Source organism: Paenibacillus sp. (genome assembly GCF_035645235.1).
Classification (GTDB): domain Bacteria; phylum Bacillota; class Bacilli; order Paenibacillales; family YIM-B00363; genus Paenibacillus_AE.
Genome location: NZ_DASQMZ010000128.1, coordinates 1 through 54,873, shown reverse-complemented (window position 1 = coordinate 54,873; position 54,873 = coordinate 1). Strand labels below are relative to the sequence as shown.

Sequence of the window (54,873 nt, the reverse complement as noted above, 5' to 3'; positions counted from 1 at the left end):
CCTCGAGCCGTGCTTTTGCCTCCAGCTTCCTTCAGATTCCGCCTCGCGACGGACACCCTTGCTCTTGGCTAATGGTAGGCGCTTGCCAGCCCCCATTCCGGACTTTCACCGTAGAGATGACGCCCATGCTGGGCGTACATAATAAAGGGCCGCACCATCGGCGGGCGACCCTTTTTCCAACGTTATTCTTGTTCGATTTCCGTATAAATTTGGAACGTCACGCCGAACTTGTCCGTTACATCGCCGAATCCGGGACTGAAGGACTCTTCTTTAAACGGCATGTTCACTTGTCCGTCTTGCTTCAATGCTTCAAAAATTCGCTTGGATTGCTCTACCGCATTCGATGTGATACAGATGGTAACCCGTTTGCCGTCCCCCATCGGGGAGCCTGCCGGCGTATCCGAAAGCATGAGCTCCGAGTCGCCGACTTTTAACCTGGCATGAGCCACAAAACCCTTGAGTTCCTCAGTGAACGTGTCGGGCATCCCCGGCATTTCCCCGTATGTAACCATGGAGAGCACTTCTGCACCGATCGCTTGTTCGTAGAATCTAATAGCTTCCTTCGCCCGTCCCTCTAAAGTGATATACGGGGTAAGCTTCCTCGTCATGTTACGCGCCTTATTGATTTAGCAATTTATCTGGGTTGTACCGCGCTCCGAACTTGTTCGCGATGTAAATTTCGTAGATCTCCCGCTCCACGGGGTCCTCCACGGTACATACCTCTATTTTCGCGACTTCATCCCTATGATTTCGGACGGGCGAGACGGTATCTTCGAAATGCTTCTTAATTCGCTGTCGCAGCTTCCGAGCCTTCCCGACGAAAAGCAGTTCGTCCTTATCGTTGTAGAACATGAAGATGCCGCCCTTTTCCCTGGTAATCAGGTGAAAATCCGTAAAGCCGTAAATGTGGCTCATCTCAGGAGCTTTTTGTTTGAAAATGGTTACATCCGGATCCGGAATCGTTATGGTTATCATATGTCAACACTCCCTTTTTCGAATCGTCCGAGCCACGCCAATGCCTCCTCATGGCCAGGCTCGACCTGCAACAATTTCCTTGCGTATCTTAAGGCTTCTTCCTCGAACGCTAGCTCGAAACAACAAATGGCAAGACAATAATAGACGTTGGATAAGACGTCGTCAGGGTGTTTCCCTGACGACATTTCCAAGAACGGTAGTGCTTGTTCGTACCTCCCCATCTCGAACAGGAGCAATCCGGCCGTAAGCTCCAGGTCGTCGCGCTGCTCCATCGCGAAGTACGACGACCACATCAGCTGTATGCCCCTCGATACGTCCTCCTTTTCTTCGTCGTTGGCCTCCGGCAGCAGGCTGATGATCCGCTGCGCGTGCTGGATGAGAAATTCCGCATCGTACCCGCCCAATCGCCAAAAGCTTAATAATTGCTGCAGTCCCATGCTTTCTTGATTGCGGTCTACCCACTCTTTCAAGCTGAAAAATTCGTCCGGACCGAAGCGCTCGATCCGCCGCCGATAAGCTAGCCTCGTATTCGAATAATTCATGGGTTGCTCCACATGGAAAATGCAGCCGACATTAATGTTCTTATAATGCTGCGGCGGAAATAACGCTTCGGCCCCTTTCTGTTCGAAGACATGCCGAATCGCATGGTAGTTGGCCGTTAAGGAAAAACTTCCGTGCAGCACCAGCTCCGGCGGTTCCGCGAACTTCCAGCTGTCCAGCAAGTGGTCTCCTTTGTCCGCAGTGATCAGAAGAAATCCCGCACGGGACAGCCGGTTCAATCGCTCCAAACAAGCGAGCCCTGCGCGGGGAAATAAAATATGCGAGTCTTCAAGCTGCTCTTGATACACGGCTATGACGTCGCGGTATGGGTAGGTTTCCTGTTCGTACGCAGGCGCCCGCCGATACGCATAGCGTAAAGCGACCTGCTGTAACCATTCCGAGCGGGCAAGGGATTCCCGAGGTTCGGGAAATTCCATTTCAACGTCAACCTCATAAATATGCCCTTCGCTCACATAAATCAATTCTTGCGGAATACTGTCGAAAAAGTAATTGGCCACAAGGACGACCGGTTGCGTCAGCTCCCCCTCGCGGATGGTTATGCCCGAACCTTCGAGGTGCAATTCGGTATCCTGCTCCGCATCGAACCGCCCAAAGTCCAGCACCCCTTCCGCAACAAAAGATTGCAGCGCGGGATGCTCCTTCCACGCTTCGACATTGCTCATCGCCAAATCCGTCATAATATAACGAAACGGCGGCAGCGGGATCCTCGCATAGTCCCTCAACTGGCGCAGCTCATGCAGCACATGGCAAGCAAGCCGTCCCGCTCCGGCGCCAAGCTCCACAATATAAACAGGCTCCGTGCGATATTCCTGATTGGCCCGATCTTGCAAAAACGCGAAGATTATCTCCGCATACGCGGCGGCGATCATCGGATTGCTCGTGATATATTGAGGAACTTGGCCGTTGCTCCACGCCGCCGAACCTTCCTCTTCGTAATATTTCCGCTGAATGTCCCAAATCGGCGCTTCGCTGAAGCGGTAACGATCTTTCTTACTCCCTGTCATATCACGATCCCGCTCTCTTCAGGCTATACATCATGCTCAGCGTATCATCTTGGAACGCTAAATACAAAATCATAAATTAAATAACACTTTGTATTATTTAATATTCAAATGAGTTATTTAATTTGCTATAATTGGTTTTGAAGATACCATTTTATAAAGTTTGGATGCTGCATCATGAACACAAAAAAACGAAAATACAACTCGAGCAGAAGAGCCCGCGCGAAAGAGGAAACGGTAACGACCATATTGGAATCGGCGGTAAAATTGCATTCGCAAGGGATCACTTCGATCGAAATGTTGGCGAATGACGCAGGGGTATCCGTGGCAAGCGTTAGAAAGCATTTTCCTACGCGGGAGGCGTTATTTCGGGGCTGTACCGATCATTTCTCTCGAAGACATATTCCGCCTTCGCCGGAGCTTTGGGCAGGCAAAGCCGACCGGAGCGAACGGATTCAAGCTTGCGTTAATTATTTATTTCCTTACTTGGAGGTCTCCATGGGCGTCGTTTGGTTAGCGTACCGCCTCGAGGACGAAATTCAGGTTATGAAGGAAAATGTGTCGAACATCGAACAGTATCTGGACGCAGCCGTGAATGCCGTGCTAACCGAAGCGAATCAAGAGCCGGAAACAAAGAAAGCCGTTCGATTCATCCTGCACCCGTTAACGTATCGGAACATGCGGGTACAAGGGGGATTTCAGCCTGATGAGTGCGTCAGGTTTTCATCCAATATGTTAGCTAGATATATAAAATAAAAGCGGAAAGGAAGGATGTGTGTGGCGGCGCGAATCGACGAGATTGCCCCGGACGTCTACCGGATTTCTTTGTTCAGCGCGGAAGCCGGTATGCAGTTCAACCATTTCTTAATTCTCGATGAGGAACCGTTGCTTTACCATGCCGGATATAAAGCAGCGTTTCCGGTTGTAATGGAGGCTGTCGGCAAACTTATAAACCCTTCTTCATTGAGATGGGTCGGATTCAGTCATTTCGAATCCGATGAGTGCGGCGCCTTGAATGAATGGCTCGCCGTCGCCCCGCAGGCGAAAGCCGTAACCGGAATCGTTGGAGCAATGGTGAACGTGAACGACTTTGCCCTTCGCCCCGCCCATATTCTTCAAGACAAAGAAATTCTCGACATCGGGAAGAAGAAGCTGCGGTATTTGAGAACGCCGCATGTGCCGCACGGTTGGGATGCCGGGTTGTTTTTCGAGGAGACGGATAAAACTTTATTTACGTCCGATTTATTTCATCAAAACGGCGATGTAGAGGCCCTGACTTCGTCCAGCCTGTCGGACCGGTGCAGCGAGTTGTTGCAGGAGATGCAGCAAAGCCCGTTTTCCGATTATATTCCCTACAGTCCGCATGTAGATAAAATTCTGCGGGAATTGGCGGATTACGCCCCTTCGGTATTGGCGGTGATGCACGGGTCATCTTATTCGGGCGACGGGAGGAATGCCATTCACGAACTCGCCGGCGTCTGGAAAGAAGTGCTCGGGTAAGAGAAAAGTCTCACCCCATGAATACCCGTGGGGTGAGTTTCGGTGACTTGCTCATTGGGAATATCCATTTGTGTCCGCTTCCCCTATCGGCAAAATCACCTCAACCGTAGTTCCTTCGTTCACTCTACTCGAGATGTTTAACGTTCCGTGATGATCTTCAACGATTTTTCGACAGACCATAAACCCTAATCCGGTTCCCTTTTCCTTCGTAGTATAAAAGGGTTCCCCGATTCTCGTTAATTTGTCTTCGGGAATGCCTACGCCCTGATCGATAATGCGTAAGCGAATGCAATCTTCATCGTTATTGTCTACTAGTATTGTCACTTGCCCGCCATTCGGCATCGCTTCGATCGCGTTCTTAAGGAAATTGATAAAAATTTGCTTCATTTGGTTTTCATCGCACCGAATGAGATTCGGCACATGTCGCTCATACTTAATTTCCACTTGAATATTATGCAAATGCAACTGCGAATCCATAAGCGTGCAAACCTGCTCGAGCAAGGCTCTTACATCCGCTTGCTTTACTTGCGTTGTTTGCGGTTTCGCAAGAAGCAATAGCTCGTTTAAGATGAGTTCGATTCGGTTCATTTCATCTGTCAAAATTTTAAAATAATAAGACTTACCGTTCCCCTCTAATTGCATCAACTGATGAAATCCCTTGATCGCCGTTAAAGGGTTGCGAATTTCATGGGCGATGCCCGCGGCCAGCTGACCCGCTATGCTCAGCTTTTCCGAATTCAACAGCAGCTCCTGGGTCCTTTTTCTCTCTGTCGTATCGCGTATGATGGCGCTCCAGTAATATTGGCCATCGGTTTGCCAACAGTTCAGAGAAATCTCCGCAGGAAACTCCGTCCCGTCTTTTCGAAGTCCGTTCAATTCGACCATTCGTCCGATCGCCATGGTCTGTCCTGTAGCTCGCAGACGTTCCACAGCTTGACGGTGCGTCTCTTTGAGCCGCTCGGGAACAAGAATCTCCATATCTTGTCCGACGGCTTCCTGTTCGGTATAGCCAAAGAGCGCTTCCGCCCCTTTGTTCCACGCTACGATTTTCGTGTTTTGATTTGCCAAAATCATGGCGTCGCTAGCCGATTCGAAGATCGATTGATTGATCTGCTGCGCCGCTTTCTTAGCATGTAAGTACTCGTGTTCGAGTCTGTGTCGGTTCACGATTCTGACGAGGATCCAATCGTTCACCATGACTCCTTCCCGTACGCAGCAATTCCCGTTTAAAAGGACAGGCACTTCCGTCCCGTCGCCGGCTTTCAAGGTAAGGTAAATCTCCTCGACCTTGCCCTGCATCTTCATCATAGGGAATATGTATACTTGGTGGAAAAGCTTGCTTGACTCCGTCAGAATTGCATTCACGTGACGACCCTCAGTATCGTTGCGCTCTGCAATGATCCATTCTAGCAGCTTATCATTGACGGACTGAATGACTCCGTCTTGAGACAGCGATAAAAATCCGCATGGCAACCGATTTGCGTCTATAATCATACGGCTACTCGTACGGCTTTGAGAGATAGTCTTTAATCAGCGCAAGCGTTTCTTCCGGATGACTTAGATGAGGACAGTGCCCCGTCGCTTTCATAAATCGGATTTCGCTGCCAGGCATGCACCGATGGAGATACTCGCCCACTTGCGTTGGAGCGATCGCATCCTCGGCGCATTGCAAAATAAGCGACGGAACCGGCGCCTTCGAAAGCTCTTTACGGTTATCGGAGAAGAAGGTCGCCCTTGCAAAGTTGCCGGCAATGATCGGATCGGTCGAACAGAAGCTTTCTTCCAATTCCCCGGAAAGTTCCGGGCGATCCGCGTTTTTCATGACGAGAGAGGCGAATTGGCTGGCCCACTGGATATAATTTTTCTCCATCAATTCAATGAGACCTTCAAGATCGCTCCTCTCGTAACCGCCGGCGTATTCCGGAGGATCGTTGAGATAACACGGGGAAGGTCCCACCATTATTAGACTTTCAAAGCGCTCGGGATCCTGTATAGAAGCAAGAAGTCCGATCATGCCGCTGACGGAGTGTCCTACGAAAATCGCTTTTTGCAATTCGAGAGCGGCAAGAACTTCTAATACGTCCTGGGCATAACCGGAGAGGTGACGGTATCTTGTATGGTCGTAGAATCGAAGGTCGGTCTTTCCTGCGCCTACGTAATCGAAGGTAATAATGCGATAATCCTTTTCAAGAGACGGTGTGACATACCTCCACATCCTCTGGTCACAACCGAAGCCTGGAGCGAAGACGATGGTCTTTTCGCCGGTTCCTGTGATCTGCACGTCATTTCGCTTTATCATATCGATGTTGTGACCCACACAGAGCGACTCCTTTAATATACATTGAAATCGAAGTAGTAATTCCTATCGATTCAGTAAGTTTTTTCTACCATCTTTCCAATTAAAAGTATCTCCTGTTGAACCTATTGTCAACATACGATATGGAAGAGGAAAGATTATCAAACATAATTATTGTTTAAAATATTGAGATCTGATATAAATCGGAGTCGTTCCCATGGCGATCGTGTTACGCATCCTTCTGAAAATCGGCGTGCGCCTAATAATCGGGAGGATCGTTCGCCGTAACGCGACAAGCAGCGGATTTTTGATTGTGATCATCTTCGCTTGCATGCGCTGGATCCGCTTGATCTTTTCAACCGGCCTCCGTCGCAATTGCTCTAAGGGCTTAAGCGTTTCTTGCGAAAGAACCTCGGTCCCGGCTCGTTCGAGGGCCTGCATAATGACCCCGTGCGCCACCACGGCATCCTGTATAGCCAAGCTGTTCCCTTGACCAGAGAAGGGGGAAGCGATATGGGCGGCGTCGCCGATCAGCATAAGCCCGTCTTGAACCCATTCTGCGGCCATCGCGACTTGGATATCTAGGACAGAAATTTGCTTGAAATCCACAAGGTGATGCAGCAAAGGAGCAATATGAGGGTCAACCGCCATGAGTTGCCGTTTCAAGGAATCGAGCCCTCTCGCTCGAACTTCGGTATACGTACCTTTCGGAATCACCCATCCGATTTGGGTAAGATCGGAGCCTTTGGGAGTATAGATCAACATCCCGTCCCGCTCAATTTGAATTTGCAAATGACCCGCATGCCCTTCCGGTTGTCCCGGCAAATCAAACCAGATGAAATCCAAGTCATGAGTCTCCTGCTCCATTTCGATCCCAGCCAACTTGCGAATGGTCGAGAACCTTCCGTCTGCACCTACAACGAGCTGGCTTCGAATGATCAGTTCTTCTTGTCCCTGCAGCGCTTTGATACCGGCCGTTCTTCCATTTTCCTTATATAATTCGGTCACTCGCGTTCCACTTAAATAGGTAAAGGTTTTAAACCGGGAAGCCTGCTCGATTAGGTACGCAAGAAACAAAGGCTGATGCATTAGCAATCCATAGTTGTAAGGCGGCGACAGCTCAAAAAAGTTCACGGAAAACAATTCCTTTTTACGATCAATGAAGTGAAAGGAGTCCGTCTTGTGGTGATCCCGCTTTAACAGACCGGTCAGCAGCCCCATCTCATCCAGCAGCTTTAGGACAAGCGGTTGAAAAAAATACCCCCGAAACTCCCGATCCAGCTTCGTGTGACGTTCCACCAACACCACATCTACACCGCTGCGCGCCAACAAATAAGCCATGACGACTCCACCCGGTCCGGCACCAACGACGACGACCTGCTTCTTCATTTTCCATGCTTGAACTTGCGTACTCATTTCTAAGACCCTCCATTTCTATTTATTTATTAAGCACTCACTAAGTAAAACGGGTAAAAAAAGACTACTTGAGTATCTGCACAAATTGACGGCTCGTAACCTGAAGATAGCGATCCCGATCTTGCATATCTCTCTGGGAGCGATAAATAATCAAATAGTATTGAACCACGCTGAATTGAAGGTTTCGGACCGCAAGATGAAGGTCCTCCGGTTTTTGATTGACGTACCGGGCGAGAATGCCGGCGAGCGGCCGAGCCCCTTGGTTCACGATCATGCTCAACCGACTCAGTATTTCCGCGTTGCGCTGTGCTTCGCCGAATATCAATACAATCAAATCGTTGTTCTCTTCCAATATTTGAAATAAAGAACGTACATACTGGCCTACAGTGTCCTCGATCCCCATATCGGGCCGCAGTTCCGCAATCATCCGTTGAATCTGGTGGACTAGTGTATGCTTCTCCAATATCGCCCATAGGAGGTCCTCTTTGGATTTGAAGTAATGGTAAATCAGCCCGTCCGTTACCCTTGCTTCCTTGGCGATATCTTTTGTCGTGCTCGCTGTATAGCCTTTACTAGAAAAAACCTTGAGCGCGGAATCGATTAATCGGCTTTTGGTCTCTTCAGCTTGCTGCTGACGATTCGTCCGGTGGTTGTTCAATGTTTTACTTCCTTTTAATTAGTTAAGTGCTTACTTAGTGTTATATAAGGTTTGGGATTTACTGTCAAGCAGTTTTTCACTCACTCTCTTATCAAACTATTCCTTAGAAGGTCAGCTTGCTGATTCTGGGTCCAAAAAAATTAATTCAAGCTCATAGTAACTTGTAACCACCCAGTGGATTCCTGCATAGGCTATTATAAAATTTATGTTTAAGGGGTGTTTGGCCCACGGCCAAGAGGCTTCGTTAACGACAGGAAAAAAAGGAGGGCAAGCCCTACAAGGTGGTCGTGATCGCTTGCGCCAACACGTTTATCCCATCCTAAGTAAAGACTCGCCCTCCCAAGCCTAAAACATATCCACTTGACAAGCACCGAAGGACAACCCGTCGATCTTACTAGGACCCATGATCGCTACCTGGCCTTCTTCATTTACTAAATATATACCTCTCCTCTATATGAATAATAGGGGATAACGTTTAGCTTTGTTCCCTACTTAGAATTGCCAATTTATTGAGCTTCCTCTTCCTCTTCTTCTTCCGCTTCGGCTGGAGCGAAGGAAATTCCATCGATCTTGTGGCAATCTAGAACCACAACTTGGCCGTCCGCAACGAAGTAACCGAGATCGTTATCAAGGTTAGAGAATTGGGTAACCTGGACCGGTTGTCCGTTCAAGTAAATCGTCCCAACGGGGTAGTTCGGAGGCAACTTCTCCAGCATTTTGCACAAACGATTTTTCTCGACATAGTTTCCAGTCATAGCAAACACTCCCTTAATTTTTTTAAAGTAATGCTCTTAGAACACCCGAACGACTGACGCCTTCCCAAGACACGACGATCAACGGTAGAGTTTTTTTCTTTACAGCCTCCTTCCAACTGAAAACTAGTCTCTTGTACTCATAGTGAGGACAAGGAATGAAATAAAATTCCCCCCTACAACAAAGTGTTGGTTTGCACCAACCTCCTGATCTAGGAGATTACTTTATTGTATGGAGGGACATCGTCTTTGTTATAAGGAAAAAGCGTATTTATACAAAGTTGGTTCTTTGTACCAATTACCTTTCATTGTTAAATCCTAACTTTCAGGGGTTCTTAAAGCAATCCCATCAATGTCCGTACATGAAAGGGAAGAAATCTGGTTGCGATCAGATGTGAACTTCACCTCTCCCGATGCTTCATCTATACTGATCAATTCGTTAACTTGGATGACCGTTCCCTTCGTGTACATTGCGGTTAATTGATAACGAGGGGGCAGGTTAATAAGAAGGTGACAAAAGGGTTTACCTACATTCGAGTCGTTTAAGGAAGGCTCTTCACTGGGTTCGCTTGGATCGACGTTGGAGTAAACCTGTATTGGAGGTCGATTTTCCTCCACTGGTGTAGGGTAATACTCCATCTGTCCCGGGGAGTTACGATATATTGGTGATGATTTTTGGCGTTTAAATCTTTTGCGTGATCCAACTAGCCTTTTTTCGACTCCTTTCTTGTCTTTTCTCCTTTTCCTTCCGCCCTCCTTTACAGCCTCACAGTTACAATGGTGATGCTGTTTAAAGCAAATCACCTTGATTTTTTTCGTATTAATCCACAGATTCGGTATACGTATACGACTGGTACAAATTGATAATCTAAGGCATCCAAGCCTTCTTTTTCCCAAATCCTCACCTCCCTGGACTCCCTAATATGATATGTACCCTGGATTAAAAAAGGGGGCCCATTTTTTTCGATCAAGGGTAACGTGGACATCGTCATGTAGATTGGTCCGACTACGCGTTATCAGCAACCGACTTTGCGTAATGAATTGTGAAATGTACTTAAAACCATGTAGCACCGCCCTTTACCTTACCACTATTTGTAATTCGGTTCACCGCGCTGTCCGTAACGGTAAGTTTTTTTATAGCCGTTTTATGCTTTGAGATGGATGAGGTGAAAGGTTATCATGAAGTATCCGCTTAGCCAATCTACATCCATAAACATCAGAAGGAAGTGAGGAAATGATCCAAATTACGATTGAACTGGTACGCCGATTAATCGATAGCCAATTCCCCAAGTGGAGGAATCTAGATATAAAACCCGTAGATAAAAGCGGCCATGATAACCGCACCTATCGGCTAGGCAACGAGATGACCGTTCGTCTACCGAGTCATGAAAGGTACGCCTCGGCTATTGAGAAAGAGTTGACGTGGCTGCCTATATTCCGGCCTCTTCTTTCCTTGCCTATTCCGATTCCCATTGCGAAAGGGGAGCCCGCAGACGATTATCCTCTTCCCTGGTCCATTAACCGTTGGATTGACGGCGACACCGTCACACATGACAACATACTCGATCTTAACGAATTTGCCGAAGACCTCGCGAGATTTTTGAAAGAATTAGAGGCGATCGACGCAAGCCGCGGAATACCTGCAGGAGTCCAGAACTTTCATCGAGGGGGAAACCTTTCGGTTTACGATAATGAAACAAGGTCAATCATCGAAACTCTTTCCGGCCCATATGACCAAAAGTTACTCACGGAAATATGGGACCTTTCCCTTGCAACTAGATACCAAGCCGCGCCGCTATGGCTGCATGGCGACGTTGCGGTGGGCAATTTGCTCGTGAAGAATGGCCGGCTGTGCGGCGTCATTGACTTCGGAACTATGGGCGTGGGCGATCCTTCGAGTGATCTTGTTATGGCCTGGAATTTTTTTGACGACTCCAGCCGCGAAAAATTTCTGAATTCCATGAATTTTGATGAGGATACCGTCCATCGCGCACGCGGCTGGGCCCTGTGGAAAGCACTCATCACCTACGCTTGGAATGAGAAGGGCTCGGAGGCTTCGAACTGGGGAAAGTATGTAATGGATACCATCATCCAAGATTACAAACGTTTATAAGGGAAGGATCTCCCGACGCCCCAGCCGGACTCATTCGCTTCCAGCAAGGGCAAGCTTCCGCCTTAGACTCCCTTGCTCCATAACCTTTCGGCTATTTGTGATACGGTTCCCCCCGCATAATCTTGAATGCTCGATATACCTGCTCGACAACAATGAGCCGAATCAGTTGGTGCGGATACGTAATCCGGCCGAACGACAGCTTCGTATCGGCGCGGCGGAGGACGTCCGGGGAGAGGCCGTTGCTGCCGCCGATGACGAAGGCGACATGGCTCTTGCCGTACGTGCCGAGGTCGGCGAGGTGCGCGGACAGCTGCTCGGAAGTCCACATCTGACCGTCGATCGCCATCGCGACGACATGCGCGTCGGGCCGAAGCTTTGCAAGGATCCGCTCGCCTTCCTTCGCCTTCACGCGCTCCTCGTCGGCGGCGCTCATCGACTCGGGTGCCTGCTCGTCCGGCACTTCGACGATGTCCAGCTTCGCGTACGGCGCGAGCCGCTTGGCGTATTCCGCAATGCCCTGTACAAGATATTTCTCCTTCAGCTTGCCGACGGCGACGATTTGAATATGCATCCGCGAACCCTCCATCGTAAATTGAAAATGAGCGACAAAGCAAGCAGCCCGCGGCAGGCGCGTCCGAAGACGGCCCCGCGGGCTGATTTGTTTCTGCGACGACTACACGACAAGAAAACGCGGCGCTCGAGCGCACTCGTCGCATGTCGCAGGCGGCGTCCAAGCGGGAAACGCCGTCGTCCGCAGGTCGACGACGTCCGGCGCGTCCTCGTATTCGTCGACGAATCGATCCAAGGCCAGCTCTAGATGCTCTTCGCAAACTACATACATCCGTTATACCCAATCCCCTTCGTCGTTCCTCACGGCTCCGGCGTCTCGCCGAGCTTTGCCGTAACCGTGTCCTTGTTGCCTTCGCGGTAATAGTCTACCCGTATCGGGTCACCGATTTTCTTATGTTCATACAAGTATTTCCGAAGCTCCAGCGTGCTCGCGATCGGTCGCCCGTCGAGCGCCACGATGACGTCGTTCGTGCGAAGCCCCGCTTCCGACGCCGGACCGTACGCCTCCAGCACGATAATGCCTTCCTCCACGCCCTCGGGCAGCTCCACGACGTCTTCCTCCTCGTCGTCTACCCGGTATTGCGCCAGATCGACCGTTGCGACGCCGAGATACGGGCGGCGCACCTTGCCGTGCGTCTCCAGCTCGGCGATGATCGGCGCGGCCAGATTGCTCGGAATCGCGAAGCCGAGCCCTTCTACGCCGGGCTGCGCCACCTTCATCGAATTGATGCCGATGACCTTGCCCTCCTGATTGACGAGCGCGCCGCCGCTGTTGCCGTGATTGATCGCCGCGTCGGTCTGCAGCAGCTCCATCTCCCAGTCCACCGTGCCGTCCATCGCGAGCGAGATCGGGATGACGCGATGCAGCGACGAAATAATGCCGAGCGTGAACGTCGGCGAATACCCGAGCCCGAACGGGTGGCCGATGGCGATCGCCGCCTCGCCTTCCCGCAGCGCGTCGGAATTGCCGAATTCCGCGACGCCCGCGACGTCCTTCGCATCCACCGTCAGCACGGCGAGATCCGTCAGCGCGTCCGAACCGACCAGCTCGGCCTCAAGCCGCTTCCCGTCCGACAGCACAACCTCGAGCGAGGACGCCGCGTCGATGACGTGGTGATTCGTCACGATCCAGGCGACGCCGCCTTCTTTTCGGTAGACGATGCCGGAGCCGATGCCCGTCTCCTGCTCCGTCTCCGGTCCGTCCTCCTCGAAGACGAACGCTTGCGAGCTAATGACGCTGACGACCGCCGGCTTCATGCGCTGCACGATGTCCACTACGCTGACCGGTTGGACGCCGATATCGGCCGCCGGCGTTCCGCTCGCGACATCGTCGCTGCGTACCGCCTCCGCAGGCGCATCGCCGCCGCGAGACAGCGCGGCCGTCAACAACACGATCGCCAGGAACGCCGCAGCGCCGCCGCCGACCGCCCAGGGGCTCCGGAGCGCGGGCCAACGCCGCCGCAGCGGCCACCGTTCGCTGTCGTCGCCCTGCGCGCGCAGTCGTCTTCTTTCCCATGGGGACACCTTCGGCGAATAAAAATCATCATCGAACAAGCTCAAAGCTGCGCCCTCCCCTCGACCGACCCGCAACGCATTCCCTTGGATTTCCTTCTTACATCATACCCAAAAATCGTGCCGTTCACAAAAATAAGAGGAATGTTTTCCCGTCTGTTTACCTACAATAGTAACAATCTAGCATCTACCGGATGAAAGACTATCAAACCGGAGACAAAAAAGGAGAATCAGCCATGAAACCGACCCGCACCGCCGCATGGGACCACGTACAGACGATGGCGCAGCTCGCCGATCTGAAGGAAGCGAACTACCGCAACACGCTGGCGTTGAGCGCGATGATCGAGCTTTTGGTGGAAAAGGGGATTCTCGCGCCGGACGAGTTCCACCGCAAAGCCGCGGCGCTCGAACGAGAGGACGCGATCGCGGCGAACGCCGCCGAGAGCTTGTAGCAGCCGTTACGGCTTTCCTACGTCGTCCCACGCCGTAGAGCGATCGTAATACGTATCCATGAGACGCACCGGCCGCTCCTCCGTAGAGACGCCGGACTCACACAATATACTATTCACGGTAAGCTTGGCTAAATCCAACTGGTTGTGATCCCGGCTCAGATGCGCAAGGTACACCCGCTTCGTCCGCTCCGAGACGAGCTCGCACAGCGCCTCGCCGGCCGCGTCGTTGGACAAGTGGCCGACGTCGCTCAGGATGCGCCGTTTTACGTTCCACGGGTAGCGGCCGATGCGCAGCATCTCCACGTCGTGATTCGACTCGAGCACGAGCACGTCCGCGTCCCGGACCTTCTCCTTCACGACGGGGCTCATGTAGCCGATATCGGTCGCGATGCTCAGCTTCACGCCGCCGACCTCGAAGTTATACGCCACCGGCTCGGCCGCGTCATGCGAGATCGGGAACGACTCGACGGACAACTCGCCGAACGACAGCACCTCGCCCGTCTTGAAGGCGACGCGTTGATCGTCGGCCAAATCGCCGACCGAGCGGTCGAGCTCGTTCCACGTGTTCATGTTGGCGTAGACCGGCAGTTTATACTTGCGCGCCATCGCGCCGAGCCCCTTCACGTGGTCGGAGTGCTCGTGCGTCACCAGGATGCACCGCAGCCCCTCCGGCGCGACGCCTCGCTCCAGCAGCAGCTGTTCGATGCGCTTGGCGCTCAGCCCCGCGTCGAGCAGCACCCTACATTCGCCGTGCTCGATCAGGGTAGCGTTGCCCGTCGACCCGCTCGATAATATCGTAAATCGGATGCTCATAAATTTCGGTTTCCCCTGTTCCTTGCCGCGAACGCGAACGTTCCCCGGCTTCTTTACGGATTCGACGACGCCGGGTTGCCCTGCGCCGTCGGCGACGGCCCTTCGACCGCCCCGTTGATCGCGTGCACGTAGTACGTCTCCCGCGTACTCAGCACGATGCGCCAATACGGCGCTAATACTTGCGTCTCCGATTCGAAGATCGGGCCGTGATAGCCGAGGCGCACATCGACGATGACCGCCCCGAGCGGCAAGTAATTTTCCGCCAAACTCCCCAGCACCACATAGGCCGATAACACCTCTTGCCCTTGCGGGAGCTCCGCCGTGAGCGGCGTCTCCCGCTCGGCATAGCTGTACCGGTACCGATCGATCGTATCGCCTCCGCCGTACAGCTCGAGCCGCATCTCGAACATCGGCAGACCGTCGTGCAGCTGATTCATCACGTACGCCATATCGCCATCCCGAGCGGCGTACGGGTCTGGCTCGTACGCCTCGATCGTCGGCACGTCCTCGGCGAGCGACTCCTTCACGAGCGAGAGGTCGTCGAGGCGGGCGCGCGCGAACGGCGTCCGCAACGGCGCCGGTACGTCCGGACCTTCAGCGGAGCTGAGGCTGACCGTAATTTCGCTCAGCACCGGCGTGCCTTCCGGCACGGCGGCCTCGAGGCGAATGTCCTTCAGCGCCAGCAGCCGGTTCATCTCCTCGCGGCGGGCCGCATTTTCGGCGAAGGTCGTTAAATTCAATTCATCCATCCAAAGCTGGTACCCCAACAAGATGTTCAAGAACAGGAACGCCCAAATTAAAACCGTCTTCGCACGGCTCCAGTCCATTAGTACGCCCCCCCTCCGGGCAGCGCCCGCACCGTGCCGTCGGTCATCGTCATCGCCCAGACCGGCTCGAGCACGACGTCGTCCTCCGACAAATTCGCCCGGTACGCCGGGTAGACCGACTCGACGAGGCCCTTCTCCTCGAAGGCGTTCCAAAGCGCCAGCAACCGCTCCCCGCCGGGCAGCTCCATGGGCGTTCGCTCCGCGCTGCCGGTTTCCAGCTGTACCGTCGAGCGCTCGTAGCCCGTCACGACCCGGTTGCGCAGCGTCAGCTGAATCGGGCCGAACGGCGTCCCGTCGCGCGTTCCGACGATCGGATAAGCGCCCGGGTACGTCCCGACATAGTGACGGAACTGCACCCGCCGTTCCTGCCCGTTCGGGTCCTGATTCACGCTCTCCAGTAAGTAATCGCCGTTCCAGCCGCCGTGCCGGTTTACGAATTGCACGGCCGCGAGCGCCGATTCGAGCGGCGTCTGTTCGCCCTCCGCCGGCGCGGCCGGGTCGGTATAGCTCAGCCAGCGCTGATCGTACGACAGCTGCAGTCCCCTCTTGCCGTCGGTATAAATTTCCGACCCGTTGCGTTCGGTCAAATTCCGCGTGCTGAACGGATCGGGGAACAGGCTGCGCTGCAGCTGATCGGCGGTAAAGCGTCGGTACGGCACCCGGTATTGCACCATCGGCAGCGGCTGCGTCGGCAAATAATGGCCGCCGGGCAGCGGGGCGTACCGCGTGCGGGCTTCGCCGAACCCGACGAACCGCTCCACGTCCTTCACCGTCAGATCGGCCCGCGTCGCCTCGTACACCGCGCCGCTGCGGCTGCCGACGAAAAACACCCGCACGTCCTCCCGCTCCGGCTGCGTGTAAATGTGGATCCGATCGATCGGCTCTGCCTCGTTCAGACCGTCGCCCTTCAAATTCATCCGCTGGCGCAGCACCGCCATCGACACTTCCTCGGCGAAGCGCACCTCGATCCCTTGCGCCTCCTCGGCGCCCGCCGCGCCCGCTTCGCCGATGCCTGCGGCGTCGCGCAAGCCGTCGAAGGTACGCTGCTCGACGACCTCGAGGATCATATTATAGAAAATCATCTTCGGGTACAGCACCGTATGCTCGCCGTTGCCGAAATGCAGGACGATGTCCTTCGGAAAGACGAGCGCCGACAGCTCCGCCTGCGTTCCCTCCAGCCGCGACTCCACGTAATCGTCAGACGGCAGAATCGCGTCGAAGTTCGGCGCGCTGTACGCGAGCAGGTAGCTCTGCGCCAAGCTCGCCGCCACGAGGACGGCGAGGAGCAGCGACTTGAAGCTCTCCATCATCGTACCTCACGCTCCTCTGCGGCGGCCGGCAGCGTAAACACGACCGTCGTGCCTTGCCCCGTGTCCGATTCGATCCGGATCGTGCCGCCGTGCATCTTCACGATTTCGAGCGCGATGCTCAGGCCCAGACCCGTCCCCCCCATATTTCGGGAACGCGCCTTGTCCACGCGATAAAACCGCTCGAAAATCCGATTCAAATCTTTCTTCGGAATGCCCATCCCCTCGTCGCGGACGGTCACCTCGACCCAGCCGGCGCCGGCCGGACTCGCCTCGCCGGCCGTTCGGCGCGCCGACAGCGTAATGCGGCCGCCGTCCGGGCTGTATTTGATCGCGTTGGAAACAAGGTTGTCCAGCACCTGATCGACCGCGTCCCGGTCGACGAGCGCCGAGGGCACCCCCGGCTCGATCGCAATGGCCAAATCCATGCCGCGCTGATGCGCCTGGAACGTAAACCGATCGGCGACCTCCTCGAGCAGCGCCAGCATTTCGACCCGCTCGAGCGTAAGCGCGGTCTGGCGCGAATCGAAGCGCGACAGATGCAGCAGGTCGTTCACGAGGCGGATCATGCGTTCCGTCTCGTTGCGCGTCACGCCGACGAACCGCGACGCGAGCGCCGGGTCTTCGAGCGCGCCTTCGTCGAGCGCCTCGAGATAGCTCTTGATCGTCGTCAGCGGCGTTCGAAGCTCGTGCGATACGTTCGCGACGAATTCCTTGCGCGACGCGTCGAGCTTCTCTTGCTCGGTGACGTCATGCAGCAGCACGACGGTGCCGGTCACGCCGCGCTCGCGGCGGTGGATCGGCGAGAACGTCGCGCGCGCGACGAGCGCCTCGCCGCCGCCCGACGGCCGCAGCTTCACGCTGAGCGAGCCGCCTTCGGTCCAGACGGCATCGTCTAGCGCATCCCGCCGCAGGCCGAGCAGCTCCGCGACGTCGCGCCCGACCGCCGATTCGTCTTCCGCAAGCCCCAGCATCGCGCTCGCCCGGCGATTCATGACGGTCGTGCGGCCATGCTCGTCCGTCGCGATGACGCCGTCGCTCATATTCGAAAGAATCGAGGCCAGCTTCTCCTTCTCCTCTTCGATCGAGGACAACGCGTCCTTCAGCCGGTACGTCATATCGTTGAAGGCGTTCCCGAGCTGCCCGATCTCGTCGTTCGCGAGCACGTTCACGCGCTGATTCAAGTTGCCGACGGCCATCGCGGCCGCTTTGCGCGTAATTTCCTTGATCGGCGCCGTAATCATGTTGGCGAGAATAATGCCGAGCACCGCCGTCAGCCCGAGCGCGATGACCGTTCCGGTGAACAAGAACTGCTTGATCCGGTTCATCGTATCGAACAGGCCCTCCATCGAGGCGACGACGTACACCGCTCCAATGATTTTGCCGTCGCTCTGGACCGGCATCGCGACCGCGCGCTTGCGCTTGCCGTCGACGTCGATCATCGTGCGCTCGTTGCTCCGGATGCCCTGCAGCGCCCGACTGACCTCCGTCTGCGTATTCTTCTGCCCGACGATGCCTTCCTGCAGCTGCCCCGACGCGCTGACGACGATGCCGTTCGCGTCGATGATTTGTATCTCGGTATCGTTCGTCGCGAACAGGTTTCGAATAAAGACGGTTAAATCCTCGTACGTCTTCTGCTCCTCGCCGGACGTGCCGGAGAGATTCGCGTCGAGATAATCCTTCACGTAGTCGGCGAGCAGGTACGCTTCGTTGTCAACGTTTTCGTTAAAATTGCCGTAAAAAGAATCCTCCAGCGTACGGATAAAGTAGACGCCGATAAGCTGCATCGCGATCAGAATAAGCAGCACATAGATAATAATGATCCGCAGCTGAATCGTCTGCAGCGAACGGATGCCGATCAGCTTCATTGCGCGGGGAAGCCCCCCATTTTCGGATTGCGCATCAAGTAACCGAGCCCCCGGCGCGTCAAGATGTACTCCGGCTTGCTCGGGTCGTCCTCGATTTTCTCCCGCAGCCGCCTCACGGTCACGTCGACCGTCCGCACGTCGCCGAAATACTCGAAGCCCCATACCGCCTGCAACAGATGCTCTCGCGTCATCACTTTGCCGTTGTTCCTCGCCAAGTAATGAATCAGCTCGAACTCGCGGTGCGTCAGATCGATCGGCGCTCCGTCTTTATATAACACATACATATCGCTGTCGATCGCCAGGTTGAAAATTTTCAGCACGTTGCCGCCCGCGGCGCCATCGTCCGCTTCCGCCGCCGCCGCCCCGCCGGTCCACTTCGCCTGCCGCCGCAAATGCGCCTTCACGCGCGCCAGCAGCTCGCGGTTCGAAAACGGCTTCGTCACGTAATCGTCCGCCCCGAGCTCCAGCCCGAGCACCTTGTCCAGTTCCGTATCCTTCGCGGTCAGCATAATGATCGGTGTCGTCGACTTCGCGCGCACCTCGCGGCACACGTCCATCCCGTCCTTCACCGGCAGCATCAAATCGAGCAGAATGAGATCCGGATCGGCCGCGAACGCGAGCTCCACCGCCTCCTGACCGTCGAACGCGCAGATGACCTCGTAGCCTTCTTTCTCGAGGTTGAACTTCAAAATATCCGCAATCGGTTTCTCATCGTCTACGACTAAGATTTTCCCTTGCATGGACGGGGTCACCACCTTCTCATTATCTTACCATACGTATGAAAAAGAGGCATCCGACAAAGGTTTCCCTTCGTCATCAGCCCCCTAAATGAGTCCGTTTATTTGCTCAAGTAACTTCTCGGGTTTTTCTCGACGCCGTTCACGATGATTTCGAAATGAAGATGAACGCCCGTCGACCGTCCCGTGCTGCCCATAACGCCGATCTTGTCGCCTTTCTCCACGATGTCGCCCTTCTTCACGCTGATCTTGCTCAGATGGGCGTACAGCGTCTCGTAGCCGTTCTTATGATCGATGATAACGACATTGCCGTAATCGCTTTTCCAGCCGGCGAACGTTACCTTGCCGGTATCCGACGCCATGATCGTCTTGTTCTTCGACGTAATGTCGATGCCCTTGTGCTGGCGTCCCCAACGTTTCCCGTAGTTGCTCGACACGTTCGCCGATGCGACAGGCCAAACGAACTTGCCGGTACCCTCGCCGAGCACGACCTTCGTGCCGCGCTTCACGACGGCCGGAATCGGTTCCTCTACGATCACCTCGTCGGTGACTTTCTCGTCCATCAGAAGACCGTTCACCTTCGTCAGCACGTAGGTAATTTCCTTGACGCCCTTCCGGCCTTCGCGGATCGTCTTCGATTGCCCCTTGCGCATCGAAGCGTCTTCCTCGTAGATCGTCTCGTACTGTACGGCGATCGTCTCGGTGACTCGCTCTACGGACTCGATCGTGACGGCCGGCTGCAGCATCGTCAGGTCGAGCACGTCGCCCGGGCGGATCAGATCTCTTTCGACCAAGTCTTTATTGTCCTGGTTCTTCGAGTAGATCAGCTCGATCGGCACGCCTAGCTTCTGCGCGATGCCTCCCGGCGTATCGCCTTCTTGCACGATGTATTGCGTCGGCTTCGTATCGCCCTGAATGAGCATATCGAGAACTTCCTGCTCATCCATGACGTCGTTCGGCTGAATTTCCCGCTTCAGCAGCTCGACCGGCTCGACGATGCGCGTCGACAGCAGCTCCGGCGTCCCTTCCGCGATGACGTCGTCGTCTCGGGACGAGACGGGCTCGGCCGATAACACCGTCAAGCCGTCGGGCGCCTCGACGGAGGAGAACGTCTCCTTGACCCGTTCCAAGATACGATTCGCCGTCGCTTCGTCCTTGACGACCGCAACCGCCTTGCCGTTCACGACCACTTCGACGCCTACGGCCTTCGCTTCGATCGCGGCTTTCAGCGCCTCCGCCGTCTCCGGATCCTCCGCTTCGCCCTTAAACACCGTCTCCTTCTCGAGGCGGACGCCGTCGGCGTCGACCTCCCAGGACACTTCGGGGTGAAGCCGCTGCATCTCCTCGAGCTCCTCGACGATCGCCCACTTCACGACGTCCGGCGAGCTGACCTCGCCGATCCTCGTATCGTCGACGTACACTTCATACACGTCTTGCATGTTTGCACTTACATACGCGTTGCCCGCGTAGGCCAAGCTTACTACGAAAACTGCCGCTCCAACCGTTCCCGCTACATGGATTTTATATGTATAAAGCCATTGCTTCGTATCGCGATATCCGTCTTTCGTCCGCCACTTCAGCTTCGTGTATAGGCCTTTAGACTTGAAGTTCAGCAGCGCGTCCTTCAGCTTCTCCGAAGCCCGTTCGAACGGAAGTCTTCCTCTGAACTGGGTCATGCTCGCCTCCTTCACGCTCGTCAGTAACCAAGCTGTTTTCATAAAATTTCAAGAAAACGATGAAAAGCCATGAAAACGGTCAAAAACTGCGCTTTCCTTTACTTTACCATAGCAAATTCCGGTGAGGCAACTTTTTTCGCTTATTCTCGCGGTTTTGCAACGATTTTGCGAACAAAACGTGAAAACGGCGCCCCCCGTACGGGGAGCGCCGTCCATGGCTGCTCGGATTATTTTTGTAAAATATTGATTAACTTTTCGAATTCTTCTTCGCTCAAATATTGTTGCAAGATCGCCGAAGCTTGCTCGAGCTCCTCCGCATGTAACCCGTCCTCGAGCAGCGCCGAAATTTCCTGCACCTCTTCCGGCGGCAATTTCGTTACGAGCATCGCGAAGATTTCCATGCGATCCGCGTCCGAGATGCTGTCCTTCTTTGCGTTCAGCTCCTCCATCGAGAAGTACAGCTCTTCCTCCGACTGGGTCGCTTGTCCCATGACCGGCAGCGCATTGCTCGGCACCGGATATTCGTCCTCCGGCGCGGGCGTGTCCGCTGGCGTCGACGACGTTCCGGCCCCCGTTTCCGACTCCGCCCCCGTCTCACCGGAAGCCTCTGCCGCCGCCTCCGCTTGCGCCGAGCGCGCATTCGGCCGATCGCCGCCCGCGAAGGAGGAGAGCACATCCTCGAAGCGAACGGACGTTGCCGCATCCGCCGCGCCGTACGCGCTAAGCAGCTGTTGAAGGTAGGCGTTCACGACGGCCCACGTCGTCGCGAGGGATACCCCGGTCACGATCGCCGCCGCGAGAATCGTCTTCGTCAGCCAAAACACTATTTTCATCAACGCGTATTCCTCCGTCCGTAGAAAGCTCCCTAACAGTATGCACGATGGGGGAAGTTTCTAAAACAGAACGCGCCCCCGGATCTGCGTATCGATTCGGGGGCGCTCGGAATTATGCGTATACGGGCCGGACCAGGTGCGTCTGCTCGCGATTGCGGCCGACGGAGAAGATCGAAATCGGAATGCCGGTCAGCTGCGAGACGCGTTCGACGTAATGGCGCGCGTTCGTCGGCAGCTCGTCGAGCGAGCGGACGCCGGAGACGTCCTCCGACCAACCCGGCAGCTCCTCATAGACGGCTTCGCATTCGGCGAGCATCTGCAGGTTCGACGGGTAATAGTCGATTAATTCGCCTTTGTGCTTGTAAGCCGTGCAAATTTTAACCGTCTCGAGTCCGGTCAGCACGTCGATGGAGTTCAGCGACAAGCCTGTAATGCCGCTCACCCGGCGCGCATGGCGCACGACGACGCTGTCGAACCATCCGACGCGGCGCGGGCGGCCCGTGACCGTGCCGTATTCATGGCCGGTTTCGCGAATCATGGCGCCGATGTCGTCGTGCAGCTCCGTCGGGAACGGGCCGTCGCCGACTCGCGTCGTATATGCCTTCGCCACGCCGATGATTTGGTGAATCTTCGTCGGGCCGACGCCCGAGCCGATGCATACCCCGCCGGCGGACGGATTCGACGACGTGACGAACGGATACGTGCCGTGATCGATGTCGAGCATGACGCCTTGCGCGCCTTCGAACAAGACGCGGCGGCCCGCGTCGATCGCGTCGTTCAGCACGATCGACGTGTCCGTCACGTACGGGCGCAGCTGATCGGCATACGACAAGTACTCGCGCAAGATCGGCTCCACCTCGAGCCCTTGGGCGCCGTACACCTGCTCGATCAAGCGGTTCTTATCTTCCATGATGCGGCGCAGCTTGCGCTCGAACTCCTCGGCGTACATCAAATCCGTAATCCGAATGCCGCTGCGCGCCGCTTTATCCATATACGCCGGGCCGATGCCCTTGCGCGTCGTTCCGATCTTGTCGGCGCCCTTGCGCTCCTCCTCGAGGCCGTCCAGGAGCAGATGGTACGGCATGATCAAGTGCGCGCGGTCGCTGATCTTCAGGTTTTTCGTCGAGAAGCCGTTGTCGTGAATGTACTGAATTTCCTCAAGCAGCGCCTTCGGGTTGAGCACCATCCCGTTGCCGATGACGCAAAGCTTCTCGTGATAGAAAATCCCCGACGGAATCATGGTCAGCTTATATTTATGGTTTTTGATCATGATCGTATGGCCCGCGTTGTTGCCGCCTTGATAACGGGCTACGACCTCTGCGGTTTCCGCAAGATAATCGGTAATTTTTCCTTTGCCCTCGTCTCCCCATTGCGTGCCTACCACAACGACCGTCGACATGAGCGTTCCCCCTCTTGGGTCCAATTTCAAAAGCATTCTTAGTGTAACAATCCGGCGGAACCGAAGTCAATGAAAAATCCGAACGTTTTCGAAGCGCGCTTCGAAAATATTCGGATCGATCTCGATGGAACCTACCATTAGATTGCCGCGGGGAGGGCATCGCTATGCGATTTGTCCAGCGACACGAATTTATTGAAGTTTTTCAAGAAGACGAGCTCGACGGTGCCGACCGGCCCGTTCCGCTGCTTCGCGATGATGATTTCGATAATATTTTTCTTTTCCGATTCCTTGTCGTAATAATCGTCGCGGTACAAGAACGCGACGATGTCGGCGTCCTGCTCGATCGAGCCCGATTCCCGAAGGTCGGACATCATCGGCCGCTTGTCCTGACGCTGCTCGACGCCCCGGCTCAGCTGCGAGAGGGCGATGACCGGCACTTCGAGCTCCCGCGCGATCTGCTTGAGCGTCCGGGAAATTTCGGATACTTCCTGCTGGCGGTTCTCTCCGGCCTTGCCGCGGCCCGCGATCAGCTGCAAGTAGTCGATCAGGATCATGCCGAGGCCCTTCTCTTTCTTCAGGCGCCGGCACTTGGCCCGGATGTCGGCGACCGTGATCGCCGGCGTATCGTCGATGTAGATTTCCGCCTCGGACAACGTTCCGATCGCCATCGTCAGCTTCTCCCAATCGTCGCCCTCGAGCGTACCGGTCCGGATGCGGCCGGCGTCGACGTTCGCCTCCGCGCATATAATCCGCTGCACGAGCTGCGCGGCCGACATCTCGAGCGAGAATATCGCTACCGTCTCCTTCGCGCGAACGGCGACGTTCTGCGCGACGTTCAGGGCGAAAGCGGTCTTTCCCACGGACGGACGGGCGGCCACGATGATAAGATCGCTGCGCTGGAAGCCGGACGTCATCTTATCGAGGTCGGGAAAGCCCGAAGGAATGCCGGTCGTCGTGCCGCGCTGATTGTACAGCGACTCGACGCGCTCGAATACTTCCATCAGCACTTCCTTGATCGAAATAAAGCCGGTGCTCGACTTGCGGTTCGCAATTTCTAGAATGCGCATCTCCGCTTCGCTGAGCAGCGCCCCCACGTCGTCGGCGCCCGCGTACCCGTTCGTGGCGATTTCCGTCGCGGTACGAATCAATCTTCGCAGCATGGACTTCTCTTCTACGATCTTGGCGTAATACGTGACGTTCGCGGCCGTCGGGACGGAGCTGGCCAGCTCCGTTAAGTATTGAATGCCGCCGATTTCGCCGAGTTGCTGCTTCGCTTGAAGCCGAGTCGTCAACGTAATGAGATCGATCGGCTCGTTGTCGCCGTTGAGCTCCACCATCGCTTCGAAGATGTATTGATGCGCCTGCCGATAAAAATCCTCCGCCTTCAGCGTCTCCATCACCGTAATGATCGCGACGCTGTCGAGCAGCACGGCGCCCAACACCGCCTGCTCCGCTTCTACGTTTTGCGGAGGGATGCGATCGAACACCGGCCGCTCCCCGAAGCCGCCCCCGTTCCCGTTTCCGTACCCGTTCCCGTTCATCGGCGTTTAACTTCCTTCCTTGACTTGCACCTTTAACGTCGCGGTAACCTCCGGATGCAGCTTCACCGGCACCTGCGTTACGCCGAGCGTCCGAATCGGCTCGTCCATGACGATTTTCCGCTTGTCCAGTTTTACGTTCATCTTCTCGAGCGCTTCGGCGACTTGCTTGTTCGTAATGGACCCGAACAGACGCCCGCCTTCTCCTGCCTTCGACGTCAGCACGACCGTCATCTCTTCCAGCTTCTTGCCGAGCTGCTGCGCGTCGATCTTTTCTTGCTCCTTACGGCGAAGTTCCGCTTGCTTTTGGTTTTCGAGCGTCTTCACATTGCCTTCCGACGCAGGCTTCGCCAGTCCGCGCGGAATCAGAAAGTTCGAGGCGTAACCCTCGGATACCTCCTTGATTTCGCCCTTCTTCCCTTGCGACTTCACATCCTGCAAGAAGATTACCTTCATTCCAAGAGCCCCTCCTTGTCTTCGTAGCTATTCAGTAATGCGAGCAATCTCGCTTCCGCTTCTTGAATCGTGCCTTCCAGCTGCGTCGCCGCGTTCGTCAGGTGGCCGCCGCCTCCCAGCTTCTCCATAACGAGCTGCACGTTCACTTGCCCCATGCTGCGGGCGCTGATGCCGATCAGACCGTCCGGCCGCTCGCAGACGACGAACGATGCCACGATGCCCTGCATGTTCAGCAGCGTATCGGCGACCTGCGCGATCAGCAGCTGCGGATAGCGCTGTCCCGGCTGCGTGACCGCGACGGCGAAATGCTTATGCACGATGCGCGCGTGCCGGATAATATCCGCCTTCATGAGGTAGCCGGGCAGATCGTCCTTCAACAGCCGCTGGATTAACGCGGCGTCCGCGCCGTTGCGCCTCAAGTACGAAGCCGCCTCGAACGTCCGGGAGCCGGTGCGCACCGAGAAGCTCTTCGTATCCGTCACGATACCCGCCAGCATCGCGGTCGCCTCCAGCACGCCCAACGCCAGCCCTTCGTGCACATATTGCAGCAGCTCCGTCACCAGCTCGCACGTCGACGACGCGTACGGCTCCATGTAGACGAGCGTCGCTTCGCTGATGAATTCCTCCCCGCGCCGATGGTGATCGACCACGACGAGCCGTTTCGTCAGCCCGAGCAGCTTCGGCTCGGCCACGAGCGACGCTTTATGCGTATCGACGACGACCGCGAGCGTCTTCGACGTGATGAGATGCGACGCGTCCTCCGGCGTGACGAATTTCGACGTCAGCTCCTCGTCCTCGTAGATCATCTCCATCAACCGGTGAATCGACGGATTGACGCCTTCCAGCACGATATAGGCCGGCTTGCCGAACGCATCGGCCGCCTTCAGCATGCCGATCGCCGCGCCCAGCGCATCCATGTCCGGAATTTTATGCCCCATCACGACGACCTTGTCGCTTTCCTTGATCAAATCGCGCAGCGCGTGCGAGATGACGCGGGCCCGAACGCGGGTGCGCTTCTCCACCGCGTTCGACTTGCCTCCGTAGAAGCTGACCCGGTCGCCTACCTTCACGGCCACTTGATCGCCCCCTCGGCCGAGGGCGATATCGAGGCTCGTCTGCGCGAGCTGCCCGAGGTCCACCAGCGCCGCAGCGCCGCCGGCCACCCCGATGCTGATCGTCATCGGCAGCTTCAGATGCGCCGTAGCGTCCTTCACCTCGTCCAGCACGTCGAAGCGGCTTTGCTCCAGGCTGGCAAGCTCCTTCTGGCTAAGCAGCAGGAAGAATCGGTCCGAGGCCGTCCGCCGCATATAGAGACGGTTGCGAACGGCCCACTCGTTCAACACCGTCGTTACCGTCGCCAGCGTCAAACTTCTGGATTGGTCGTCCATGCCCTGCGTCGCTTCGTCTACGTTATCCAGGACGAGGAGCCCGAACGCGATCCGTTCTTCCTCGTACTTCTTCAAGAGGTTCGCGTAAACCGTAATATCGGTAAAGTAAATCAAACGCTCTTCCGGACGAATCCGCGCTTGGAACGTTCGCTTGCTGAAGGACAACTCGATCGTCGCTTCTTTGTCCTTCGCGGACTTCAGCGCCGGCCAGAGCGCATGCACCGACTCGCCCACGATCGACTCCCGTTCCATCGCCTTCGCGATATATCCGTTATGCCACTCCACTTGCCGGTCTTCTCCGTACAGGACGATGCCGATCGGCATTTCGCTGATGACGTCGCTCGACGCCTTCTTGACGCGATGCGAGATCGTCGAGATGTACGCGTTCATCTCTTCGCGCGTACGGCGTTCCGCGGCGACGGCGAACGCCGCGCCGGCCGCGCTGACGATCAACGCGAGCGTGCCGGCGATCCACGAGAAGCCGAAGAGCGCAAGCGACAGCGCGAGCGTCAACGCCAGCGGCACCGTCGTGTGCGGACTCGCCCAACGGGTGTGCAGCCACTTCGGCATGAACCCCGTCCTCCTCCCCGTACGTTAGGATTTGCGACGGAACCGATCCCGGATCGGAAACGCCGTGTCGAAGACGCCGAGCAAACTGAACGGCATCGTCAATGGATTCAAGAGCACGACGGCAATCAATCCGACCCACGGAATCCATTTCTTTCGCTTCTCGTGTCCGAGGAAAAACAGGAACGACAGCCCCTGAACGACGAACGCGAACATAAAGAGCGGCACGAGGTTGACGACGACCGTCGACAGGAACGATTCCCGGTCGACGGGCACGAACAGCTCCGCGAACAAGGCGATCAAATAGTACCACACGAAAGATCGCGGCAACCGCCAGTCCCGCACGGGCGGAAGCGATGGAATCGAAAGTCCCTTCGTCCGATTGGCGATGCGTCGCGATACGGTGTGCGTAATCGCCGTGAGCAGCGTGGACGACGCGATGAGGATGAGCGGAATCAACATAACGTATAGATCAATAAACCCTTGCATCGTCTCTTCCGTGATCATCTCCCGCGCGGAATCGACCATGAACCGGTCGACCGTCTCGCGCGTGCTCGCCGCGATTTCCGACGTTAAGTTGAAGCCCAGCATCGTAGCCACGAGAATAAGGATCAGGTACATCGCCAAATACCCGACGACGCCTGCCGTGATGGCTGCCCGGGCGGTCTTTCTTCTTCGGTACGCTTCGCCGAGCACGATGCCCGGCACGAGCGTCATGAGCGCCATCGCCAGGAAGAGGAACGCCATCGCGCCGTATATCGCCGCGCCGACGATCATCGTCCCCGCCGCGATGCCCGCAAACCATCTTCGATCCGTCTTCACGTAAAGAAGAACGGCCGGAACGGACGCGAACCAGAGCGTGAGGAAGACGAAGCCCGTGCCGAGCGACAGCTGGACCAGGAGCAGCGCCGCGCCCCAAATCAACGCTTGCTTCCCGTATGAGATTTTTTCAGACTCGGACAACAAGGTCACCTACCATCCAGATGTCGTTCCAAGGAAGACAAGTCGCCGTACCATTCTTCCAGCTGGTGATTGTCTCGCTTATGCGTCTTCAGCTTCTCCAGGACCGTCTCGTCAAGCTCCCTATAGCCGACGCCCATGCGCCGCGCCAATAAATAAGAAGAGACGATCAAGCTCGCGAGCCCGTCGACGATCTTCGCTTGGCGCCCTTCCCACAAGCCGCGAAACAGCTGCGCCATCTCTTCCAGCATCTCGGTTTTCAACCATTCGATGATTTTCGCCTTGCGGGCGACGTCCATCTCTTTGCCGTTCGTCATGCTCCTGCTCCTTACGACCGGCCCAACCTGCGGCCGCTTATGAATGACATTATACCACAAATCGTCGCGCGATAAGTTCGATTCGCGACCGTTTCCCGAGACGAACAGGAAAAAGGCCGTCCCCAGTCGCATCGACTGCCGGAACGGCCCGTTCGCTTGTTGCTTATTCCGTCGTGTAAGGGATCAGCGCCATCTGGCGCGAACGCTTGATCGCAACGGTCAGTGCGCGCTGGTATTTCGCGGAAGTACCGGTTACGCGCCGCGGCAAAATTTTGCCGCGCTCGCTGATGAACTTCTTCAGCAAGTCGACGTCTTTATAGTCGATGTGCTTGATCTTGTTCACCGTGAAGAAGCATACCTTCCGGCGCTTGCCGCCGCGCTTGCCGCGGCCGCCGAATTTGCGCTCGCCGCGCTCCGGGCGGTCGCCGCGTTCCGGACGCTCTTGTTGCTCTGCCATGGTTCATAACTCCTTTCTTTCGGAAAATGATATGGTTCGATCGGTTGCACTCCGTCGTTAGAACGGCAAATCGTCGTCCGAGATGTCGACCGGCTTGCCGTCGTCGATGAACGGGTCGAAATTGCCGCCACCGCCGCCGCGTTGTCCGCCGCCTCCGCCGGATCGACCGCCTCCGCCTTGGAAGCCGCCGCCACCGCCGCCGCCTTGATAGCCGCCTCCGCCGCCCCCGCCTTGCGGTCCGCCCTCTTCGCCATCGCGATTCGGACGCTCCAGGAATCGGACGTTATCCGCAACGACTTCCGTAACGTAGACGCGCTTGCCTTCGTTATTTTCGTAGTTGCGCACCTGCATCCGCCCTTCGACGGCTGCCAGCCGGCCCTTGCGCAAATAGTTCGCGCACGTCTCCGCAAGCTGCCGCCAGACGACGACCGGAATGAAGTCCGCTTCCCGTTCGCCGCCCTGGCTGGAAAACGGCCGGTCGACGGCCAGCGTGAACTGAGCGACGGCGACGCCCGCAGGCGTATACCGCAGCTCCGGATCCTTCGTCAAACGGCCGATCAATATGACGCGGTTCAGCAAAGCAATCCCTCCTGCAACGGGTGATTACGCCTATAAGGCGCTTTACGCTACGTCTTGTACGATCATGAAGCGGACGATTTCGTCGGTAATCCGCAGCACGCGATCCAGTTCCTTGACGGTTTCGGGCGTGGCGTTGAAGTTCACCAACACGTAGATTCCGTCGCGGTTCTTGTTGATCTCGTACGCAAGACGGCGCTTGCCCATTACGTTGGTCTTCGTAACTTCTCCGCCGTTATTGATAATGCCCTGGAATTTCTCCACGATCGCCTGAACGGCCGGCTCCTCCAAGTCGGAGCGGACAATATACATAATTTCGTACTTGCGCATTCGATTTTCACCTCCTTGTGGTCTATGGCCCCGTTCGAGACGGAGCAAGGAGCGAGAGCTATGAACTCACACTAAACTCTAATATACCAAAATAGAATGACCGGGGCAAGCGCACATTCCCGCGCAGCAATGCCACATACCGGAAAACATGAATCATGCGCGGCTGGATACCCTAAAGACGGGGGTGATGAGCGATGGCGCAAGCGACAAGATTTCATGCCGGCGACCATGCGCCGAACAACGGCGTATACGTGGAAACGGGAAAGAACGACCACCATATGGGCATTCAAAATCCGAAGCGAATCGAGCTGAAGAAAGGCGACAAGCTGCCGGAAACGTCGAACGACGACCGCGTGTGGGTGCTCGAAAGCAAGCATCATACCGTCCATTAATGAAAAAGAAGCACGGTCCGGCGATCCGGTCCGTGCTTCTTTCTTCATAAGGCCAATTCGTTCGCTTTTTAAAATCCGGAGCAAACGTGAGCGAGCCACCCGGCCAACGCGCCAAGCGCGTAAAAAAACGATTCCCACCAGGGCCCCCACTTCGCAGCCGGCACCGAGTCCGCCCGTTCCATGCTCGACTCCTCCCGACGTCGGCGGTTTCGCCGTTGCTACCACATCGTATTCGCGTCTGCCGGGAGAAGTGAATGATTACCGGTCCTTGATCGCCAGCTCTTGCTGGACGCCATAGGAGTTGTGCGCTTCGCTGTGCTTCAGAACCTCTTTCGCGAAGTCCGGATTGTGCGCATACTTATTGCCTTTATTCTCTTTGAACTTCTTCTTCGGCATGTCGCTCACCTCCCTATGCTATAGGGTGCGTACGCGTACATGCCCCTATACAACCCTTAACTTGGGGAAGCCGGGGTTCGCGTGAACAACAAAAAAGCCGGTGCAGCTGCACCGGCCGATTCGTTATGTATGGCGGAGAGAGTGGGATTCGAACCCACGCACGCCTCGCGACGCCTAGTTGATTTCGAGTCAACCCCCTTGGGCCTCTTGGGTATCTCTCCGTTTCGCGACGACAAGCATTATCATACCACAGCCTGGCCGCTTGCGCAACACCCTTCCAACAACTTACTCCTCCGCCGTCTTCCCCTCGCTTTTCGGCGCCGCGATCAACACTTTCTTGAATCGCTTTTCGAACTTCGCGCGCGGCACCAATACGCTGTGCTGGCAGCCTCTGCATTTAATGCGGATGTCCATCCCCATCCGGATGATTTCCATTTCGTTCGTTCCGCACGGATGCGGCTTCTTCATCATCACGACGTCGCCAAGGTCGAACGTCTTCGCTTCCGCCATTCCCGTCTCCCCCGTCTACTCCGATCTCGTGAACGTAACGAGCCGCGGATACGGAATTTCGATTCCCTCCGCGTCCAACGCTTTCTTGATCGCCGCGTTCAATTGCCTTCCCGCGCCGAAATGCGTCATCGGCTTGCACTCGAACGTAACCCGAATCACGACCTCGGACGCGCCGAGCGTCTGCACGCCGAGCACATCCGGCTCTTTCGTCATGTTCTCGTTGGCTTCGTACACCTCAAGCGCCGTCCGCTTGATGACCTCCGTCGCCTTCTCGATATCCGATTCGTACGCGATGGAAACATCGACGACCCCGACCGAGATGTTCGTCGAGAAGTTCGTCACTTGCGTAATCGCGCCGTTCGGAATGATGTGCACCTCGCCCGTCCAGCTCTTAATGCGCGTCACGCGAAGTCCGATCTCTTCGACCGTGCCTTGGAAATTCCCCGTCTTGATGACGTCCCCCACGGCGAACTGATCCTCGAAAATGATAAAGAACCCGGTAATAACGTCCTTCACGAGACTTTGCGCCCCGAAGCCGATCGCAAGGCCCATGACGCCCGCGCCCGCGAGCAGCGGCGCCAGATCGACGCCGACTTCCGACAAAATGAGCATAATGACGATAAAATTGACCGTATAAGAGACGACGTTGTTCACAAGCCGCCCGATCGTCTGAGCTCGCCTCGGATCGAATTTTACCGGCCCGCGCTGCTCGGCCTTCTGCTCGATCACCATATGCGTAATCGCCCGTCCCGCGACGCCTACGACGATACGTCCGACGATAAAGTAAATCAATATTTTCGTTAGCACCCAAACGATCGTAAGCCAAACCGCGGGATCCATCAGGAATCCGTATACGCTCTGCACCCAAACGTCAGGCTGAAAGTCGCCCATTTGCGCCCCCCTTTCTAGAACTCAATCGTATCATACCCTTCGCCGCTTTTTAAGTACACGCCGCGAATCTCGACGCGTTCCTCGCGCAGGATGTCGACGACTCGAGGCAAATCTTCGCCCCCGAAGCCGATCGATAACGCGCAGCCTGCGGTAATTTCCTTCGGCGTCGGCATCGTATCGATATCGATCCCCGCATACTCCAGCAGCATCTCCGTCCGAATCGCCTGCTGCGTCGAATCGAAAGCGATCACGTACTGCGTTTGCATCGCTCCGCCCCCTCATGGACAACGAATCTATCGAAAAATCTATGAGCCCGTCCCTTCCGGCGTATAAAAAGGCTCCTCCATCCGTATACTGTTACTACTACAAACATGTCATGCGATAGGCGGGAATGCTATGAACTTCTCTATCGGTTCCTTTTCGTTTCTCAAGAAGACGCCGCCCCCCGCGGCCCCTCTGAAACTGCCTTACACCGACCCGGACGCCGTAGGGCAGCTGTGCGACCGATTGCGTCATACGTTCGCCGCCGTGCCGGCTTACCGCCCGATCGTCGTCGTCTGCGTCGGCACCGATCGTTCGACGGGAGATGCGTTAGGGCCGCTTGTCGGCAGTTCCTTACATAAGCATTCCGATCTGCCGGTTTACGGCACTTTGGACGAGCCGGTACACGCCGTCAATCTCGTCGAAAGACTGGAACAAATCCACGACGCTCACCGCAATCCGTACATCGTGGCGATCGACGCCTGCCTGGGGCAGCTGTCCAGCGTCGGCTGCATCCAAGCCGGCGACGGCCCCGTCAAGCCGGGCGCCGGCGTCAACAAGGAGCTCCCCCCGGTCGGCGACTACCACGTCACGGGCATCGTGAACGTCGGCGGATTTATGGAATATTTCGTATTGCAAAATACTCGATTGTCGCTCGTCGTCAATATGGCCGACGTCATTGCAGAGTCGATCCGGCTTGCCGCGGAAGAACGTTATTCCGCGATTAAGCCTTCGGCTTTGCTTGAATGATCGCTTCCTTCTCCTCGGGCGTCAGCGGGTAGCCTGACGTCCCTGCTTCCAGCGGCTTTGCATAGACGCGGCTTTCGTCGCGGCTGTGCAAAGCGCTGATGACGACGCCGTCCTTCCGCTCGTCGACGAACGCGACCGAGAAGCTCAAGTCGCTGCCGCGCTCGCCGAACGGGTTGTACCGAACGACGCCGACGTTCGTCTTCCAACGCTCCGCGCGCGCCTCGACGACGCCGATGCGTTGCGCGTTGCTTTCGGTTTGCGCCGTCAGCCCCTCTACACGCTCATGCAGCTTCTTCATGACCGACTCCAAATCCGGGACGCCGGTATCCTTCACGAAAGCGTTCAGGCGCTTCCGCAATTTGCCGATCCGCAGCAATGCCGCGATCCAAAGCACGAATAATAGCGCGATCAATACGACGCCGCCGGACAGCCAAGCTTCCAGCGGCACTTCAAACACGACGATGTCCCCCATGACGAACCCCTTTGCTTCTTACTCTTTCCGGTACGATCGAACCACCTGCTGCATCGACTCCAAGAAATAATCGACCTGCTCGTCGGTCGTGAACGCGCCGACGCTCGCGCGCACCGCCCCGGATTGTTCCGTCCCGGCCGTGCGATGCGCGAGCGGCGTGCAATGAAAGCCCGCGCGCACGGCGATTCGGAAATGTTGATCGAGCACGAAGGCCAATTCGGCGCTGTCGATACCTTTCGCCGTGAACGACACGATGCCCGTTCTCGCTCGCCCCGGCGCGGGACCGAGTATGCGTACGCCGTCCAGTTGAAGCAGCCCCTCCATCATCCGTTGGGTAAGCGCCCATTCCTTAGTATGGATGTTTGCGGGCGTCTCATGCAGGACGAAGTCGAGCCCCGCCCCGAGCCCGGCGATTCCCGGCGCGTTTTGGGTCCCCGATTCGTAACGGTCCGGCCGCACCGTCGGCTGGAGCACCGCCTCCGACTGACTCCCCGTTCCCCCGAATACGATCGGCTCGACCTCCACATGCGGCGATATATAAAGCCCGCCGGTACCTTGCGGCCCATACAGCGCTTTATGCCCGGGGAACGCCAGCATATCGATGCCCATCGCCGATACGTCGATCGGCAGGACCCCCGCCGACTGCGCCGCATCGACGAGCAGCGCCGCCCCCCGCGTCTTCGCGATCTCGCCGATCTCTTGCAAGGGAACGATGCTGCCCAGCAAATTCGAGCTGTGATTGACGACAATCAACCGCGTGCCCGCTTCGACGCTCTCTTTCACTCGCATCGGATCGAGCGTGCCGTCTTCGTCGGTTTCCACGTAAGTGACGCGAACCGACTTCGTCGCCTTCAACCACTCCAGCGGCCGACGCACGGAGTTGTGCTCCACTGCCGTACATACGACGTGATCTCCCTCTCTTACGTAACCGAGAATCGCCGTGTTCAAGGCCGCCGTCGTATTCAACGCGAAAGCGATATCGTTAGGATTCCGAACGCCGAACAGCTTCGCCAGCTTCGCCCGCGTACGGAACATCGACCTGCCGGCGTCGACCGCCATCCGGTGCCCGCCCCGCCCCGGATTCGCCCCGTTGTCCGCCACGGCCCTTCCGACCGCTTCCGCCACGTCCGGCGGCTTCGGCCAAGAGGAAGCCGCGTTATCGAAATAATATACATCCATCGACTGCCGCCTCCAAACAAGAAATCAGCACGCCTTCGAATCGATGTTTCGACCCGAAAGCATGCTGTGCGTTTTCATAGCGTTATCCCGTAAATTTCCCCTGCATGATGTCAAGCAATCGTTGCAGATCGTCTTGCGAATAGTACAGGATTTCGATCTTTCCTTTATCTTTTCCGGATTTGATTTTCACCGTCGTCTTTAAGTGTTCCCTCAAATCCTCTTCCAACGCATGAATATAAGGATCGCGCTTTACCTTTTTCGGCTTCGGCTGTTTCTTTTGTTGATCCTCCAGCTTCCGAATCGCCTCTTCCAGCTCGCGTACGCTCCATTGCTCGGCGATCGTGCGCTCCGTCAATTCGACGATCGCCTTCTCGTCCTTCATCCCTGCGATCGCTCGCGCATGTCCCATCGATAATGTTCCACGTGAAACATATTCCTTCACCTTCGCGGGCAGCTGCAGCAATCGAAGGAAATTGGCGATATGGGACCTGGACTTTCCGACCTTCGCGGACAGTTCTTCCTGCGTTAAGGAGAAGGTATCGATTAAATTTTGATAAGCGATCGCGACCTCCATGGCGTTGAGGTCCTCCCGCTGTAAATTCTCGATTAACGCGATCTCCATTACTTGCCGGTCGGTGAACGTGCGAACGACCGCCGGAATCGTCGCCAAACCTGCCTTCTGAGACGCTCTCCAGCGGCGTTCCCCGGCAATAATTTCGTATCCCTTCAACACCGCGCGAACGATGATCGGCTGGATCACGCCGTGCTCTTTAATCGATGCGGCCAAATCATCGATGCCTGCTTCGTCGAAATGCTTTCGCGGCTGATAAGGGTTCGCCCTCAATTGAGAGAGCGTGATCTCCATTATTTTGTCGTCGTCCTTGATATGCAAAGCGGGGATTAACGCATCCAGCCCTCGACCCAGTCGTTTATTCAATCGAGACCACTTCCTTTGCAAGCTCCATGTATACTTCCGCGCCCTTCGAGCGCGGGTCGTACGTAATGATCGATTGCCCGTGGCTGGGAGCTTCGCTTAGACGAACGTTGCGCGGGATGATCGTCTGATACACTTTGTGTTGGAAATATTTCTTCACTTCTTCGATGACCTGAATCCCGAGGTTCGTGCGCGCATCGAACATCGTGAGCAGTACGCCTTCAATTTGAAGCGAGGTGTTGAGATGCTTCTGGACGAGACGAATCGTATTTAAGAGCTGGCTTAATCCTTCCAGCGCATAGTATTCGCATTGAATCGGAATAATGACCGAATCCGAAGCCGTTAACGAGTTGACGGTCAAAATGCCGAGCGACGGCGGACAATCGATAAGAATATAATCGAACATATGCCGTACGAGCTGCAGCGACTTCTTCAATCTTACCTCTCTCGAAATCGTAGGCACCAGTTCGATTTCGGCGCCCGCCAATTGAATCGTCGCCGGGATCATTTTCAAATTCGGAATGTTCGTGTCGACGATCGCATCCTTCGGATGGATATCGTTAATAATGACGTCATAGATACAATACGTCACGTCCGCTTTATTGATGCCGATGCCGCTCGTTGAATTTCCCTGGGGGTCGATATCGACAAGCAAGACGCGTTTCCCCAAGGAAGCCAAGGAAGCGCCTAAATTCACCGACGTCGTCGTTTTTCCTACGCCGCCCTTTTGGTTCGTAATTGCTATTATTTTGGACAACCGTGTTCACCTCAAACAAAATTCGACATATATAAGGCCACTTCTAAGACAACTTCGGTATGAAAACGAAAGAAAAAGCGGCTTGCGCCGCTGTCGACCGTTGTGTTCGTTATCGGGTAGGCTTACCGCTTTGGAATTCGAATAATGATTTCGTAACGATCCTCGTAGTCCTGCTCGTCCTTCACGATATTCATCCCCGTCCCCATGACCATATCGACGGATTGACGAATCGTATTCACGGCCAGCCGCACGTCTTTCGAGAACGAGATGCGTTTCGGCTTCTTTTCCACGCTTTCGCGAATCGATTCGAGAATGAATTGTATTCTCGTCTCGGTTTGCTTCACGTTCAATTCTTTGGAGATAATGTCCTCCAGTATTTTGATTTGCAGCTCGTCCGTCGGCAGCGCCAGCATCGCCCGCGCATGCCGTTCCGTTATTTTCCGTTCCAAAAGCGCTTGCTTCACCGGCTCGCAAAGCTGGAGCAGCCGGATCTTATTCGCGATCGTGGATTGGCTCTTCCCTAAACGTTGCGCCAAGCTTTCCTGCGTCAGGTGGTGCAGCTCGATCAGCTTCTGATACGCAGTCGCTTCTTCGATCGAGGTCAAGCCTTCGCGCTGCAGGTTTTCGATCAACGAGATGGAAGCGGCTTGTGAATCGTTGAATTCCCGAACAATCGCAGGAATCGTATCCCATCCAAGCTTCGTTACGGCTCTCCATCGACGTTCCCCGGCAATGAGCTCGTGCCTTCCTTCGCGGACGCGCACGACGACCGGCTGAATGACGCCATGGGTACGGATCGTCTGGCACAGCTCTTCGATGCGTTCATCGTCGAATACCGATCTGGGCTGGTACGGGCTTGGCACGATCGAATCGACGGGGATGAGTTTTACTTCCTCGTTCGTCGACGACTTCTCCGAGCCCAATCCGAAAAACCGATTCAATTGTTCCTTCATATTCGTTGCACCATACTTTCAATAATGATCGTAAACCCGGCGGAAGAACGATTCAGCGATCACGGTACGAAATGCGGCATATAGGCAAAACAAGCCTCCGCCGGAATGGACGGAGACAAGTCTGCGATCGAGTTGCCGTATTTATCTTTATTCGATGCGCGCATCGAATTTCCTTCCGACGACGACGAAGAAAATGGATTTGTTCCTTCCAATGTTCCACGTGAAACAATTATTTCGTCGACATGCTGCCGGTTAGCGGCAATTTTAACGGAACGCCAGCTTTCCTCGGATATTTCCCCGGCGTCGGCTTCGTCTTACGAACGATCACGATATGCCTTCCGGAACCGTCGTGCGGCAGCTCGAAGGCGTGATCCGATACGAATTCGCCGCCTAACGCTTTTAAGGCGAATCCCGCCTCCCGCAGCTCCTCGGCCGGATCGGAGCCTTTCATCGCGACGAACGCTCCCCCGGTCCGGGCGAACGGAAGACAAAATTCGGCCAATACGTTCATCCGGGCCACCGCTCTGGCGGTAACGAGATCGTACCGATCCCGATGCGCCGGAAGGCGAGCCGCATCCTCCGCGCGGGCGTGAACGCATTCGACGTCCTGCAAGCCCAACGTTTCCGCCAGCGATTGCAAGAAACCGATTCGTTTCTGCAGCGAGTCGACGATCGTCACCCGAAGATGCGGGAACATAATTTTCAACGGGATGCTCGGAAACCCGGCGCCGGAGCCGATATCGGCCAGCATGTTTACCTTGTCCAACGGGTAATAGAACGATAACGTCAACGAATCGTAGAAGTGTTTTAAAAAAACTTGTTCCTTCTCGGTAATCGCCGTCAAGTTCATTCGTTCGTTCCAGTCGACCAGCTCGCGGTAATACAGCTCGAATTGCTCCAGCTGCCTGTCCGTCACCGTGACCGACCGCTCGGCGAGCAGACGGCGAAACGAATCGCTAGGCTCAGACATCGGATCCCTCTTCCCCACGCGCGGTTAATCCCGCGCTGCGGTTACTTTATTGTATTGCTCGAGGTAAACGAGGAGGATCGATAAGTCCGCCGGCGTCACGCCGGCGATGCGCGAAGCTTGGCCGATCGAAATCGGACGAATCGAAGCGAGCTTCTGCTTCGCCTCCGTCGCAAGACCGTGGACCGCGGCGTAATCGATATCCTCGGGAATTTTCTTCTTCTCCATCTTCTTTAACCGTTCGACCTGCGCCAGCTGCTTTTCGATATAACCGACATATTTCAACTGAATCTCGACCTGTTCCTTCATGTCGGCGTCCAGCTCGAACGGAGACGGGGTCATGCGCTCGATATGCCCGTAAGAAATCTCGGGCCGCCTTAGCACGGAGGCCGCGTCCACCGAATTGTTCAGCAGCACCGAGCCCGCGCTCGCCAATATTTCCTGGATGTGCGGTTCCGGACGAAGCTTCGTCTTATGCAGCCGCTCGATCTCCTGCTCGACGAGCGCCTTCTTCGCCAGATAACGGTCGTACCGTTCTTGCGGAATCAGGCCGATCTCGTAGCCGATGTCGGTCAGGCGCAGGTCGGCGTTATCGTGGCGAAGCAGCAACCGATACTCCGCACGCGAAGTGAGCAGCCGATACGGCTCGCTCGTCCCCTTCGTAACCAAGTCGTCGATTAATACGCCGATATACGCTTGGGAACGATCCAGCACGACGGGCTCCTTGCCGAGCACCTTGCGGGCGGCGTTAATGCCGGCCATAATTCCTTGGCCCGCCGCTTCCTCGTATCCCGACGTGCCGTTGATTTGACCCGCCGTAAATAAGCCCGGCACGCGCTTCGTCTCGAGCGTCGGCCAGAGCTGCGTCGGCACCATAGCGTCATATTCGATCGCGTAGCCCGTTCGCATCATCTCGACCCGCTCGAGGCCTGGGATCGATCGAAGGATGCGAAGCTGGACGTCCTCCGGCATACTTGTGGAGAGGCCCTGGACGTAATATTCGGACGTATTCCGACCCTCGGGCTCGAGGAACAGCTGATGTTTCGGTTTATCCGCGAAGCGAACGATTTTGTCCTCGATCGACGGACAGTACCGCGGTCCCGTTCCTTCGATCGCTCCCGAAAACATCGGCGCGCGATGCAGGTTCGAATTGATAATTTCGTGCGTCTCCCCGGACGTGTATGTCAACCAGCACGGCAGCTGCGGATCGGTCGGTTGCTTCACATCGTCGTAAGAGAACGTCTTCGGCGATTCGTCCCCCGGTTGGATTTCCATCTTCCCGAAATCGATCGAATCCTTGTGTACGCGAGGCGGGGTACCGGTTTTGAATCGAACGAGGTCGAAGCCGAGCTCCTTCAGATGCTTCGAAAGCTCGACGGACGGCTGCTGATTGTTCGGTCCGCTCTCGTACATCAGTTCGCCGATAATCACTTTGCCGCGCAAATACGTGCCCGTCGTTAAGACGACCGCCTTCGCCCGATATTCCGCCCCCGTCTTCGTCACGCAGCCGCGGCATACGCCGTCCTCAACGATCAGCCGCTCCGCCATGCCTTGGCGCAGCGTCAGCTTAGGCGTCTTCTCGATCGTCTCTTTCATCGTGTGCTGATACAAAAACTTGTCCGCCTGCGCGCGCAGCGCATGCACCGCGGGACCTTTGCCCGTATTCAGCATTCTCATTTGAATGTACGTCTTATCGATGTTGCGGCCCATCTCTCCGCCGAGCGCATCAATCTCTCGAACGACGTGTCCCTTCGCCGGACCGCCGATCGACGGATTGCAAGGCATGAACGCGACCATATCGAGATTAATCGTAAGCAGCAGCGTCTCGCACCCCATGCGCGCGGCGGCGAGCGCCGCCTCGCAGCCCGCATGGCCCGCGCCGATCACGATCACGTCGAACTCTCCCGCCGCATAACCGGTTGTCATCTTCGTAAACCCTCCTTCGTATCGATTCCGTTTTATTTCCCCAAACAAAATTGCGAGAAAATTTGATCGATCAGCGAATCGCTGACCGCGTCCCCGATCATTTCCCCGAGATGCTCCCAGGCGTTGCGCACGTCGATTTGCACCATGTCGATCGGCATCTGCGCGGCGACGCCGTCGATCGCTTCCAGCAACGATCCTTTCGCCTTCTTTAACAAGTGAATATGGCGTACGTTGCTAACGTATGTCAGGTCGCTCGATTCGACCGCGCCGCTGAAAAACAGCGCGCCGATCGCCTTTTCCAACCGTTCCAGCCCTTCGCCTTCCCGCGCCGACAGCCGCACGATCCGCTCCGCCGGCAGTCGTTCGTACAAAGCTTCCATCTCGATCTTCGTCGCCAAATCCGATTTATTTACGATGACGATCGTTTGCCGATCGGCCAATTCGTCCAGAAGCGAAATCTCTTCGCCCGACAACGGCTCGTTCCCGTTCACGACGAACAAGATCAAATCCGCCGAGGCGATCGCGCCCTTCGAGCGTTCCACGCCGATACGCTCTACCACGTCCGACGTCTCGCGGATGCCGGCCGTATCGAGCAGCTTCAGCGGGATGCCGCCCACCGTTACGTATTCCTCGATGACGTCGCGCGTCGTGCCGGGGATATCTGTGACGATCGCCCGATCGTCCTGCGCCAGCGAATTCAACAGCGAAGATTTGCCGACGTTCGGCTTGCCGACGATCGCCGTCTCGATCCCCTCCCGCAGCAGCTTTCCTTGCTCCGCCGTCCGCAGCAGCTCTTCGATTTCGGCTAATACCCCTGCACACTTGTCGCGGATGAACGCGTTCGTCAGCTCCTCGACGTCGTGCTCCGGATAATCGATATTCACCTCGATATGCGCCATCGTCTCGACGAGCGTATGCCGAAGCGTCTTCACCTTGCGGGACAATACGCCGTCGGCCTGCTTCAACGCGATCGAAAACGCCCGATCCGACTTCGAGCGGATGAGGTCGATCACCGCCTCCGCCTGCGTCAAGTCGATGCGCCCGTTCAGGAACGCCCGCTTCGTAAACTCGCCGGGCTCCGCAAGGCGCGCGCCGGCGTCGAGCAGCACGTCCAGCACCTTCTTCACGGACACGATACCGCCATGGCAGCTTATTTCGACGACGTCTTCCGCCGTGTACGAACGCGGAGCGCGCATCACGGTGGCCAGCGCCTCTTCGATCTTCTCCCCGTTCGCCGGATCGATTACATGCCCGTATTGTACGGTATGCGTTCCCGCATCCGTCAGCTTCGTCTTCGAACGGAACGCCGACGCCGCGACGCGGATCGCCTCCGGACCGCTGACGCGAATCACCGCGATGCCCCCTTCGCCGAGCGGCGTCGCGATGGCCGCGATCGTATCTTCGATCATGAGTTACCACCTGCCTTAAACAAAAGGCAATGACTTAGAATCCAAGTCATTGCCGGAATAATGGCCTTCGCTATGATTTCAACGTAATGACGATTCTTCGGTTCGGCTCTTCGCCTTTGCTGAACGTCTTTACTTTCGGATGATTTTGGAGCTGGAAGTGGATGATGCGCCGCTCGAGCGAGGACATCGGCTCCAGCACAACGTCCTTCTTCGTCCGCACCACCTGGTTCGCTAACCGAAGCGACAAATCCTCGAGCGTCTTCTTCCGCCGTTCGCGGAACCGTTCCGCGTCGAGCACGATGCGGACATGCTCGCCGGACGACCGATTCGCGAATACGTTGATTAGCGTCTGCAACGCGTCGAGCGTCTGTCCCCGCCGGCCGATTAATACGCCTAGGTCTTTGCCTCTCATCTGGAACAAGACGTTCCCGTCGTCGTCGGCAACGCGTTCGATCGTCGCCTGTACGCCCATCCGCGCAACGATCTCCGACAAATACGCGCGCGCGTCCTCGACGATGTCGCCCGACATCGCCGCCGCCGATTGCGAGGCGGGTTCCGCTTCGGCCGGCGCCGAAGCGGATGGCTGCGGGGAGGGCTCGTGCCATTCGAGCTCCACCTTCGCTTCCTTCCCGCCGAACAACCCGAGCAGTGCCTTCGTAGGTTGCTCCAAAACCGTAATCTTTACATCCTTTTCCGAGACGCCCAGCTCGGCCAATCCTTTATTTACGGCGTCGCTTACCGTTTTTCCGTTGAACACCCGTCTTTTCGACAACATTCGCAACCGCCTCGCCTCTTAGGGAAGGTTTATAAATGAAGTACGACTGTACGATGGTGAACAAGTTGCTGTATACCCAATACAGAACCAACGCCGAGGGAAAGTTCAACGACATAACCAAAATCAGAATCGGGAAAATGATCAGCAGCATCTGCATGTTTTGCGGCATCTGCGCCTGCATCATCTTCTGCTGTAGATACGTCGTGATCGCGGCAAGGATCGCAAGAATATAATAGGGATCCGGGTCGCCCAACTGCATCCATAAGAAGGTGTGATCCCGAATATGCGGATTGCCTAGAATCGATTGATACAGCGCGATCAAGACCGGCATCTGAATCAACAACGGGAAGCAACCGCTCAGCGGGTTGACGCCGTGCTGCTGAAACAGCTTCATCGTCTCTTCCTGCTGCTTCTTCGGATCCGTCGCGTATTTCTCGCGAAGCTCCTTCAGCTGCGGTTGAATCGCTTGCATTTGCTTCGACGACTTGTACTGCTTTAACGTAAGCGGCAGGATAATCAAGCGCACGATGATCGTAATGACGAGAATCGCGAGCCCGTATTCGTTGAACATCGCGGCGGCCAGCCAATCCAGCGCATCGGATAACGGTCCGACGAACGTTCCGCCCCAGAAACCTTCCCGATTGATGTTTAACTCGGTCGACGTGCTGCAACCGGCAAGCAGTAAGAGCGGCGCCAATAAGGCCCATTTCCAATGACGTTGTAATGACAACGAAAACCCTCCCAAGCTCATATCAACCTAAACTATATCACACAAACCATTCCAAAGAAAATCATGGTTGTTTGCGGGACGCCGCGCGAAGCAGCTCGGCCCGCTTAAACACATGATGAATGCTTTTCTTCAACGCCGCATGATCCAGCTCCAGAGCGGGCTTGCGCACGATGCAGACGATATCGACGCGGGGCTTCACCAGCGGCTCCATGCGCCGGACGATTTCCTTCACCCGGCGGCGCATCCGGTTCCGCACGACGGCGTTGCCCACCTTCTTGCTGACGGATACCCCGAAGCGGAACGCTTCCGCCGCTTGCGAATGGCGCACGTACACGACGAACTGGTGGTTCGCCGCGGCCTTCCCGTGCTTGAACACCTTCGCGAAATCTTCCTTCTTTCGAAGTCTCAGCCTCTTTTGCACGATCGACCCTGCTCCTGACTCTTCATTACTACCAAGCGTTGACCGTTTCGGGCCGGTATAAACAAAAAGGACCACTATCGAAGTGGTCCGTTCCCGGCGAATCTTATGCGCTGATGACTTTGCGGCCCTTCAGACGGCGGGCTGCAAGCACTTTACGTCCGTTCTTCGTCGCCATCCGCTTCCGGAAACCGTGTACTTTCTTCCGCTTGCTAACGTTCGGCTTAAATGTCGGTCCCATCGGTGAACACCTCCTTGATCCTTTCCTTCCAAAAACAAAGCGCTTTTTCTATTTAACCACCCCGGCCGCCCAAAGTCAAGAACGAACCGCGAAGCGCCGTTTCGACCCCATTCGCCGAAAAATGCGGCTGTGAATAACCGAAACCGACGAACGTCCGATTTTGTCGAAATGTGAACAACATACGCACAATAAGCAGGATTGTAAACAAATCTTGAATGAAAATAGTGAAAATGTGGATAACAACCCGAAACGCATTGAAACGGGGGCTCGTTTTTGCTATATTGATATTGTTTTCGTTGTGAATAATTCGATTTATCCTCTTACTTATCAACAAGTTGTGGATAACATTGTGAACATTTTTCCGGAACGTTAACAACCCTAAACTTATTTTTTGAGAACATGTTGAAAACCATCGACATCTTTACGATGCTTTCTACATAATTCGACGGCCCGCCGTCGATTTTTTCGTCATCATGCGTCGCTTTAAGGAGTGAATCGATTGTGGACAACCATCCCGCCCAGATCTGGCAGAACGTGCTTCAATTGTTACAATCGAGAGTGAGCCGTCCCAGCTTCGACACTTGGTTGAAATCGACGAAAGCCTCGTCGATCACGGATTCCGTATTAACGATCTGCGCGCCGAACAATTTCGCCCGCGAATGGCTGGAAGGCCGCTATTTGAAATTAATCGCGACAGCGTTCCTCGAATGCACCGGACGAGAAATCGAGGTTCGCATCGTGACGGAGGAAGAGCAGGACGCCGCGAGCGCTCCGCCGCCGCCGCCGCCGAAGCGGCCCCCGGCGCCGGCCGAACCGGTGTCCGTCGGCGGCTCGATGCTGAACGCGAAATATACGTTCGAGACGTTCGTCATCGGCGCGAACAACCGATTCGCGCACGCCGCGTCGCTCGCCGTCGCCGAAGCGCCGGCGAAAGCTTATAACCCGTTGTTTCTATATGGAGGCGTCGGGTTGGGGAAAACCCACCTGATGCACGCCATCGGGCATTACATCGCGGAGCATAACCCAAGCGCAAGAGTGCTTTACATCTCGTCCGAGAAATTTACGAACGAGTTCATCAACGCCATCCGCGACAACCGCGGCGAGAGCTTTCGGAACAAATACCGAAATATCGACATTCTTCTCATAGACGATATTCAGTTTTTGGCCGGGAAAGAACAGACGCAGGAAGAATTTTTTCATACGTTCAATGCCTTGCATGAGGAACGAAAGCAAATCGTGATTTCGAGCGACCGGCCGCCCAAGGAAATCCCGACGCTCGAGGAGCGGCTTCGTTCCCGATTCGAATGGGGACTCATTACCGACATCCAGCCGCCGGATCTGGAGACGCGCATCGCGATCCTTCGGAAGAAGGCGAAGGCGGAAAACCTCGACATTCCGAACGAAGCGATGATGTACATCGCCAATCAGATCGATACGAATATTCGAGAGCTCGAAGGCGCGCTCATTCGCGTCGTCGCGTACTCTTCCCTTATTAATCAGGACATAAGCGTTCATCTGGCGGCGGAAGCGCTGAAGGACATTATTCCCAATTCGCGCAACCGCGTCGTGACGATTCAAGATATCCAGCAGCGCGTCGGCGAATATTACGGCATGAAGCAGGAGGATTTCAAAGCGAGGAAACGGACGAAGAACGTCGCTTTCCCGAGGCAGATCGCGATGTATTTATCGCGCGAGCTGACCGATCATTCGCTGCCGAAGATCGGCGAAGCGTTCGGCGGCCGGGACCATACGACGGTCATTCACGCGCACGAGAAAATATCCGGCATGCTGCAGCAGGACCAGGAATTATTTAAAATTCTACAGTCGATTCGGGAGAAAATTAAAAACCCGTCTTAACGTTCTGAATAACTCGTCGATATGATTGAAGCCTATACACACTTTATGCACAAGTGGATAGGCTTCAATTTCCGTTTTTCAACGCTTATCCACATATTCTTGGCCCCTACTACTATGACTACGATTTAAAAAAAGATATGATAACTACTATGGAACTTTTTTTTGGAGAGTGAAGCCCGTGAAATTCACGATACAGAAGTCTCAATTGAACGAATCCATTCAACACGTCAGCAAGGCGATCTCAAGCCGCACGACGATACCGATTCTTACCGGCATCAAGCTTGAAGCGAACGCGGCCGGCCTGACGCTGACGGCGAGCGATACCGATATTTCGATCCAGGCGTTCGTCCCTTCGGAACTCGACGGACAGACGATTATTTCCGTCGAACGGACGGGCAGCGTCGTCGTGCCCGCGAAATTTTTCGTCGACATCGTGCGCAAGCTTCCCTCGAACGAGGTCCATATGGAGGTCGTCGATAATTTTAAGATCGGCATTCAATCCGGATCGACGGAAATTCAGCTAGCGGGACTCGATCCGGAGGAATATCCGCTCCTCCCGAGGCTTGCGGAGAACCAAACGCTGTCGATGCCGAGCGAAGTGCTTCGTTCGATGATCCGGCAAGTGTCCTTCGCCGTCTCGGCCAACGAAGCGACGCCGGTATTGACGGGCGTGCTCTGGTCGCTCGAGCGCGGCACGCTCAAGTTCGTCGCGACGGATCGTCACCGTCTCGCAAGCATCGAGCGTCCGATCGACTGCCCGCCGGATTTGAAATTTCATAATATCGTCATTTCCGGAAAAAACTTGAACGAATTGAACAAAATATTGCCCGAGCAAAACACGCTTATCGACATCGTCGTCGCCGACAACCAAGTGTTGTTCCGCACCGGGAACGTACTGTTCTTCTCGCGCATCTTGGACGGCACGTATCCGGATACGTCGAAGATCATTCCCCAAACGTACAAAACCGAAGCGGTCTTTGCCGCGAAGCCGCTCGCGGACGCGATCGACCGCGCTTATTTGCTGTCTCGCGAGGAGAAGACGAACATCGTCCGGCTGACGACCGCCGACGACGAGAAATCCGTGGAAATTTCCTCAAGCTCTTCGGAGCTCGGGCGCGTGACGGAGCAGCTGCCGGTGGAACGGTTGACGGGCGAACCGCTCAAAATTTCGTTTAATTCGAAATACATTCTCGACGTGCTGAAGGTGACCGACGACGAGTCGATGTGGATCGGCTTTACCGGCGCCATGAGCCCGATGATTTTACGTCCGGCCAACGAGCAAGGCGTGCTGCACTTGATCTTGCCGTATCGGACGACCAATTGACCGAACGGAGGCGAACCGCCCTCTTATGAAACCAGTACGAATCGGCACGGAATACATTACGCTCGGTCAGATGCTGAAGCTGACGGACTGCATCGATTCCGGCGGCCAAGCGAAGGCGTTCCTCGCCGAGGCGACGATCCACGTGAACGGGGAACCCGACAACCGGAGAGGGAGAAAGCTGTATCGCGGCGATCGCATCCGCGTCCAGGGACACGGGGAATTCGAGATCGTATGAAGGTGACCTCCCTCTCGCTTCGCAACTACCGCAACTATCCCGAGGTGGATCTGTCGACCGATCATCGCGTGAACGTCTTTATCGGCCAGAACGCCCAAGGGAAGACGAATTTGCTCGAAGCGATTTATATGCTTGCGTTAACGAAATCCCACCGGACCTCGAAGGATAAAGAGTTGATTCGGTGGGGGGAGGATCGAGCGACGCTGGCGGCGTCCGCGGAGCGAAAATACGGCGATTGCCGATTGCAGCTCGACGTGACGAACCAAGGGAAGAAGGCGAGAATCAACGGCCTCGAGCAGCGAAAGCTGAGCGAATATATCGGCACGCTGAACGTCGTCCTCTTCGCGCCCGAAGATTTGGAAATCGTGAAAGGCTCGCCCGGCGTCAGAAGAAGATTTCTAGATATGGAGATCGCACAGGTTCATCCCTCCTATCTTCATTCGCTCAGTCAATACCATAAAGTGCTGGTACAGCGAAACAACTTCCTGAAGAGCGGCCAAGCGCACAAGCCCGCGAACGAGGCGCTGCTTTCGGTATGGGACGAACAATTAGCGACCTATGGTTCTAAAATCATGCTGAGAAGGCAAGGATTTATAACAAAGCTGCAAGCTTGGGCGGAAACCGTCCATCGCGGCATCGCCGGCGGCGGCGAGCGGCTGGAGGTCGGTTACGCTCCTTCGCTCGAGATGGCCGGGGCGGAAGAAGAAACTGTCTTATTCGACCGGTTTATGATAAAGTTAACACAGACGAAGGAGCAGGAGCTGCGCAGGGGAGCGACGTTAGTCGGTCCTCATCGCGACGATTTGTCCTTCCGCATTAACGGCAAGGACGCTTATAGCTTCGGCTCGCAAGGGCAGCAGCGAACCGCTGCGCTCTCGCTCAAGCTTGCCGAAATCGAGCTCATCAAGGAGGAGACCGGGGAATACCCCGTTCTGCTCCTGGACGATGTGTTGTCGGAGCTGGATCGGCATCGGCAGACGCAGTTGATCGAGACGTTCCGATCGAAAGTGCAGACGTTCATCACCACGACCGGCGTCGAGGGCATACGGATGGAATCGCTCGACGACGTGCGGCTGTTCCGCGTGAACGAGGGCGCCGTCGACGATCGACCGGAGTAACCGAAAGGAGTGCTCGCGCATGTTCATTCATCTGGGCGGCGAGAAAATTATTCGCGCTTCGGAGCTGATCGCCATATTCGACGTGTCGATCGAGGCATCGTCGAAGATTTCCAAGGGATTCGTCGCGCAGGCGTCGAAGGACAAGCGGACGGAAGCGATCGGAGAGGAAGAGCCGAAATCGCTCGTCGTGACCGTAGATAAGGTATACTACTCCCCTATCTCCTCCACCACGTTGAAGAAGCGGGCTCAGCAGCCTCTGGCTTTATAATTCATTTTCAAAAATAAGAGAATTTATGTTTTCGATATAGCGTTCTACCGATCGGCAGTAATCTTGATGGAGTGATGAGCAATGTCAGTCAACCAGCATACGTACGACGAGAACCAAATCCAGGTGCTCGAGGGCTTGGAAGCGGTTCGCAAGCGGCCGGGCATGTATATCGGCTCGACGAGCGGTCGAGGTTTGCACCACCTTGTCTGGGAAGTCGTCGACAACAGCATCGACGAGGCGCTCGCGGGCGTCTGCGATAAAATCGTCGTCATCGTCCACAAGGACAATTCCATTACGGTCATCGACAACGGCCGCGGCATCCCGGTGGGCGAGCACCCGAAGCTGAAGCGTTCTACGCTCGAGGTCGTCCTGACCGTGCTTCACGCGGGCGGCAAGTTCGGCGGCGAAGATTCCGGGTATAAAGTATCCGGGGGTCTCCACGGCGTCGGCATTTCCGTCGTGAACGCGTTATCCGAGCATGTCATCGTCACGTCCAAGCGGGAAGGCAAAATCCATCGCCAGGAATTCCGCCGCGGCGTGCCCGTTTACGACTTGCAGGTGATCGGCGAGACGGACGAGCACGGGACGACCGTAACGTTCTTGCCGGATCCGGAAATTTTCACGGAGACGACCGAATACGACTACGACATTCTGCAATCCCGTTTGCGCGAGCTGGCGTTCCTTAACGCCGGCGTCGAAATCGTGCTTCGAGACGAACGGACGGACGTGGAGAACACGTATGTGGCGGAAGGCGGCATCGCGACGTTCGTCGAATGGCTGAACCGGAACCGCGAGCCGCTGCATACCCCGATTTTCGTCGAGGGCCGCAAGGATCAAATTCAAGTCGAGATCGCGCTGCAATATAACGACAGCTATACGGAGACGCTGTATTCCTTCGCGAACAATATCAATACGCACGAAGGCGGCACGCACGAGTCGGGCTTCAAGAGCGCGTTGACGCGCGTGATTAACGAGTATGCGCGCCGGACGGGGCACATGAAGGACAGCGAGTCGAATTTGACCGGCGAGGACGTACGCGAAGGCATTACGGCGATTATTTCGGTGAAAATTCCGGAGCCGCAATTCGAAGGACAGACGAAGACGAAGCTCGGCAACAGCGAAGTGCGCGGCATCGTCGAGTCGTTGTTCGCGGAGAAATTCCAAGAATTCTTGAACGAAAATCCGAGCGTGGCGAAGCGAGTCATCGAGAAGTCGCTGCAGGCGGCGCGCGCCCGCGAAGCGGCGCGCAAAGCGCGCGAGCTGACGCGGCGCAAATCGGCGCTCGAGGTCAGCTCGCTGCCCGGCAAGCTCGCGGACTGCTCGTCGAAGGACGCTTCGATTTCCGAGCTGTACATCGTCGAGGGCGACTCCGCCGGCGGCTCCGCGAAGCAAGGCCGCGATCGCCACTTCCAGGCGATTCTCCCTCTTCGCGGGAAAATTTTGAACGTCGAGAAGGCGCGGCTCGACCGCATTCTCGGCAACTCGGAAATTCGGGCGATCATTACGGCGCTTGGCACCGGCATCGGCGAAGACTTCGATATCGCGAAAGCTCGTTACCACAAGATTATCATTATGACCGACGCCGACGTCGACGGCGCGCATATTCGTACGCTGCTGCTTACCTTCTTCTACCGGTACATGCGGCAAATTATCGAGCACGGCTATATCTATATCGCGCAGCCGCCGCTCTATAAGATCGAGAAAAATAAAGTGATCCGTTATGCATACAACGACAAGCAGCGCGATCAAATTTTCGCCGAATTCGGCGAAGGCGCGAAGCCGAACGTTCAGCGCTACAAGGGTCTCGGCGAGATGAATCCGGGGCAGCTTTGGGAGACGACGATGGATCCGGACAGCCGCACCCTGCTGCAAGTCTCGATTCAGGACGCGGCGCTGGCCGACGAAATTTTCGATACGCTGATGGGCGACAACGTCGAGCCGCGTCGCGATTTCATCCAGCAGCACGCGAAATACGTGAAAAACTTAGACGTATAATTTTAGCGACATGCGAAGCCGTCTCGGCGGAGGACATCCTTCGAAGGGGCGGCTTCTTCGCGGTATGCCTCTCCCCCGTTCGCGCGGCGGGAGCGGAACCATTTTCGAGAGGGTCCGGTTTAGCTTGCTTCTCTTTGTGAAACAACTAGGATAGACGCAAAAACGATGAAAATTTTTTCATGAAATGTTATAATACATAAGTTAGGTACCGAATCGAGATGTGTCGGGAGGATCAGCATGTCGGACGAAAGAATACAATCGGTTCAAGAACGCGATATCGGCACGGAGATGCGCACGTCGTTTATGGATTACGCCATGAGCATTATCGTAAGCCGCGCGCTTCCTGACGTTCGAGACGGGCTGAAGCCCGTGCATAGAAGAATTTTATACGCGATGTCGGAGCTTGGCATGTCGCCGGACAAGCCGTTCAAGAAGTCGGCCCGCATCGTCGGCGAAGTCATCGGTAAATATCATCCGCACGGCGATTCCGCCGTATACGAGACGATGGTTCGGATGGCGCAAGATTTTTCGCTCCGGTATATGCTGGTCGACGGCCACGGCAACTTCGGCTCCATCGACGGCGACGCGGCGGCGGCGATGCGTTATACGGAGGCGCGCCTTTCCAAGATCGCAATGGAATTGCTGCGCGACATCAATAAAGAGACGATCGACTTTAACCCGAACTACGACGGCGAGGAGATCGAGCCCTCCGTGCTCCCTGCGCGGTTCCCGAACTTGCTCGTTAACGGCGTATCGGGCATCGCGGTCGGCATGGCGACGAACATCCCTCCCCACAACCTGGGCGAGGTGATCGACGGCACGTTGATGCTGATCCGCAATCCGGAGGCGTCGCCGATGGATTTGATGTCCGTCATTAAGGGCCCGGACTTCCCTACCGGCGGCTTTATTCTCGGTCGCGAAGGCATCCGCCAGGCGTACTCGACGGGACGCGGCTCGGTCACGATGCGCGCGCGCGCCGAGATCGAGGAAGTGAACGGCAAGGCGCGCATTATCGTCGGCGAGCTGCCGTATCAAGTCATCAAGGCGAAGCTGATCGAGAAAATCGCCGAGCTCGTCCGGGAGAAGCGGATCGAAGGCATTACGGATCTGCGCGACGAGTCCGACCGCAACGGCATGCGCATCGTCATCGAGCTGCGCAAGGACGTCAACCCGAACGTGGTGTTGAACAACCTGTATAAGCAAACCTCGATGCAGCTGAATTTCGGCATCAATATGCTCGCGCTCGTGAACGGCGAGCCGAAAATTTTGAATATCCGGGACGTGCTTCACCACTATATCGAGCATCAAGTCGAAGTGATTCGCCGCCGGACGGAGTACGATCTGAAGAAGGCGCGCGCACGGGCGCACATTCTGGAAGGTCTTCGCATCGCGCTCGACCATCTGGACGAGGTGATCGCGCTCATTCGCGCGTCCCGCACGACGGAGGAAGCGCGGGAAGGCTTGATGAGTCGTTTCGGGCTGTCCGAGGAGCAGGCGCAAGCGATTCTCGATATGCGTCTGCAGCGGCTCACGGGACTCGAGCGCGAGAAGATCGAGAACGAATACGCGGAGCTCGTGAAGAAGATCGCCGAGTACGAAGCGATCCTCGGGGACAATCAGCTCGTGCTGAATATTATCGCCGAAGAGCTGACCGAAATTCGGCAGCGGTTCGCCGACGAGCGGCGTACGGAAATTACGATCGGCGAGGAAGCGATTCTCGACGAGGACTTGATTCCTCAGGAGGACGTGCTGATTACGATTTCGCATACGGGCTATATTAAGCGTATTCCGGTCGCGGCTTATCGAAGCCAGAAGCGCGGCGGCCGCGGCGTCATCGGCATGGAGACGAAGGAAGACGACTTCGTCGAGCATCTGTTCGTCACCAATACGCATAATTATTTGCTGTTCGTCACGAACAAGGGCAAGGCGTACCGACTGAAGGCGTACGAGGTGCCGGAACTCGGACGGACGGCCCGCGGTACGCCAGTCATTAACCTCATTCAGATCGAACAAGGCGAACGCGTCAGCGCCGTCATCCCGATCAAGGAAATGGGCGAATCGGATAAATATTTGTTCTTCGCGACGAAACACGGCATCGTGAAGAAGACGCCGCTCAGCGATTTTTCGAACATTCGCAAGGTCGGCTTGATCGCGCTCGTACTGCGGGACGACGACGAGCTGGTCGGCGTTCGGCTCACGGACGGCGAGCGTCAGATCGTGATGGGGACGAATCAAGGCATGTCCATTCGATTCCCCGAATCCGAGGTGCGCGCGATGGGCCGCGCCGCGACGGGGGTCAAAGGCATCACCCTGTCCGAAGGCGACGAGGTCATCGATATGGACGTCGTCGACGAGCAGGACGATGTGCTGATCGTCACGTCCAAGGGCTACGGGAAACGGACGCCGATGAACGAGTACCGCATCCAATCGCGCGGCGGCAAAGGCATCAAGACGTTGAACATTACGTCGAAGAACGGTACGGTGGTCGGGCTCAAGGTCGTCCGGGAAAATCAAGACCTGATGATCATCACCGAATCGGGCACCGTCATTCGTACGAGTATGGAAGGCATCTCGAGCATGGGTAGAAATACGCAAGGCGTTCGGTTGATCCATACGCGGGAGGACGACGAGGTCGCGACAGTGACGCAGGTGGACCGCGGCGAAGACGTCGGCGACGAAGAGGTCGACGGCAATGTCGACGAGAATGGCATAGAAGGCACCGAAGATTAATATATATTAAGGGATTGGGCTTTCACGCCAATCCTTTTTGCTTTATAATTGGGTGCATCCCCCGCCTGGGGGTATTGCGAAACGAAGAACAAGCGAGGGAATTCGATGGTCACGGTTGCCGTCTCCGTGCTGAAATCCGGCGAACGATTAGTGGAAGAAGTGCGAACTTCGCTGGGCGGACTATTGATCGAAAAAGGAAAGGTTCTTAGCCCTCGAGACCTAGAGGTGCTAAAAGCCTTTCTTGTTAAATATGTGGCGATCGAAGCCAAGCCGGACGAGAACGGGCAAGAACCGAAGGACGAGGCCCCGGCCTCGAATTTCGTATCCAACGATTTAGCCATGTTTTATCAGGCTTACGACGGTTTGTATCAAATCATTAAGAAGGCGTATCGCGTGATTAGCGCCGGGAGCGACAAACTTCCGCTGCTGGAGATGCGTACCCAATTGGAACGTCTTCTGGGCTATATCGATTTTTACAATCCGCTGACGTTTACGGCGCGCCGAGCCGGACCGGACGATTACTTGATCCACAACGGGATCATGGTCGGGCTGACGTCTTATTTGCTTGCGAAATGGCAGGGCTACCAGCAGCGGGATTGGATTCCGATCGCGTTCGCCGGCATCCTGCACGATATCGGAACGATGCGGATCGACGACGCTATCCTGAATAAGCCGTCGAAGCTCACCCCTTCCGAATTCGAGGAACTGAAGAAGCACACGATCATCGGATACAATATTTTGAAAAACATCGCCGGATTGAACGAGGGCGTGAAGCTGAGCGCGCTGCAGCACCATGAACGGCACGACGGCTCCGGCTATCCCTTGGGCGTGAAGGGCGATAAAATTCACGTATACGCGAAGCTGATCGCGGTGACCGACGTGTTTCATGCGATGACGACGAGCCGCCAATATAAGAAAGCCTCCTCCCCATACCTTGTCCTCGAGCAGCTGATGAAGGAGGCGTTCGGGCGTCTCGAGCCGACGCTCGTCCAGACGTTTATCAATAAGCTGACGTCGTTCCATAACGGTACGGTGGTTCGGCTGAACGACGGAGCGGTCGCGGAGATCGTCTTCACGGACCGGAACAATCCGACCCGCCCGATGGTCAGCGTGAACGGAACGATCATTAACCTCGCGGTCGACCGCGAGCGGTTTATCCAAGACGTGATTTCGAATTAGGAAAATGAATCGAGGCACGGCGGACCTTCCGCCGTGCCTCCTTCCTTTATTCGGCATTTGACCGCGGAGCTTGTCCGTGATATATTATTCATCCGGCGTCGTTAGCGAGCATGCGAAACGCGCTGAAAGAAAAAAGATGTTGCATTGGCTAGGCAGATGTGGTATTATATAAAAGTCGCTGATTTAAAGGCGGCGAATACGAAATACAGCTTGTTCCTTGAAAACCGAACATGAGCGAAATATGCTTTTAGCTAGCTTGAAATGAGCACAGTTGAACTACCCTTTTTGGAGAGTTTGATCCTGGCTCAGGACGAACGCTGGCGGCGTGCCTAATACATGCAAGTCGAGCGG

General features: G+C 55.9%; 56 protein-coding genes, 1 tRNA gene and 1 rRNA gene. 14 read left to right on the top strand and 44 right to left on the bottom strand.

Features of this window, described 5'->3' with window-relative positions:
- Window positions 1-182: 182 nt before the first annotated feature.
- The 3 genes from VEZ38_RS12575 to VEZ38_RS12565 are packed head-to-tail and all read right to left on the bottom strand — an operon-like array spanning window position 183 to window position 2,540.
- Window positions 183-608: a VOC family protein gene (locus VEZ38_RS12575; protein WP_324893856.1), complete on the bottom strand. Its 426-nt coding sequence runs from the start codon at window positions 606-608 to the stop codon at window positions 183-185.
- A 10-nt stretch (window positions 609-618) separates the two neighbouring features.
- The gene (locus VEZ38_RS12570; protein ID WP_324893854.1) at window positions 619-975 is read right to left on the bottom strand and encodes a nucleotide excision repair endonuclease; all 357 of its coding nucleotides are present in this window, start codon (window positions 973-975) and stop codon (window positions 619-621) included.
- Window positions 972-2,540 carry an SAM-dependent methyltransferase gene (locus tag VEZ38_RS12565; protein ID WP_324893852.1) on the bottom strand — a complete coding sequence of 523 codons (1,569 nt, stop codon included), beginning with the start codon at window positions 2,538-2,540 and terminating at the stop codon, window positions 972-974. Before VEZ38_RS12565 ends, VEZ38_RS12570 begins: the two co-directional genes overlap by 4 nt.
- 774 nt (window positions 2,541-3,314) lie before the next feature.
- Between VEZ38_RS12565 and VEZ38_RS12560 the strand changes: the two genes are divergently transcribed.
- Window positions 3,315-4,037 (top strand): hypothetical protein, encoded by a 723-nt coding sequence (locus tag VEZ38_RS12560; RefSeq protein WP_324893850.1) that lies wholly within the window; start codon window positions 3,315-3,317, stop codon window positions 4,035-4,037.
- Window positions 4,038-4,088: 51 nt separating this feature from the next.
- Here VEZ38_RS12560 and VEZ38_RS12555 read toward each other — a convergent pair whose 3' ends face one another.
- The 5 genes from VEZ38_RS12555 to VEZ38_RS12535 form a co-directional block, all read right to left on the bottom strand.
- Window positions 4,089-5,531, bottom strand: coding sequence for a PAS domain S-box protein (locus VEZ38_RS12555; protein WP_324893848.1), 1,443 nt, complete (start codon window positions 5,529-5,531; stop codon window positions 4,089-4,091).
- A gap of 4 nt (window positions 5,532-5,535) precedes the next feature.
- Window positions 5,536-6,336 (bottom strand): alpha/beta hydrolase, encoded by an 801-nt coding sequence (locus VEZ38_RS12550; RefSeq protein ID WP_324893860.1) that lies wholly within the window; start codon window positions 6,334-6,336, stop codon window positions 5,536-5,538.
- A 168-nt stretch (window positions 6,337-6,504) separates the two neighbouring features.
- Entirely contained in the window at window positions 6,505-7,749 is a 1,245-nt protein-coding gene (locus VEZ38_RS12545) for an FAD-dependent monooxygenase (RefSeq protein ID WP_324893846.1), read from the bottom strand.
- A gap of 64 nt (window positions 7,750-7,813) precedes the next feature.
- Window positions 7,814-8,407, bottom strand: a complete 594-nt coding sequence (locus tag VEZ38_RS12540; protein ID WP_324893844.1) for a helix-turn-helix domain-containing protein — start codon at window positions 8,405-8,407, stop codon at window positions 7,814-7,816.
- Between the two features lie 506 nt (window positions 8,408-8,913).
- Complete coding sequence (locus tag VEZ38_RS12535; protein ID WP_324893842.1) at window positions 8,914-9,162, bottom strand: hypothetical protein; 249 nt, start codon at window positions 9,160-9,162, stop codon at window positions 8,914-8,916.
- A gap of 1,231 nt (window positions 9,163-10,393) precedes the next feature.
- On the opposite strand from VEZ38_RS12535, the gene VEZ38_RS12530 reads away from it, so the two are divergent.
- Window positions 10,394-11,272, top strand: a complete 879-nt coding sequence (locus VEZ38_RS12530) for an aminoglycoside phosphotransferase family protein (RefSeq protein ID WP_324893840.1) — start codon at window positions 10,394-10,396, stop codon at window positions 11,270-11,272.
- A 91-nt stretch (window positions 11,273-11,363) separates the two neighbouring features.
- Here the strand turns inward: VEZ38_RS12530 and rlmH are convergent, their stop codons facing one another.
- The 3 genes from rlmH to VEZ38_RS12515 form a co-directional block, all read right to left on the bottom strand.
- Entirely contained in the window at window positions 11,364-11,843 is a 480-nt protein-coding gene (rlmH, locus tag VEZ38_RS12525; RefSeq protein ID WP_324893838.1) for a 23S rRNA (pseudouridine(1915)-N(3))-methyltransferase RlmH, read from the bottom strand.
- A gap of 102 nt (window positions 11,844-11,945) precedes the next feature.
- Complete coding sequence (locus VEZ38_RS12520) at window positions 11,946-12,113, bottom strand: CxxH/CxxC protein (RefSeq protein WP_324893836.1); 168 nt, start codon at window positions 12,111-12,113, stop codon at window positions 11,946-11,948.
- Window positions 12,114-12,142: 29 nt separating this feature from the next.
- A complete protein-coding gene (locus tag VEZ38_RS12515) occupies window positions 12,143-13,402 on the bottom strand; it encodes a S1C family serine protease (RefSeq protein WP_324893835.1) in 1,260 nt (419 codons plus the stop codon).
- Window positions 13,403-13,590: 188 nt separating this feature from the next.
- Between VEZ38_RS12515 and VEZ38_RS12510 the strand changes: the two genes are divergently transcribed.
- A complete protein-coding gene (locus VEZ38_RS12510; RefSeq protein ID WP_324893833.1) occupies window positions 13,591-13,806 on the top strand; it encodes a hypothetical protein in 216 nt (71 codons plus the stop codon).
- Window positions 13,807-13,812: 6 nt separating this feature from the next.
- Here VEZ38_RS12510 and VEZ38_RS12505 read toward each other — a convergent pair whose 3' ends face one another.
- From VEZ38_RS12505 to rpsF, 16 genes are all read right to left on the bottom strand, one after another.
- Window positions 13,813-14,619: an MBL fold metallo-hydrolase gene (locus tag VEZ38_RS12505; RefSeq protein ID WP_324893831.1), complete on the bottom strand. Its 807-nt coding sequence runs from the start codon at window positions 14,617-14,619 to the stop codon at window positions 13,813-13,815.
- Between the two features lie 53 nt (window positions 14,620-14,672).
- Window positions 14,673-15,446 (bottom strand): two-component system regulatory protein YycI, encoded by a 774-nt coding sequence (yycI, locus tag VEZ38_RS12500; RefSeq protein ID WP_324893829.1) that lies wholly within the window; start codon window positions 15,444-15,446, stop codon window positions 14,673-14,675.
- Window positions 15,446-16,756: a YycH family regulatory protein gene (locus VEZ38_RS12495; protein ID WP_324893827.1), complete on the bottom strand. Its 1,311-nt coding sequence runs from the start codon at window positions 16,754-16,756 to the stop codon at window positions 15,446-15,448. The genes yycI and VEZ38_RS12495 overlap by 1 nt, the downstream gene beginning before the upstream one ends.
- Window positions 16,753-18,621, bottom strand: coding sequence for a cell wall metabolism sensor histidine kinase WalK (gene walK, locus VEZ38_RS12490; RefSeq protein ID WP_324893825.1), 1,869 nt, complete (start codon window positions 18,619-18,621; stop codon window positions 16,753-16,755). Before walK ends, VEZ38_RS12495 begins: the two co-directional genes overlap by 4 nt.
- Entirely contained in the window at window positions 18,618-19,361 is a 744-nt protein-coding gene (yycF, locus tag VEZ38_RS12485) for a response regulator YycF (protein ID WP_324893823.1), read from the bottom strand. Before yycF ends, walK begins: the two co-directional genes overlap by 4 nt.
- A 98-nt stretch (window positions 19,362-19,459) precedes the next feature.
- Entirely contained in the window at window positions 19,460-21,034 is a 1,575-nt protein-coding gene (locus tag VEZ38_RS12480) for a peptidoglycan DD-metalloendopeptidase family protein (protein WP_324893821.1), read from the bottom strand.
- 227 nt (window positions 21,035-21,261) lie between these two features.
- On the bottom strand, window positions 21,262-21,867 hold the full coding sequence (locus VEZ38_RS12475) for a hypothetical protein (protein WP_324893819.1): 606 nt from the start codon (window positions 21,865-21,867) through the stop codon (window positions 21,262-21,264).
- Window positions 21,868-21,979: 112 nt separating this feature from the next.
- A complete protein-coding gene (locus tag VEZ38_RS12470) occupies window positions 21,980-23,266 on the bottom strand; it encodes an adenylosuccinate synthase (protein ID WP_324893817.1) in 1,287 nt (428 codons plus the stop codon).
- 137 nt (window positions 23,267-23,403) lie between these two features.
- Window positions 23,404-24,807, bottom strand: a complete 1,404-nt coding sequence (gene dnaB / locus VEZ38_RS12465; protein WP_324893815.1) for a replicative DNA helicase — start codon at window positions 24,805-24,807, stop codon at window positions 23,404-23,406.
- A 6-nt stretch (window positions 24,808-24,813) separates the two neighbouring features.
- A complete protein-coding gene (rplI, locus tag VEZ38_RS12460; protein ID WP_324893813.1) occupies window positions 24,814-25,260 on the bottom strand; it encodes a 50S ribosomal protein L9 in 447 nt (148 codons plus the stop codon).
- Window positions 25,257-27,218 carry a DHH family phosphoesterase gene (locus tag VEZ38_RS12455; RefSeq protein ID WP_324893811.1) on the bottom strand — a complete coding sequence of 654 codons (1,962 nt, stop codon included), beginning with the start codon at window positions 27,216-27,218 and terminating at the stop codon, window positions 25,257-25,259. Before VEZ38_RS12455 ends, rplI begins: the two co-directional genes overlap by 4 nt.
- Window positions 27,219-27,242: 24 nt before the next feature.
- On the bottom strand, window positions 27,243-28,139 hold the full coding sequence (locus VEZ38_RS12450) for a YybS family protein (RefSeq protein WP_324893809.1): 897 nt from the start codon (window positions 28,137-28,139) through the stop codon (window positions 27,243-27,245).
- A 44-nt stretch (window positions 28,140-28,183) separates the two neighbouring features.
- Window positions 28,184-28,492, bottom strand: coding sequence for a MazG-like family protein (locus VEZ38_RS12445; protein WP_324893807.1), 309 nt, complete (start codon window positions 28,490-28,492; stop codon window positions 28,184-28,186).
- A gap of 163 nt (window positions 28,493-28,655) precedes the next feature.
- Window positions 28,656-28,949, bottom strand: coding sequence for a 30S ribosomal protein S18 (gene rpsR / locus VEZ38_RS12440; protein ID WP_324893805.1), 294 nt, complete (start codon window positions 28,947-28,949; stop codon window positions 28,656-28,658).
- A 57-nt stretch (window positions 28,950-29,006) separates the two neighbouring features.
- Window positions 29,007-29,528: a single-stranded DNA-binding protein gene (gene ssb / locus VEZ38_RS12435; RefSeq protein WP_324893803.1), complete on the bottom strand. Its 522-nt coding sequence runs from the start codon at window positions 29,526-29,528 to the stop codon at window positions 29,007-29,009.
- A gap of 42 nt (window positions 29,529-29,570) precedes the next feature.
- Window positions 29,571-29,855 carry a 30S ribosomal protein S6 gene (gene rpsF / locus VEZ38_RS12430; protein ID WP_324893801.1) on the bottom strand — a complete coding sequence of 95 codons (285 nt, stop codon included), beginning with the start codon at window positions 29,853-29,855 and terminating at the stop codon, window positions 29,571-29,573.
- Window positions 29,856-30,049: 194 nt separating this feature from the next.
- Between rpsF and VEZ38_RS12425 the strand changes: the two genes are divergently transcribed.
- Entirely contained in the window at window positions 30,050-30,247 is a 198-nt protein-coding gene (locus VEZ38_RS12425; RefSeq protein WP_324893799.1) for a YjzC family protein, read from the top strand.
- Window positions 30,248-30,505: 258 nt separating this feature from the next.
- Here VEZ38_RS12425 and VEZ38_RS12420 read toward each other — a convergent pair whose 3' ends face one another.
- From VEZ38_RS12420 to VEZ38_RS12400, 5 genes are all read right to left on the bottom strand, one after another.
- On the bottom strand, window positions 30,506-30,643 hold the full coding sequence (locus VEZ38_RS12420) for a hypothetical protein (RefSeq protein WP_324893797.1): 138 nt from the start codon (window positions 30,641-30,643) through the stop codon (window positions 30,506-30,508).
- A 130-nt stretch (window positions 30,644-30,773) separates the two neighbouring features.
- A tRNA-Ser gene (locus tag VEZ38_RS12415) sits at window positions 30,774-30,864 on the bottom strand.
- A gap of 64 nt (window positions 30,865-30,928) precedes the next feature.
- Complete coding sequence (locus VEZ38_RS12410) at window positions 30,929-31,153, bottom strand: DUF951 domain-containing protein (RefSeq protein ID WP_324893795.1); 225 nt, start codon at window positions 31,151-31,153, stop codon at window positions 30,929-30,931.
- A gap of 15 nt (window positions 31,154-31,168) precedes the next feature.
- Window positions 31,169-32,044 carry a mechanosensitive ion channel family protein gene (locus tag VEZ38_RS12405; RefSeq protein WP_324893793.1) on the bottom strand — a complete coding sequence of 292 codons (876 nt, stop codon included), beginning with the start codon at window positions 32,042-32,044 and terminating at the stop codon, window positions 31,169-31,171.
- A 14-nt stretch (window positions 32,045-32,058) separates the two neighbouring features.
- Window positions 32,059-32,310, bottom strand: a complete 252-nt coding sequence (locus tag VEZ38_RS12400) for a DUF3343 domain-containing protein (protein WP_324893791.1) — start codon at window positions 32,308-32,310, stop codon at window positions 32,059-32,061.
- A 130-nt stretch (window positions 32,311-32,440) separates the two neighbouring features.
- Between VEZ38_RS12400 and yyaC the strand changes: the two genes are divergently transcribed.
- Complete coding sequence (gene yyaC, locus VEZ38_RS12395; RefSeq protein WP_324893789.1) at window positions 32,441-33,055, top strand: spore protease YyaC; 615 nt, start codon at window positions 32,441-32,443, stop codon at window positions 33,053-33,055.
- Here the strand turns inward: yyaC and VEZ38_RS12390 are convergent.
- The 12 genes from VEZ38_RS12390 to rpmH all read right to left on the bottom strand — a co-directional run bounded on the left by VEZ38_RS12390 (window position 33,030) and on the right by rpmH (window position 43,816).
- Window positions 33,030-33,527, bottom strand: coding sequence for a DUF4446 family protein (locus VEZ38_RS12390; RefSeq protein WP_324893787.1), 498 nt, complete (start codon window positions 33,525-33,527; stop codon window positions 33,030-33,032). The two genes, yyaC and VEZ38_RS12390, sit on opposite strands and share 26 nt — an antisense overlap.
- Window positions 33,528-33,545: 18 nt before the next feature.
- A complete protein-coding gene (locus VEZ38_RS12385; RefSeq protein WP_324893785.1) occupies window positions 33,546-34,706 on the bottom strand; it encodes an aminotransferase class V-fold PLP-dependent enzyme in 1,161 nt (386 codons plus the stop codon).
- A gap of 82 nt (window positions 34,707-34,788) precedes the next feature.
- The gene (locus VEZ38_RS12380; RefSeq protein WP_324893783.1) at window positions 34,789-35,643 is read right to left on the bottom strand and encodes a ParB/RepB/Spo0J family partition protein; all 855 of its coding nucleotides are present in this window, start codon (window positions 35,641-35,643) and stop codon (window positions 34,789-34,791) included.
- A complete protein-coding gene (locus VEZ38_RS12375; protein WP_324893782.1) occupies window positions 35,636-36,397 on the bottom strand; it encodes an AAA family ATPase in 762 nt (253 codons plus the stop codon). The genes VEZ38_RS12380 and VEZ38_RS12375 overlap by 8 nt, the downstream gene beginning before the upstream one ends.
- Window positions 36,398-36,519: 122 nt before the next feature.
- Complete coding sequence (noc, locus tag VEZ38_RS12370) at window positions 36,520-37,350, bottom strand: nucleoid occlusion protein (RefSeq protein ID WP_324893780.1); 831 nt, start codon at window positions 37,348-37,350, stop codon at window positions 36,520-36,522.
- Window positions 37,351-37,579: 229 nt separating this feature from the next.
- Window positions 37,580-38,320, bottom strand: coding sequence for a 16S rRNA (guanine(527)-N(7))-methyltransferase RsmG (gene rsmG / locus VEZ38_RS12365; protein WP_324893778.1), 741 nt, complete (start codon window positions 38,318-38,320; stop codon window positions 37,580-37,582).
- A 24-nt stretch (window positions 38,321-38,344) separates the two neighbouring features.
- Entirely contained in the window at window positions 38,345-40,243 is a 1,899-nt protein-coding gene (gene mnmG, locus VEZ38_RS12360) for a tRNA uridine-5-carboxymethylaminomethyl(34) synthesis enzyme MnmG (RefSeq protein ID WP_324893776.1), read from the bottom strand.
- Window positions 40,244-40,275: 32 nt separating this feature from the next.
- Complete coding sequence (gene mnmE, locus VEZ38_RS12355; RefSeq protein WP_324893774.1) at window positions 40,276-41,652, bottom strand: tRNA uridine-5-carboxymethylaminomethyl(34) synthesis GTPase MnmE; 1,377 nt, start codon at window positions 41,650-41,652, stop codon at window positions 40,276-40,278.
- A 70-nt stretch (window positions 41,653-41,722) separates the two neighbouring features.
- The gene (gene jag / locus VEZ38_RS12350; RefSeq protein ID WP_324893772.1) at window positions 41,723-42,427 is read right to left on the bottom strand and encodes an RNA-binding cell elongation regulator Jag/EloR; all 705 of its coding nucleotides are present in this window, start codon (window positions 42,425-42,427) and stop codon (window positions 41,723-41,725) included.
- Window positions 42,372-43,178, bottom strand: coding sequence for a YidC/Oxa1 family membrane protein insertase (locus VEZ38_RS12345; RefSeq protein ID WP_414694710.1), 807 nt, complete (start codon window positions 43,176-43,178; stop codon window positions 42,372-42,374). Before VEZ38_RS12345 ends, jag begins: the two co-directional genes overlap by 56 nt.
- Window positions 43,179-43,218: 40 nt before the next feature.
- Window positions 43,219-43,578, bottom strand: a complete 360-nt coding sequence (rnpA, locus tag VEZ38_RS12340) for a ribonuclease P protein component (RefSeq protein WP_324893770.1) — start codon at window positions 43,576-43,578, stop codon at window positions 43,219-43,221.
- 103 nt (window positions 43,579-43,681) lie between these two features.
- Complete coding sequence (gene rpmH, locus VEZ38_RS12335; protein WP_138197678.1) at window positions 43,682-43,816, bottom strand: 50S ribosomal protein L34; 135 nt, start codon at window positions 43,814-43,816, stop codon at window positions 43,682-43,684.
- A 501-nt stretch (window positions 43,817-44,317) separates the two neighbouring features.
- Here rpmH and dnaA point away from each other — a divergent pair.
- The 9 genes from dnaA to VEZ38_RS12290 form a co-directional block, all read left to right on the top strand.
- Window positions 44,318-45,673, top strand: a complete 1,356-nt coding sequence (gene dnaA / locus VEZ38_RS12330; RefSeq protein WP_324893767.1) for a chromosomal replication initiator protein DnaA — start codon at window positions 44,318-44,320, stop codon at window positions 45,671-45,673.
- A gap of 178 nt (window positions 45,674-45,851) precedes the next feature.
- The gene (gene dnaN / locus VEZ38_RS12325) at window positions 45,852-46,997 is read left to right on the top strand and encodes a DNA polymerase III subunit beta (protein WP_324893765.1); all 1,146 of its coding nucleotides are present in this window, start codon (window positions 45,852-45,854) and stop codon (window positions 46,995-46,997) included.
- 25 nt (window positions 46,998-47,022) lie between these two features.
- Window positions 47,023-47,232: a S4 domain-containing protein YaaA gene (gene yaaA / locus VEZ38_RS12320; RefSeq protein ID WP_324893763.1), complete on the top strand. Its 210-nt coding sequence runs from the start codon at window positions 47,023-47,025 to the stop codon at window positions 47,230-47,232.
- The gene (gene recF, locus VEZ38_RS12315) at window positions 47,229-48,350 is read left to right on the top strand and encodes a DNA replication/repair protein RecF (protein WP_324893761.1); all 1,122 of its coding nucleotides are present in this window, start codon (window positions 47,229-47,231) and stop codon (window positions 48,348-48,350) included. Before yaaA ends, recF begins: the two co-directional genes overlap by 4 nt.
- Before the next feature lie 19 nt (window positions 48,351-48,369).
- Window positions 48,370-48,618 (top strand): extracellular matrix regulator RemB, encoded by a 249-nt coding sequence (gene remB, locus VEZ38_RS12310; RefSeq protein WP_324893759.1) that lies wholly within the window; start codon window positions 48,370-48,372, stop codon window positions 48,616-48,618.
- Window positions 48,619-48,699: 81 nt separating this feature from the next.
- Window positions 48,700-50,613 (top strand): DNA topoisomerase (ATP-hydrolyzing) subunit B, encoded by a 1,914-nt coding sequence (gene gyrB, locus VEZ38_RS12305; protein ID WP_324893757.1) that lies wholly within the window; start codon window positions 48,700-48,702, stop codon window positions 50,611-50,613.
- A 237-nt stretch (window positions 50,614-50,850) separates the two neighbouring features.
- Window positions 50,851-53,343 (top strand): DNA gyrase subunit A, encoded by a 2,493-nt coding sequence (gyrA, locus tag VEZ38_RS12300; protein WP_324893755.1) that lies wholly within the window; start codon window positions 50,851-50,853, stop codon window positions 53,341-53,343.
- Window positions 53,344-53,568: 225 nt separating this feature from the next.
- Window positions 53,569-54,522, top strand: coding sequence for an HD-GYP domain-containing protein (locus tag VEZ38_RS12295; protein ID WP_324893753.1), 954 nt, complete (start codon window positions 53,569-53,571; stop codon window positions 54,520-54,522).
- 282 nt (window positions 54,523-54,804) lie between these two features.
- Window positions 54,805-54,873: ribosomal RNA gene (locus VEZ38_RS12290) — 16S ribosomal RNA — on the top strand; the annotation flags it as partial.

Excerpts from the sequence above, each read along its gene's own strand:
- VEZ38_RS12575 (WP_324893856.1), bottom strand. The coding sequence starts at position 608 with ATGACGAGGAAGCTTACCCCGTATATCACTTTAGAGGGACGGGCGAAG.
- VEZ38_RS12570 (WP_324893854.1), bottom strand. The coding sequence starts at position 975 with ATGATAACCATAACGATTCCGGATCCGGATGTAACCATTTTCAAACAA.
- VEZ38_RS12565 (WP_324893852.1), bottom strand. The coding sequence starts at position 2,540 with ATGACAGGGAGTAAGAAAGATCGTTACCGCTTCAGCGAAGCGCCGATT.
- VEZ38_RS12555 (WP_324893848.1), bottom strand. The coding sequence starts at position 5,531 with ATGATTATAGACGCAAATCGGTTGCCATGCGGATTTTTATCGCTGTCT.
- VEZ38_RS12550 (WP_324893860.1), bottom strand. The coding sequence starts at position 6,336 with ATGATAAAGCGAAATGACGTGCAGATCACAGGAACCGGCGAAAAGACC.
- VEZ38_RS12545 (WP_324893846.1), bottom strand. The coding sequence starts at position 7,749 with ATGAGTACGCAAGTTCAAGCATGGAAAATGAAGAAGCAGGTCGTCGTC.
- VEZ38_RS12535 (WP_324893842.1), bottom strand. The coding sequence starts at position 9,162 with ATGACTGGAAACTATGTCGAGAAAAATCGTTTGTGCAAAATGCTGGAG.
- VEZ38_RS12530 (WP_324893840.1), top strand. The coding sequence starts at position 10,394 with ATGATCCAAATTACGATTGAACTGGTACGCCGATTAATCGATAGCCAA.
- rlmH (WP_324893838.1), bottom strand. The coding sequence starts at position 11,843 with ATGCATATTCAAATCGTCGCCGTCGGCAAGCTGAAGGAGAAATATCTT.
- VEZ38_RS12520 (WP_324893836.1), bottom strand. The coding sequence starts at position 12,113 with ATGTATGTAGTTTGCGAAGAGCATCTAGAGCTGGCCTTGGATCGATTC.
- VEZ38_RS12510 (WP_324893833.1), top strand. The coding sequence starts at position 13,591 with ATGAAACCGACCCGCACCGCCGCATGGGACCACGTACAGACGATGGCG.
- VEZ38_RS12505 (WP_324893831.1), bottom strand. The coding sequence starts at position 14,619 with ATGAGCATCCGATTTACGATATTATCGAGCGGGTCGACGGGCAACGCT.
- yycI (WP_324893829.1), bottom strand. The coding sequence starts at position 15,446 with ATGGACTGGAGCCGTGCGAAGACGGTTTTAATTTGGGCGTTCCTGTTC.
- VEZ38_RS12495 (WP_324893827.1), bottom strand. The coding sequence starts at position 16,756 with ATGATGGAGAGCTTCAAGTCGCTGCTCCTCGCCGTCCTCGTGGCGGCG.
- walK (WP_324893825.1), bottom strand. The coding sequence starts at position 18,621 with ATGAAGCTGATCGGCATCCGTTCGCTGCAGACGATTCAGCTGCGGATC.
- yycF (WP_324893823.1), bottom strand. The coding sequence starts at position 19,361 with ATGCAAGGGAAAATCTTAGTCGTAGACGATGAGAAACCGATTGCGGAT.
- VEZ38_RS12480 (WP_324893821.1), bottom strand. The coding sequence starts at position 21,034 with ATGACCCAGTTCAGAGGAAGACTTCCGTTCGAACGGGCTTCGGAGAAG.
- VEZ38_RS12475 (WP_324893819.1), bottom strand. The coding sequence starts at position 21,867 with ATGAAAATAGTGTTTTGGCTGACGAAGACGATTCTCGCGGCGGCGATC.
- VEZ38_RS12470 (WP_324893817.1), bottom strand. The coding sequence starts at position 23,266 with ATGTCGACGGTCGTTGTGGTAGGCACGCAATGGGGAGACGAGGGCAAA.
- dnaB (WP_324893815.1), bottom strand. The coding sequence starts at position 24,807 with ATGAACGGGAACGGGTACGGAAACGGGAACGGGGGCGGCTTCGGGGAG.
- rplI (WP_324893813.1), bottom strand. The coding sequence starts at position 25,260 with ATGAAGGTAATCTTCTTGCAGGATGTGAAGTCGCAAGGGAAGAAGGGC.
- VEZ38_RS12455 (WP_324893811.1), bottom strand. The coding sequence starts at position 27,218 with ATGCCGAAGTGGCTGCACACCCGTTGGGCGAGTCCGCACACGACGGTG.
- VEZ38_RS12445 (WP_324893807.1), bottom strand. The coding sequence starts at position 28,492 with ATGACGAACGGCAAAGAGATGGACGTCGCCCGCAAGGCGAAAATCATC.
- rpsR (WP_324893805.1), bottom strand. The coding sequence starts at position 28,949 with ATGGCAGAGCAACAAGAGCGTCCGGAACGCGGCGACCGCCCGGAGCGC.
- rpsF (WP_324893801.1), bottom strand. The coding sequence starts at position 29,855 with ATGCGCAAGTACGAAATTATGTATATTGTCCGCTCCGACTTGGAGGAG.
- VEZ38_RS12425 (WP_324893799.1), top strand. The coding sequence starts at position 30,050 with ATGGCGCAAGCGACAAGATTTCATGCCGGCGACCATGCGCCGAACAAC.
- VEZ38_RS12420 (WP_324893797.1), bottom strand. The coding sequence starts at position 30,643 with ATGCCGAAGAAGAAGTTCAAAGAGAATAAAGGCAATAAGTATGCGCAC.
- VEZ38_RS12410 (WP_324893795.1), bottom strand. The coding sequence starts at position 31,153 with ATGGCGGAAGCGAAGACGTTCGACCTTGGCGACGTCGTGATGATGAAG.
- VEZ38_RS12405 (WP_324893793.1), bottom strand. The coding sequence starts at position 32,044 with ATGGGCGACTTTCAGCCTGACGTTTGGGTGCAGAGCGTATACGGATTC.
- VEZ38_RS12400 (WP_324893791.1), bottom strand. The coding sequence starts at position 32,310 with ATGCAAACGCAGTACGTGATCGCTTTCGATTCGACGCAGCAGGCGATT.
- yyaC (WP_324893789.1), top strand. The coding sequence starts at position 32,441 with ATGAACTTCTCTATCGGTTCCTTTTCGTTTCTCAAGAAGACGCCGCCC.
- VEZ38_RS12390 (WP_324893787.1), bottom strand. The coding sequence starts at position 33,527 with ATGGGGGACATCGTCGTGTTTGAAGTGCCGCTGGAAGCTTGGCTGTCC.
- VEZ38_RS12385 (WP_324893785.1), bottom strand. The coding sequence starts at position 34,706 with ATGGATGTATATTATTTCGATAACGCGGCTTCCTCTTGGCCGAAGCCG.
- noc (WP_324893780.1), bottom strand. The coding sequence starts at position 37,350 with ATGAAGGAACAATTGAATCGGTTTTTCGGATTGGGCTCGGAGAAGTCG.
- rsmG (WP_324893778.1), bottom strand. The coding sequence starts at position 38,320 with ATGTCTGAGCCTAGCGATTCGTTTCGCCGTCTGCTCGCCGAGCGGTCG.
- mnmG (WP_324893776.1), bottom strand. The coding sequence starts at position 40,243 with ATGACAACCGGTTATGCGGCGGGAGAGTTCGACGTGATCGTGATCGGC.
- mnmE (WP_324893774.1), bottom strand. The coding sequence starts at position 41,652 with ATGATCGAAGATACGATCGCGGCCATCGCGACGCCGCTCGGCGAAGGG.
- jag (WP_324893772.1), bottom strand. The coding sequence starts at position 42,427 with ATGTTGTCGAAAAGACGGGTGTTCAACGGAAAAACGGTAAGCGACGCC.
- VEZ38_RS12345 (WP_414694710.1), bottom strand. The coding sequence starts at position 43,178 with ATGAGCTTGGGAGGGTTTTCGTTGTCATTACAACGTCATTGGAAATGG.
- rpmH (WP_138197678.1), bottom strand. The coding sequence starts at position 43,816 with ATGGGACCGACATTTAAGCCGAACGTTAGCAAGCGGAAGAAAGTACAC.
- yaaA (WP_324893763.1), top strand. The coding sequence starts at position 47,023 with ATGAAACCAGTACGAATCGGCACGGAATACATTACGCTCGGTCAGATG.
- recF (WP_324893761.1), top strand. The coding sequence starts at position 47,229 with ATGAAGGTGACCTCCCTCTCGCTTCGCAACTACCGCAACTATCCCGAG.
- remB (WP_324893759.1), top strand. The coding sequence starts at position 48,370 with ATGTTCATTCATCTGGGCGGCGAGAAAATTATTCGCGCTTCGGAGCTG.
- gyrB (WP_324893757.1), top strand. The coding sequence starts at position 48,700 with ATGTCAGTCAACCAGCATACGTACGACGAGAACCAAATCCAGGTGCTC.
- gyrA (WP_324893755.1), top strand. The coding sequence starts at position 50,851 with ATGTCGGACGAAAGAATACAATCGGTTCAAGAACGCGATATCGGCACG.